Annotated in this window: 40 protein-coding genes and 1 pseudogene; 28 read left to right on the top strand and 13 right to left on the bottom strand. The window is 42.1% G+C overall.

Annotation, left to right across the window (positions count from 1 at the left end):
- Both EV207_RS12560 and EV207_RS12555 read left to right on the top strand, forming a co-directional pair.
- Positions 1-1,107, top strand: a 1,107-nt coding sequence (locus tag EV207_RS12560) for an RNase A-like domain-containing protein (RefSeq protein WP_243647052.1), incomplete at its 5' end; no start/stop codon positions are given.
- Positions 1,108-1,121: 14 nt separating this feature from the next.
- Positions 1,122-1,394, top strand: coding sequence for a hypothetical protein (locus tag EV207_RS12555; protein ID WP_132746500.1), 273 nt, complete (start codon positions 1,122-1,124; stop codon positions 1,392-1,394).
- A 737-nt stretch (positions 1,395-2,131) separates the two neighbouring features.
- Here the strand turns inward: EV207_RS12555 and EV207_RS12550 are convergent.
- From EV207_RS12550 to EV207_RS12535, 4 genes are read right to left on the bottom strand one after another with little or no spacing between them, the layout of a single operon-like run.
- Positions 2,132-3,481, bottom strand: coding sequence for a tripartite tricarboxylate transporter permease (locus tag EV207_RS12550; protein WP_132746499.1), 1,350 nt, complete (start codon positions 3,479-3,481; stop codon positions 2,132-2,134).
- Positions 3,478-3,930, bottom strand: a complete 453-nt coding sequence (locus tag EV207_RS12545) for a hypothetical protein (protein ID WP_132746498.1) — start codon at positions 3,928-3,930, stop codon at positions 3,478-3,480. Before EV207_RS12545 ends, EV207_RS12550 begins: the two co-directional genes overlap by 4 nt.
- A gap of 5 nt (positions 3,931-3,935) precedes the next feature.
- Positions 3,936-5,207: a hydroxymethylglutaryl-CoA reductase, degradative gene (locus EV207_RS12540; RefSeq protein WP_132746497.1), complete on the bottom strand. Its 1,272-nt coding sequence runs from the start codon at positions 5,205-5,207 to the stop codon at positions 3,936-3,938.
- Between the two features lie 18 nt (positions 5,208-5,225).
- The gene (locus tag EV207_RS12535) at positions 5,226-5,753 is read right to left on the bottom strand and encodes a helix-turn-helix domain-containing protein (protein WP_279389192.1); all 528 of its coding nucleotides are present in this window, start codon (positions 5,751-5,753) and stop codon (positions 5,226-5,228) included.
- Positions 5,754-6,067: 314 nt separating this feature from the next.
- Between EV207_RS12535 and EV207_RS12530 the strand changes: the two genes are divergently transcribed.
- From EV207_RS12530 to tkt, 4 genes are all read left to right on the top strand, one after another.
- The gene (locus EV207_RS12530) at positions 6,068-8,119 is read left to right on the top strand and encodes a BglG family transcription antiterminator (RefSeq protein WP_132746496.1); all 2,052 of its coding nucleotides are present in this window, start codon (positions 6,068-6,070) and stop codon (positions 8,117-8,119) included.
- Positions 8,120-8,133: 14 nt separating this feature from the next.
- Entirely contained in the window at positions 8,134-8,415 is a 282-nt protein-coding gene (locus tag EV207_RS12525) for a PTS sugar transporter subunit IIB (RefSeq protein ID WP_132746495.1), read from the top strand.
- Between the two features lie 20 nt (positions 8,416-8,435).
- Entirely contained in the window at positions 8,436-9,830 is a 1,395-nt protein-coding gene (locus EV207_RS12520; protein WP_132746494.1) for a PTS ascorbate transporter subunit IIC, read from the top strand.
- A 64-nt stretch (positions 9,831-9,894) separates the two neighbouring features.
- Positions 9,895-11,916 (top strand): transketolase, encoded by a 2,022-nt coding sequence (tkt, locus tag EV207_RS12515; protein ID WP_132746493.1) that lies wholly within the window; start codon positions 9,895-9,897, stop codon positions 11,914-11,916.
- Positions 11,917-12,121: 205 nt separating this feature from the next.
- Here tkt and EV207_RS12510 read toward each other — a convergent pair whose 3' ends face one another.
- The gene (locus tag EV207_RS12510; protein WP_132746492.1) at positions 12,122-13,141 is read right to left on the bottom strand and encodes a LacI family DNA-binding transcriptional regulator; all 1,020 of its coding nucleotides are present in this window, start codon (positions 13,139-13,141) and stop codon (positions 12,122-12,124) included.
- Positions 13,142-13,562: 421 nt separating this feature from the next.
- On the opposite strand from EV207_RS12510, the gene EV207_RS12505 reads away from it, so the two are divergent.
- The 7 genes from EV207_RS12505 (at position 13,563) to EV207_RS12475 (ending at position 23,985) form a co-directional block, all read left to right on the top strand.
- Positions 13,563-15,101, top strand: coding sequence for a GMC family oxidoreductase (locus tag EV207_RS12505; RefSeq protein WP_132746491.1), 1,539 nt, complete (start codon positions 13,563-13,565; stop codon positions 15,099-15,101).
- 74 nt (positions 15,102-15,175) lie between these two features.
- Positions 15,176-17,032, top strand: a complete 1,857-nt coding sequence (locus tag EV207_RS12500; protein WP_132746490.1) for a thiamine pyrophosphate-binding protein — start codon at positions 15,176-15,178, stop codon at positions 17,030-17,032.
- 37 nt (positions 17,033-17,069) lie between these two features.
- Complete coding sequence (gene hisD, locus EV207_RS12495) at positions 17,070-18,380, top strand: histidinol dehydrogenase (protein ID WP_132746489.1); 1,311 nt, start codon at positions 17,070-17,072, stop codon at positions 18,378-18,380.
- 50 nt (positions 18,381-18,430) lie between these two features.
- The gene (locus EV207_RS12490; protein WP_132746488.1) at positions 18,431-19,063 is read left to right on the top strand and encodes a ThuA domain-containing protein; all 633 of its coding nucleotides are present in this window, start codon (positions 18,431-18,433) and stop codon (positions 19,061-19,063) included.
- 175 nt (positions 19,064-19,238) lie between these two features.
- Positions 19,239-20,741: an APC family permease gene (locus tag EV207_RS12485; protein WP_132746487.1), complete on the top strand. Its 1,503-nt coding sequence runs from the start codon at positions 19,239-19,241 to the stop codon at positions 20,739-20,741.
- A 686-nt stretch (positions 20,742-21,427) separates the two neighbouring features.
- The gene (gene aguA, locus EV207_RS12480) at positions 21,428-22,528 is read left to right on the top strand and encodes an agmatine deiminase (protein WP_132746486.1); all 1,101 of its coding nucleotides are present in this window, start codon (positions 21,428-21,430) and stop codon (positions 22,526-22,528) included.
- Positions 22,529-22,638: 110 nt separating this feature from the next.
- Positions 22,639-23,985, top strand: a complete 1,347-nt coding sequence (locus EV207_RS12475) for an APC family permease (protein ID WP_243647050.1) — start codon at positions 22,639-22,641, stop codon at positions 23,983-23,985.
- Between the two features lie 201 nt (positions 23,986-24,186).
- Here EV207_RS12475 and EV207_RS23075 read toward each other — a convergent pair whose 3' ends face one another.
- Entirely contained in the window at positions 24,187-24,357 is a 171-nt protein-coding gene (locus tag EV207_RS23075; RefSeq protein ID WP_165886931.1) for a hypothetical protein, read from the bottom strand.
- Between the two features lie 607 nt (positions 24,358-24,964).
- On the opposite strand from EV207_RS23075, the gene EV207_RS12470 reads away from it, so the two are divergent.
- Positions 24,965-25,156 (top strand): GNAT family N-acetyltransferase, encoded by a 192-nt coding sequence (locus EV207_RS12470; protein WP_132746485.1) that lies wholly within the window; start codon positions 24,965-24,967, stop codon positions 25,154-25,156.
- A gap of 326 nt (positions 25,157-25,482) precedes the next feature.
- Here the strand turns inward: EV207_RS12470 and EV207_RS12465 are convergent, their stop codons facing one another.
- The gene (locus tag EV207_RS12465) at positions 25,483-26,670 is read right to left on the bottom strand and encodes an ROK family transcriptional regulator (protein WP_132746484.1); all 1,188 of its coding nucleotides are present in this window, start codon (positions 26,668-26,670) and stop codon (positions 25,483-25,485) included.
- Between the two features lie 246 nt (positions 26,671-26,916).
- Between EV207_RS12465 and xylA the strand changes: the two genes are divergently transcribed.
- The 11 genes and pseudogenes from xylA to EV207_RS12410 all read left to right on the top strand — a co-directional run bounded on the left by xylA (position 26,917) and on the right by EV207_RS12410 (position 40,371).
- Entirely contained in the window at positions 26,917-28,239 is a 1,323-nt protein-coding gene (xylA, locus tag EV207_RS12460) for a xylose isomerase (RefSeq protein WP_132746483.1), read from the top strand.
- A 34-nt stretch (positions 28,240-28,273) separates the two neighbouring features.
- A complete protein-coding gene (xylB, locus tag EV207_RS12455) occupies positions 28,274-29,773 on the top strand; it encodes a xylulokinase (RefSeq protein WP_132746482.1) in 1,500 nt (499 codons plus the stop codon).
- On the top strand, positions 29,770-30,948 hold the full coding sequence (locus EV207_RS12450; protein WP_132746481.1) for a MalY/PatB family protein: 1,179 nt from the start codon (positions 29,770-29,772) through the stop codon (positions 30,946-30,948). The genes xylB and EV207_RS12450 overlap by 4 nt, the downstream gene beginning before the upstream one ends.
- Positions 30,949-30,962: 14 nt before the next feature.
- Positions 30,963-32,447 (top strand): Na+/H+ antiporter NhaC, encoded by a 1,485-nt coding sequence (nhaC, locus tag EV207_RS12445; RefSeq protein ID WP_132746480.1) that lies wholly within the window; start codon positions 30,963-30,965, stop codon positions 32,445-32,447.
- 164 nt (positions 32,448-32,611) lie between these two features.
- Positions 32,612-32,749 (top strand): annotated as a pseudogene (locus EV207_RS23480) (AAA family ATPase); the annotation flags it as partial.
- A 325-nt stretch (positions 32,750-33,074) separates the two neighbouring features.
- The gene (locus EV207_RS12435) at positions 33,075-34,790 is read left to right on the top strand and encodes a hypothetical protein (RefSeq protein ID WP_132746479.1); all 1,716 of its coding nucleotides are present in this window, start codon (positions 33,075-33,077) and stop codon (positions 34,788-34,790) included.
- Positions 34,780-35,805 (top strand): membrane dipeptidase, encoded by a 1,026-nt coding sequence (locus EV207_RS12430; protein WP_132746478.1) that lies wholly within the window; start codon positions 34,780-34,782, stop codon positions 35,803-35,805. Before EV207_RS12435 ends, EV207_RS12430 begins: the two co-directional genes overlap by 11 nt.
- Complete coding sequence (locus EV207_RS12425; protein ID WP_132746477.1) at positions 35,777-36,523, top strand: hypothetical protein; 747 nt, start codon at positions 35,777-35,779, stop codon at positions 36,521-36,523. Before EV207_RS12430 ends, EV207_RS12425 begins: the two co-directional genes overlap by 29 nt.
- Positions 36,524-36,544: 21 nt before the next feature.
- Positions 36,545-38,008: an aldehyde dehydrogenase family protein gene (locus tag EV207_RS12420; RefSeq protein ID WP_132746476.1), complete on the top strand. Its 1,464-nt coding sequence runs from the start codon at positions 36,545-36,547 to the stop codon at positions 38,006-38,008.
- 22 nt (positions 38,009-38,030) lie between these two features.
- Complete coding sequence (locus EV207_RS12415; protein ID WP_132746475.1) at positions 38,031-38,774, top strand: IclR family transcriptional regulator; 744 nt, start codon at positions 38,031-38,033, stop codon at positions 38,772-38,774.
- Between the two features lie 19 nt (positions 38,775-38,793).
- Positions 38,794-40,371, top strand: a complete 1,578-nt coding sequence (locus EV207_RS12410) for a BCCT family transporter (protein ID WP_132746474.1) — start codon at positions 38,794-38,796, stop codon at positions 40,369-40,371.
- 481 nt (positions 40,372-40,852) lie between these two features.
- On the opposite strand, the gene EV207_RS12405 is transcribed toward EV207_RS12410, so the two are convergent.
- The 4 genes from EV207_RS12405 to EV207_RS12390 form a co-directional block, all read right to left on the bottom strand.
- The gene (locus EV207_RS12405; protein ID WP_132746473.1) at positions 40,853-42,319 is read right to left on the bottom strand and encodes a sodium:solute symporter family protein; all 1,467 of its coding nucleotides are present in this window, start codon (positions 42,317-42,319) and stop codon (positions 40,853-40,855) included.
- A complete protein-coding gene (locus EV207_RS12400; protein ID WP_132746472.1) occupies positions 42,316-42,516 on the bottom strand; it encodes a DUF3311 domain-containing protein in 201 nt (66 codons plus the stop codon). The genes EV207_RS12405 and EV207_RS12400 overlap by 4 nt, the downstream gene beginning before the upstream one ends.
- A gap of 1 nt (position 42,517) precedes the next feature.
- On the bottom strand, positions 42,518-43,705 hold the full coding sequence (locus EV207_RS12395) for a M20 family metallopeptidase (protein WP_132746471.1): 1,188 nt from the start codon (positions 43,703-43,705) through the stop codon (positions 42,518-42,520).
- Between the two features lie 219 nt (positions 43,706-43,924).
- Positions 43,925-45,223 carry a helix-turn-helix domain-containing protein gene (locus tag EV207_RS12390; protein WP_132746470.1) on the bottom strand — a complete coding sequence of 433 codons (1,299 nt, stop codon included), beginning with the start codon at positions 45,221-45,223 and terminating at the stop codon, positions 43,925-43,927.
- A 201-nt stretch (positions 45,224-45,424) separates the two neighbouring features.
- Here EV207_RS12390 and EV207_RS12385 point away from each other — a divergent pair, with 201 nt between their 5' ends.
- Entirely contained in the window at positions 45,425-45,667 is a 243-nt protein-coding gene (locus EV207_RS12385; RefSeq protein WP_132746469.1) for a hypothetical protein, read from the top strand.
- Positions 45,668-46,273: 606 nt separating this feature from the next.
- Here EV207_RS12385 and EV207_RS23910 read toward each other — a convergent pair.
- A complete protein-coding gene (locus EV207_RS23910; RefSeq protein WP_424511369.1) occupies positions 46,274-46,744 on the bottom strand; it encodes a CBO0543 family protein in 471 nt (156 codons plus the stop codon).
- Complete coding sequence (locus EV207_RS12380; RefSeq protein ID WP_132746468.1) at positions 46,650-47,789, bottom strand: DUF2515 domain-containing protein; 1,140 nt, start codon at positions 47,787-47,789, stop codon at positions 46,650-46,652. Before EV207_RS12380 ends, EV207_RS23910 begins: the two co-directional genes overlap by 95 nt.
- Before the next feature lie 110 nt (positions 47,790-47,899).
- Here EV207_RS12380 and shc point away from each other — a divergent pair, with 110 nt between their 5' ends.
- Complete coding sequence (gene shc / locus EV207_RS12375) at positions 47,900-49,786, top strand: squalene--hopene cyclase (RefSeq protein ID WP_132746467.1); 1,887 nt, start codon at positions 47,900-47,902, stop codon at positions 49,784-49,786.
- 156 nt (positions 49,787-49,942) lie between these two features.
- The gene (locus EV207_RS12370; RefSeq protein WP_132746466.1) at positions 49,943-50,425 is read left to right on the top strand and encodes a YkvA family protein; all 483 of its coding nucleotides are present in this window, start codon (positions 49,943-49,945) and stop codon (positions 50,423-50,425) included.
- The last annotated feature ends 379 nt before the right edge of the window (positions 50,426-50,804 follow it).

The following is a 50,804-nucleotide window of genomic DNA, read 5'->3' as shown; positions in this document are numbered from 1 at the left end:
ATCACCGGCTACTATGATTATAAGCGGGCAGAAGAAGGCATTGATCCTGTGACGGGAGAAAAGCTCTCTACCGCAGAGCGCATCACCGCCGGAGCCTGGGCAGCGGCAGGGTTCATCCCTATTGTCGGCTGGGTCGGCAGAATCGCCAAAGGCGGCAAAGCCGTATATAAAATAGGCAAAGGTATGAATGCCATACATCACACCTTAGATGCCTATAAGACAACTAAGTCCCTTGATTATTTGCGCAAATCCGAAAAGGGCATCTACGGCCTCCTAACCGCCACCGGCCTAAGCGAAGCCGTTACCGGCAGGGATATGTTCGGCAATGAACTGACTGACGAAGAGCGTAAACAAAGCCTGACATCCGGTCTGCTCGCCTTTATGACAGGCGGCGCAGCCCACGCCATAGACAAAGGCCATCTCAAGCTTCCTTATAGTCAAAAGTATGTTAAGGGGCAACTGGCCAAGGCCCAGGCAACCATGAAAGGCATGAGCCGGAAAATCGGCAAGGTTGAAATCCCTGTTCCTGTTCGCGGTCCAAGATTAGCTGCCGCGGGTCCAGACTTAGGCGGTTTCGGGTTAAATATGGAGAATCGCAGGCTGGGGGATGTTTGGCAGAATATTACGGCTAATCGTGAAGTTCATGGGAATCATGGTTACGGCAGGTTGGGAAATGGCCCTAGAATAGTGAGGGTTACAGCTGATTCAATTCGTCGAAACATTGACAATTCTTTTCTTGATAAAATGGAGACTGCAGGGGGACATACTCTAGAGAGGCATGTTGCAAAAACCAATGAGGAATTAATTAAACGTGCAATTAAGGAAAATGTTGAAGCAGCTACTACATTTACTGATAAAAGCACCGCTATAAAAGCCACACAGGAAAATTTACGAAAAAATGCAAGGAATATAAGTGAGTGGCTGAATAATTCCGAGACCGGTAGAAAAGTATTCGATATGACACATAGCAATTCAATTGGAAAAGGAGTTCTTTCGGATAAAAAACATGTCTTAAAAAATCTTACTAAATCAAGAATTGTACTTGTAAGGGATTCTACACAGGATTTAGGCTTTAGAATAGTGACAAGTTTTCCAATACCTAAATAAAGTGGTGAGTATTAATGAACGAGAACGACTATAAAACTTTCAAGTATTTTCTTGAATCTTACTTTAATGTAAGTGCAAATTACAATGAATTGGAGCAATTAATTCAAGAATTTAACACAATTGAAAATAGTAAGTACCGTGAAAGTTTTAAAAATGAACTGGAACAAATGTTAGAGGAAAAGGATTGGGACTCTATTAAAGAAATAGTTAAGGTCTATGGGATGCGAAATATGAGTCATGACAAACTGATTATGCTAGTAAAGAAAATTTTAAAAAATATAAATTAAATAGAACGGTTTTTACATTAAAGGTATCAATAAAATTTAAAAGAGGGATCTAGGTATTGTAAGGGCTGGAGATGCTGTTTAGTTGTTAATCATACTTAAAAATACCTAACAAAACAATTAATAATTTAGACAAGGTATAATCCATCAGCAGAATAATGGTATTTGTAAGTATGTGGATCACTACCTAAAGAACAACATTTAACCCTCAGAAGAGAATTTATATTTCTCTTCTGAGGTTTTTTTATGACAAAGTGCTGAATTAACTGTTTATAATTCTGGGAATAGGCGAAGTGTTTGTAGGACTTGAATTGGGTCAAATCAATAAATTGAAAAATTTAATTGCTGAATCACGATAAAACTGTTATTCAAGTTATAGTTTTATCCCTTTTCACCTGGAGAAAGGGAACCAAGCTATGCCTAACAATACAACAATTGTCGTATAAAAGGTAGAGTAACATGCTTATTTAAGTAATCGTTTTTTTAACCAATGATTTAACAAATGAAGAAAAGAAAAACTTTATAGAATCAAATGCAGAAATTCACTTCCCTTCTATGGCATTAACTCCTCTCAATGGATTGAAGCGTAGTGGAGCAATTAAAAAGAGGCGGTAAAAGTTGCAGTGGTGCCAGCTAAGACATATTCAAGAAAAAAGTACCCTAAAATAAAGCTTTTAAAAATCCCCAAAAAAGGGCTCTCCATAGGCGAGAGCCCTTTTGCCTTGTTTTTGCAACACGGATCAAAGACCAATAACTTGTGACATAATCCAAGCAGAACCATAGTAAATCATAAATTGCGCCCCCGAGCCGACCCCAAGAATTCGATTTAGCAATCCTCCGACTGAAGCAACTGTAAAGGTAACTAATATCCCTGTTATTTGTCCTTCATAATAGGCAATAACACAAACGATTGCGATGAACATACCAATAATAGCTTCTTGGCTAATATATTTCATTATAAAAACGGTAGCCTTACGTGAGTAATTCATTACAAACGGGTAGGCAATCACGGCGCCGACTATCAGGCCAATTGCACCAAAGATAAGAAAATCCCATGATGACATAAGGTGGTGAAGGTTTTCTTTAACTGAAAAAACTGGAGGAGCATTAAATAACGGAGCTGCCGGCCCTAATGCCATTGGGCTTAATGGAATTCCGAAAGCAACTAAAGGAATGATCGTTTCAGCTATATAGGTAGACTCTGTGACGCCATTCATAACTGAAAGAGTAGTCGTTGATCTTTTATAAAGGCCGCGAATTCGGGAACCTACGAGTTCGCCCATTAGTGCAGTCATTCCCGTCGGGCTAAAAGTAAAGGTAAAAGAGGTTATAAAAGCTGACCCGGAAGTAAACCATTTTTGTGACCGGGTTAGAATACGTAACGGATTAGGAAAATAACCGGACCAAGACTTAATTTCAGGTGCAAGATTATATTCTTGAGGTTCAGAGCGAATGACATCCTTCCGTGCACTGGAGGACAGAGCAATTAAAATATCTGAAAACATTGGTCCAATGGCGATTCCTAGAAAAAAGCTAATGGCTAAATGTTTTTCAAGAACCTCAAAGCTTACTAAATTTAATCCTTGGATAAAAAGGGCAAAAGGAATAACTAAAAGGATGCTTACCCATTTTCCTTTGGAGAAATAGGCAATGACCAAAGATGCAACGGCGAAGATGACACCTGTATATGCTTTAAAAAAGTCGGAGAATTCACCGAGAAATTGGGCAAATACCAGCGCGACAGGAAAGGCTATAAAGGCTCCAATAATACCTCCTGATATCATTTTTCGTAAGGCAATATGAGGGACACCCAACTTTCGTAATGTTTCTGTATGGTCAAGTAAAGGTACCATCATTGTATCTCCCGGGATACCCATAAGTGCGGTGGGAGCAGCATGTGTTAAATGCTTAGATATTATAGCAGCCATGAAAAACGAAAATACTGCAACAGGGGGCGCACCCAGAAGAATAACCAATAGAGTAAATGGCACCATGGTAGCGGTTTCATCGGATCCTGATACAAGCCCAATAAGAGAAAATAATACTCCGCCAACGATAGCTAACAAAATTGAAATTAAAAGTGTACTCATATTTTATTGTCTTCCTCTTTTGGAATGAAAATATCTTTAATTTTTAAGTCTTCCATTTCTTTTCTAATCATAGGGTCCCTTTTTATGACCTCATACTCTTCATTAAGGTCAACCTGTAAACTTTTTAAAAGCCCTTCACTGTCCATGTCATTAATCTGGGATTCTGTTAATATTCTTTTAGGACGAAAAAGGAGGGCACAAAGAATTAAGGCAACCACACATCCAACGATTCCGAGCAATAAGGAATAAGAATCGACCATTTTCTGTTCGGCAATAGCAGGGAAGATACGTTTCCCTGCCAGAAAGCCCCCCAGTCCAAGTGCAGTACTTATTAAAATGGAAAAAAGGGCGTGTGCTGGGGATACAGTGTCTCCCAATATTTCCACATAATAATTTGATTGATTAGTATTGCTAACCGGAGATGTTTCAGCTTTAGATACTTCACTCAATCTTTTCACTCTCCTTGCATAATAGTGTTTTTTATTTCAAGAATACGGTCGTATCGTACATCTTTTTCACGCACTGCTTGTTGCACAATATCATCTATTATGCTATCTTCTGCACCCGCCATTGTTGCCAAGTTACGTGCATGCAAAGCCATATGGCCTTTTTGAATCCCTTCTGTTGATAAAGCTTTTAGACCAGCAAAGTTTTGTGCTAATCCTGTAGCGGCAATTACCCCTGAAAGCTCTTCAGCTGTATGAACATTTAAAATCTTGAGTGCTAAAGAGGCAATAGGGTTTGATTTGGTTCCGCCTCCAATAGTTCCTACAGCCATGGGGATTTCCATTGACCCAACCAAATCACCTTCTTTATTCGCTTCCCAGTGTGACAATGAACGATAACGGCCTGTTCTAGCGGCATAGGCATGTGCTCCTGCCTCAATGGCTCTAGTATCATTACCCGTAGCGAGGACGACAGCCGAAATGCCATTCATAATTCCCTTGTTGTGTGTAGCTGCACGGTACGGGTCAACCTCAGCCAATTCATATGCACTGATTATGTTATTGACAACGTCTGGTCCTCCGACAGTTTCCTTTTTAAAAAGGGCTCTCACTCTAACTAATCGTTTATCAGCCAAGTTTGAAATAATGCGAAGATTAACCTTGCCTTTTGTAATTGATTCAATCATAGGAGCTAATGATTCTGCCATAGTATTGACAGCGTTAGCGCCCATTGCATCTTTTGTATCAACTAAAAGATGTAAAATAACCATGGGCTTTCCGGAGCTTTGAATGACATTAACCTCTATATCTTTAGCTCCTCCGCCAAGTGAAACTAATGTTGGATCCTTTTCATTACAAAACTCAAGAATTTTAGTTTTATTCTCATAGATGCAAGTCATTGCGTGAAAAGGATCCGGTACATTTAAAACCTGGATTTGTCCGCGCATGATGGAACTAGATTGAGAAGTGACAAATCCTCCTGTATTGTGTGCCAATTTAGCGGCATGACTTGCTGCGGCAACAACTGAAGGCTCCTCTGTAGCCATTGGAACGAAGGTATCTTTTCCATTGATTTTAAAATTTACAGCGATCCCTAAAGGAATAGGGATAAATCCAATGGCGTTTTCAATCATCCGATCCGCAATTTTAACGGATAAAGGTGATAAACCCGACAGTAATTTCTTTTCATCCTGATTTAAACTTGAAACATCAGCAATTAAATCAAGACGTTCATTGGGAGCTAAATTATAAAATCCAGGAATACGAGTGGTGCTTGTCATAGCATTCATCCTTTATTTTTAATTTTGTGTCTGAATTAAAATAGTAAGTATTTTTGCCTTTTCTTCATTTGCAGGGAGGAAGATATGTGGTTTTCCTCCCTTGAAGTAAGCGCTGTCATCCCTTTCTAATAAAAAAGAAGAACCATCATAATTTAAGTTGATTTTTCCTTCCAAAATATAAATGAATTCATTTTCTTTATGTGTAAAAGGTTCGGTTCTTTCTAGGTCCGGGTCAATCGTAACAATGGTAGGTTCTATAGGGCTGAATCGGGAGAAGTTTGCTAAAGTTTCGTAGGAGTATCCTATTTCATCGCTGCTGCCTCTGATGACTCGTTTGTTAGATGGAACAATAACTAAATTTTTTTCCTCCTTTTCCTCTAAGAACCAAGATAAAGGCAGGTCTAGATTTTCTGCAATTTTTGATAAGGTGGCAAGTGCTACAGAGATATGGCCGTTCTCAATTTTTGATAACAGACTCTTGGTAAACCCACATTTGTCTGATAACTCCTGTTGTGTTAATTCTTTATTCAATCTAGCTTGGCGCACCCGGCTTCCAATTAATGAAAAGTCGATAAAAGATTCCCCCTTTATTGTCTGTTTCCTATAATTCAACAACGTTGAATGAACATCTTGAGTTGATATTATAGGTTTAAAAGGTATTTGTCAATATATTTAGATTACTCTTTAGGCGAAATTGTAAACGGATCGCTTCGTTTACAATATTGTAACAGTTAATACCATTTCAAATGGACGTAATATTCCATCACAATTTTGTGAAAAGCGGTTTGCAAAATCTGGAGTCAATCATTGTCGTCATTAAACCGCTTTCATACTACAATTTAATCAAGGGGTGAAAGGGGATGCTTGATCAAAGACCATTATCATTATTAGGGATAATTGCAAGACATCGTCGTGTTACAATCAAACAATTAATTGACCGGACTAATCTTACAAGACGTCAAGTTGAATATGACTTGCAAAAGGTCAATGATTGGTTAACCAGTTACGGGTGTGAACCAATTGTTAACAAACGGGCAGTAGGTCTAGTTATCTCTAAAAAAGTGCAAGAACTTGCTCATAAGAAAGTCCATTTATCGAAAAAGGGATTTCCTGCGCTTACCGAGGAAGTAAGAACCTTATGTATCCCCTTATATATCTTTATACGAAAGGAGGAGTTATCGCTTTTTCATCTGACTTCCTTCATACAAATGAGTAAAAATACTGTGATTCAGGATATCAAAAATATCAATGAGTTTGCCAGTGTATTTAACATTTCAATTAAATACAACAGACATAATGGATATTTTATCGAAGGGATTGAGGCGAATAAAAGAGCATTCATCATGAAATGTATTTGTTTAATTCTAAAGCAGCAAAATGGAAAAGAATTAATTCAAAGACTTTTGGAGTGTAATGGTAAATATTTATACGACACATTTTATAAGTGTATCAAGCTAGCGGCTAGGAAGTTCCAGCTATCGTTTGTCGACCAAAAAATAGAAGAGCTATCTTGCTTTTTGAATGTCTTACATGAGCATATTCATATTTACCAATCCGGGGATTTGGTACCTAAAGGAAAGGATAAGTTTAAAAATAAAAAGGAATTTAAAGCGGCTGAATACCTCATACAGCAGCTCGATTTCCAACATAATGAGGATGAAATATGCTATTTAACAGCACATCTTTTAGGACTATCACTTGGAAATATTGATGAACAAACAGACGATAATAAAGTATTCAAATCAATGGTTGAGAAAATTGTTTTGGAATTTGAAAAAAGAGCATGCATTAGTTTTGATCACCCTGAAATGGTGATGGCGACGCTATATAAGCATTTAAGGCCCGCTTACTATCGCCTGCTATTCCGAATTCCAATTACGAACCCTTTATTAGAACAAGTAAAAACAGAATATTACGATCTATTTGTGATCGTAAGGGGGATATTAAAACCATTTGAATCAATGTTAGGCTCAGAAGTTCCCGAGGATGAAATAGGCTACATTACCATCCATTTTGGTGCATTGTTAAAAAACACCCATACGACAAGAATACAACGAAAGAAAGCTGTCATTGTCTGTCCTAATGGTGTCGGCAGCTCTATTATGTTAAAGGAAGAGCTAATTGAACTTTTCCCTGAACTATCTTTTATAAGTCTTTTGTCCATGGATGAATTTCAGAATAAAGAAGTTCCAAACCATGACTTAGTCTTTTCAACGATATTTTTTAAGACAAATAAACCATTATTTGTTGTTAATCCAATTATGAGTACTCTAGAGAAAGCCAATACGGTAAAAGAAGTTTATTCAGTCATCCATGGTATCTACACCTTGCGTCCGAACCAAGATCAGCTAATTAAAATCATTCGAGAGTTTGCGGAAATAAGGAATGAATCGGGGCTTAAAAAGGCATTAAATAAACTTTTAGAAGGGGAAACAATTGACACAGATGGGAGGTCAAAGCCTGTGCTAAGTGATTTAATAACAGAAGAAACAGTAACCTTAATTAACGCCGTTAACAATTGGGAGGAAGCCATTAAATTATCTGCAGAGCCTTTGTTAATTAATGACTTTATCTCACATGAATATATTCAGGCCATGATTGATAATGTGAAAAAATTTGGCCCATACATTATTGTAGCCCCAGAAATAGCGCTTCCCCATGCTCGCCCCGAATGTGGTGTAAAGCAAATTGGCATGAGTCTATTAAGAATAAATGAGAGCGTTGACATTTTAAATGATAAAAAGAATAAAGTAAGGCTGTTAATTTGTATAGCTGCAATAGATAATTCGACCCATTTAAAAGCACTAGCTCAATTGACGAAAGTTCTTTCAGACAAAAGTAACCGGGAAAGACTTTTAAGCCTTAATTCAAAAGACCAAATTATAGATTATATTTATACAGTTTCACAATAAGAGGAGGAAAAAATATGAAACTTTTAGTAGTTTGCGGTTCAGGTTTAGGAAGCAGCTTTATGGTTGAAATGAATATTAACGACATTTTAAAGGAATTTAATGTGGAAAATATTGAAGTTAATCATACTGACCTTGGCTCAGCAACAAGCGATATGGCGGATGTCTTTATAGCTGGGCGAGATATGGAAGAAGGCATTTCTAGTTTGGGGAAAACAGTCATTTTGGATAATATCCTTGATAAGGAAGAATTAAAAGCTAGACTTGAGAGTCTTCTAAAAGAAAAACAAATCATATAAATTGAGGAGTGGTTAGCAAAATGAATAGCTTTTTGCATATCTTAGTTGATATTTTAAGCCAGCCCGCTGTTCTTGTTGCTATTATCGCTTTGGTTGGACTAATTATTCAAAGAAAACATGCAAGTGATGTTATCAAAGGAACAACAAAAACTTTTCTTGGTTTTATTGTGTTAAGTGCGGGAGCTAAGGTAGTTACTGAATCTCTTACACCGTTTGGTGAGATGTTTAAACATGGATTTGGCGTCAGTGGTGTTGTCCCTAACAACGAAGCGATTATTTCAATTGCTATTGCCAAGTTTGGTGCCTCTGCCGCACTTATTATGTTTTTCGGCATGATTGCCAATATTCTTATTGCCCGGTTTACTAATCTGAAGCACATCTTTTTAACTGGCCACCACACATTTTATATGGCTTGTTTCCTTGCTATCATTCTAAGGGTTGCTGGAATGAACGGCATTCTTTTAATTGCCATTGGATCAGTTGCTTTGGGTTTCATTATGGTGATCTTGCCCGGATTGGCCCAACCGACAATGCGAAAGATCCTTAAAAATGATCAGATTGGTCTTGGCCATTTTGGTACGGTAAGTTATGTGATCTCAGCTGGGATCGGTAAAGCCGTAGGAAAAGGTTCGAAGTCTACTGAAGACATTAAATTTCCAAAAGGCCTTGGCTTCCTGCGCGATAGTTCTGTAAGTATCGCTTTAACCATGACTATCATCTACATTATTACTGCATTTTTTGCTGGTCAACAATATATTGAAAAAAGTTTAAGCCATGGCACTAATTTTATTGTGTTTGCTCTGACAATGGGTGTGACATTCGCGGCTGGTGTATTTATTATTCTATCAGGCGTCCGTCTTATTCTTGCTGAAATCATTCCAGCATTTAAAGGAATCTCTGAAAAGCTTGTTCCGAATTCAAAGCCTGCTTTGGACTGCCCAATTGTTTTTCCAAGCTCCCCAAACGCTGTCCTCATAGGATTCTTTTGCAGCTTCATAGGCGGTATCGTTGGTATGCTCATCCTCATTTTTACAGGCGGTGTCATCATATTACCTGGTGTTGTCCCTCACTTCTTCTTAGGAGCAACAGCAGGTGTGTTCGGAAATGCGACTGGAGGCGTTCGCGGTGCGACCATCGGCTCTTTCGTTAACGGCCTTATCATCACGTTCCTCCCTGTCCTTTTCATGCCCCTGCTAGGGAATTTAGGGAACGCAAGCACCACTTTCTCTGATACGGACTTTCTAGTAGTAGGCATCTTCTTAGGCAATATTGCTAAATATTTAGGTGCAGCAGGTGTTACCGTGACCATTGTTTTAGTTGCAGCTATTGCTATAATCATCAAATATTTAATGAACAACAAAAGGAAACCGATTAACCAAGATGCTACTGCGGATGCTACAACAAATGCTAAATAACTTTTCATAAAGGATTATTCGATATTGGTACTCAATACAAAAACTAATTAGGGGATGATCATTGATGTCAATGCCGATTGAAAAGCTTGCAATTAATACGATTCGAACATTAACCATAGACAGTGTCGAAAAAGCAAATCATGGCCACCCGGGGATGCCAATGGGAGCGGCGCCCATGGCTTATACTCTTTGGACTCGGATTATGAATCAAAATCCTAAAAACCCTAGGTGGTTTAATCGTGATCGTTTTGTCCTTTCTGCTGGCCATGGGTCAATGCTTCTATATAGTCTTCTTCACTTATCAGGATTTGATTTGTCAATTGAAGACTTAAAACAATTTCGCCAGTGGGGGAGTAAAACACCCGGACATCCAGAATACGGGCATACACCAGGCGTAGAAGCAACAACTGGCCCCCTTGGACAAGGGATTGCGATGAGCGTCGGGATGGCAATGGCAGAACGGCATATGGCGAAAACCTATAATCGTGAAGGATTTCCAATTGTTGACCATTATACTTACAGCATTTGTGGAGACGGCGATTTAATGGAAGGTATTTCAAGCGAGGCTGCTTCTTTAGCAGGGCATTTGAAATTAGGCAGGCTTATCCTATTATTTGATTCGAACGATACAACACTTGATGGCCCCCTAAACATCTCGTCGTCTGAAAACATGAGACAGCGGTTTGAATCCTATGGTTGGCAAGTACTATATGTCGGGGATGGCAATGATGTCAATGAGATAGAACGGATGTTACATGAAGCCAAAAGGGATACAGAACGACCAACCTTAATAGAAATTAAGACGACCATAGGTTACGGTGCGCCAAGTATATCCGGCACAAGTGATGCGCATAGTGATCCGATTGGGCCTGATGAAATAAAAAAGGCCAAATCCTTTTATCAATGGGATTTCGAGGATGACTTCTTTGTTCCTGATGAGGTATATAAACACTTTAATATGATAGCAGGAAACGGGATGAAAAAGGAAAATGAATGGGGAAATTTATTTTACCGTTATAAACAAACTTACCCGGAACTAGCCAAACAACTCCAACGCGTCATTGAAAACAAACTTCCTGAAGATTGGGAAGAGTCATTGCCCGCCTATAAAATTGACGATAATCTAGCAACAAGAGCCGCTTCTAGCAAGGCGCTTAATACATTGGCAGGAAAATTGCCTGAGTTGATAGGAGGATCAGCGGATTTAGATTCCTCTACCAAAACAAAATTACATGACTTCCAAAACTTTAATAAGCAAAACTACGCTGGAAGAAATGTATGGTTTGGTGTCCGTGAATTTGCTATGGCGGCGATTGCCAATGGTATGGCCCTGCACGGCGGATTAAGACCATTTGTTGGTACATTCTTCGTGTTCTCTGATTATCTAAGGCCAGCCCTACGACTCTCCGCACTCATGGGCTTACCAATCACTTATGTCTTCACCCATGACAGTATTGCCGTGGGACAAGACGGCCCAACCCATCAGCCGATTGAACAATTAACGTCATTCCGGGCGATGCCGGGTGTCACAGTCATACGCCCGGCTGATGGCAATGAAACCTCTGAATCATGGAAAGTCGCCATGAAAAATACAAAGCAGCCAACAATACTCGTATTAGGACGCCAAGGATTACCAACCCTTCAAGGAACAGATCAATTAGCCTCCCAAGGTGTCGAAAAAGGTGCTTATATTTTATCAAAGGCCCAGGGAGAACCTGATGGATTGCTTATTGCTTCTGGATCCGAGGTCAGCCTTGCTATGGAAGCAAAAGAAAAATTGGAAAAGGAAGGCTTTAAGGTTTCAGTTATTAGCATGCCTTCTTGGGAACTTTTTGAAAAACAGCCCATTGAATATAGAGAACAAATTTTACCGAAAAAAATAAAAACCCGCCTAGCCGTAGAAATGGCTTCAACGATTGGATGGAAAACATACGTCGGTGATGAAGGTGCTGTAATCGGCGTTGGCAATTTCGGTGCATCAGGACCTGGGGATAGAGTCATCAGGGAATACGGATTTACTGTTGAAAATGTTTTTTCAAAAATGAGGGGGATGCTTGAAGAAAAGGCTACGGTAAAATCAAATTAGTAAATAGGGACATTGAATGGTTCTTTTCTTGTAAAAGGAGCAGACCTAGAAGTGGGTTTGCTCCTCTTTTGGTCGCACTTTTTCTTAAGAAAATCTTCAATCAAATCCCAGAAACGCCAAATCCCCTAGCTAAGATTGAGCGGGATGTTTGGCCTTATGGACTGAGTCTATATAGAACTATATTCTAAGCAAAATGATCACCAATTTAGGTCGATTCCCTTACTACTAATTCAACGGGCAGGGTAATATTTGCTGGGGTTGATGATTCTTGATTAATTATATCCAGGATCGTTTGAGCAGAAATGACCCCTTTATTGAATACATTTTGCTTAATCGTCGTTAAACTTGGTACTGAATAACTGCTTATCGCGAGGTCATCAAATCCGACGATCGCGTAATCTTTAGGGACTTCTTTTTTATGTTCTTGTAATGCCTTATTAATCCCAATTGCCAAAATATCTGAGGACGCAAAAATGGCAGTGACTTTATCGCCCAATTCTAGCAATTTTGTGCCCATTTGATGTCCAACCTCATAAAAACTGCCTCTGCCATCAAATAATAGATCCTCATCCACAGGAAGATTAGCTTCTTGCAGGGCTTTTTTAAATCCATTTAAACGGTTTACATCAACAGAGATATTTGTTAGATCATGTCCAACGAAACTGATGCGGGTATGTCCTCTGTCAATTAAATGTTTTGTAGCAAGATAACCGCCTTGTTCATCATCAACTCTAATATTGTGATAAAGGTCTCCGTGTTTTCCATAGTAATCCATTAAAACAATCGGACAGTCTAACAATCTTATTTCTGCATATAGCCTTTCAGGAAATAAACCTAAAAAAATAAGACCGTCTAAATTCCGTCTTTGAATCCAGCTTTTGCAGTCTTCAGGTTCCCTCATCCCAGAGATAAGGAGGTCATAGTTATGTTTCCTAAAGACATATTCCATGCCGCCCAAAATTTCCGTATAGTAATGGTTTTCTTTGAAAATAGGTGCAAGAGAATCATCGAATGAAGGGATGATGACACCTATGATATTAGACTTTTTTTTTGATAAACTAATCGCTGTAAAATCAGGTTGATAATCTAGCTCTTTAATCGCCTTCATTACTTTTTCTTTTGTATTGTTGGACATTTTATTTACACCATTTAAAACATATGAAACGGTTGACCGTGATACTCCTGCATAGTCTGCAACATCCCGGATTGTAACTTTCTTCTTCATATTTTCCTCCGCTAGAATCGGTTAACTAAACTTGGTTTTAATTATATTAAATTACCAGTCCAAGTGCAAGAATTTTACAAATATAGTTTGTGAGCTATAGAAGAACGTCCCTTTTAAAATCATTAAAATTATCAAAAAATATTTACATAATAAAACGATTGTGTTAAAGTACAGGTGAACCGGTTCACTACATGGATTTAAAAACAACAAAATAAAGCCTTTCAAAGAAACAGCTATTTTTTTAACAAAAAGGTGAACCGGTTCACAAAAGTTAAAGGTGGATTGGTTCAGACCGCATAAGGGGTGATTAACAGTCGATTAAACAGCATTTGTTTTGATGGAACGATGATTAAAAAGAAGGCGAATAGCAACGTACCCGCCAATACGTTGCCGGCCACATAATAACAGGAGGATGAAAGATATGGATAACCGCTACGACATCATTATCATCGGTACTGGTGCTGGTGGTGGTACGTTGGCCTACGCGCTAAAAGACAGTGGGTTAAAAGTGCTGATTTTGGAACGGGGGGATAACCTTCCACAGGAACCGGAAAACTGGAGCGCTCGAGCAACATTCACGGAAAAGCGGTATAAAGCGAAGGAAAAATGGTATGACGAACAAGGTAAACCATTTGCGCCCGGCGTCAATTATTATGTAGGAGGAAATACAAAGGTTTACGGTGCCGTTATGTTCAGGTTACGAAAAGAAGACTTTAAGGAGATTGAGCATGAGGGAGGAAGAATTTCGCCGGCTTGGCCAATAAGTTATGACGATTTGGAACCTTATTATGCTCGTGCGGAAGAACTTTATCTTGTACACGGTAAAACGGGAGAAGATAGCACGGATCCACCCCGTTCATCTCCTTTTCCTTTTCCGGCAGTTTCGCATGAGCCAACCATAGAAACACTTTCGGTAAGCCTAAAAAAACAAGGACTGCATCCTTCACATCTTCCTATGGCGGTTGACTTGCGCGAGGGTGGAAGGTGTATACGCTGTAAAACATGTGATGGCTTCCCATGTAAAGTACATGCGAAGGGTGATGCAGATGTTTGCTGTGTACAGCCGGCGCTTAAGTCCTCAAATGTGACGATGATGACAAATGCTTATGCCCGCCGCATCCTGACTGATGAAAGCGGAAGCAAGGCCAAGGCAGTTGAGTATGAGCGTGATGGCAAGATCCACACGGTGGGAGCTGACACGATTGTTGTGTCATGCGGTGCCGTCAATTCAGCCGCTTTACTTTTACGATCTGCCAATGGTAAACATCCCGAAGGCCTAGCAAATCAATCAGGCTTAGTTGGACGCAATTACATGATGCATATCAATACAGGACTTGTTGCCTTACGTCATAAGGAAAACACAACTATCTTCCAAAAAACACTCACAATTAATGATTTTTACTTTGGCACACGTGATTTTCCTTATCCTATGGGGAATTTGCAAATGCTTGGGAAACTACAGGGTCCAATGATGAAAGATGCGAAGCCTTTTGTTCCGGACATCATATTGAACGGTGTGGCAAAACGAAGTGTAGATTGGTTTGTTATGACTGAAGATCTTCCTCATGCCGAAAATCGTGTGACCTTAACGAAAGATGGCCAAATTCAAGTAAGCTGGAAGCCGAATAACACCGTTGCCCATAAAAAGTTAATTGAGGAAGCTAAAAAAATGATGAGGCATGCGGGATATCCGATTGTAGTAGCTCAGCCCATGGGTGGAATTGAAACAAATTCCCACCAATGCGGTACGATATGTTTTGGCAACGATCCGGATACCTCTGTCCTTGACCAATTTTGCCGGTCACACACCGTTAAGAACTTATATGTTGTGGACGCATCGTTTTTTCCTTCCTCCGCAGCAGTCAACCCAGCCCTCACCATTGCTGCACAAGCGCTGCGGGTAGCTGATCATATGCTTCAGAAAAAATCTATGCCAGCTTCTGATGAGGTGTATGTGTAAGGTGGATCAAAGATGGCAATGTGCGTCATTATATAAATCAATAAAAACAGAAGGCGAAAAAGGAGGAATTAGAAATGGAAGTAACAGAAAATAGGCAAAATAATATAAAAGATGATGATATTAAAGAGAAACAGAAAATGACAGGCGGGACTGTTATAGCTAAAACGTTGAAAAACTATGGCATTCCTTATGTAGCAGGCATTCCTGGGCACGGGTGCTGGATGCTGACTGATGCATTGATGGAAGAAGGCAGCGAAATTCCTTTTATACAGGTGATGCACGAGCAAAGTGCTGTGCACATGGCTGACGGATACTATCGCGCTTCCGGCCGACCTATGGCGGCGATAACGTCGGTCGGCCCTGGTGCGACCAATACGATTATTGGTCTTGGCACAGCATATGCCGACTCAACCGCTACTTTATTACTTACAGGCGCACCAGCGACGCATATGGAAGGCCACGGTGTCATGCAGGAACTTGATCGCTATCATTCTAATAATTTCCCACGCGTGACAGAACCGGTAACAAAACGCCATTGGGAAGTGAACCGGGTGGAACAGCTCCCTTTTATTATGCACCGTGCTTTTAACGCGATGCTGAGCGGCCGTCCTGGTCCGGTACATGTCGAAGTTCCGATGGACATTCAAACAGAGGCAGCAGATGTGGCATTTCATGATCTCAAAAAGCGCATGCCTGTTGGGAAGATTCGTGCGGATTCTACGGCGATTGATTCAGCGGTCCACTTGTTGTTAACGGCAAAACGCCCAGTGATTGTCGCGGGTGGCGGAGTGATGACATCGGAAGGGACGCCTGAGCTTCGTCAACTGGCAGAAGCTATCGGTGCGGCGGTTGTTACAACTTGGAACGGGAAAAGTGCATTCCCCGAGGACCATCATTTGTTCGCCGGCTCAGTCGGGCAAACGGGAACGACAAGCGGTAATTATTTAGCAGCAAATGCCGATGTTGTCATCTCGGTCGGCTGCCGTTTCACGGACTGGTCTGCTTCAAGCTATCGAAAAGGCGCCAGTTTCTCATTCCCGCCGGCAAAGTTGATTCATATTGACATCGATCCACAGGAGATCGGCAAAAATTATCCCACAGAGGTGGGAATTGTAGCCGATGCCAAGCTTGCTCTCCAAGACATGCTGGCATTGATTTCACGGGAAGATATTGAGGAAATTGAAGCAAAACGCAAGGGATATTTCAGTGAAATTAATTGGCAAAAGGAGGAGTGGGAAAAGAAAATTGCCCCGCGCCGTGACAGTGATGATGCACCAATGACTTCACAACGCCCGCTTGCTGAATTACGGAAGATCTTGCCGCGTGATGGCATCGTTGTTGTCGGTTCGGGAAATACCCAAGGTGCTGTGAAGCAAACATTCCCGGTATATGAGCCGCGCACCTTCATTACATCAGGAAGCTTCTCTTCCATGGGCTGGGCTGTACCTGCAGCCATCGGAGCGAAACTTGCTAAGCCGGATCGTAAAGTTGTCTGTATCGTTGGGGATGGTGACTTCATGCAGACTCTTCCGGAAATCGCAGTAGCCGTCATGCACAATATCCCGGTTGTATTCTTAGTCCAAAATAACATGGGTTACATGTCAATTCGAGGGGGCCAGCGCAAAATTACCGGTCGCCATATTGGAACCGAATTCAATCTAAAAAATGGTGAGCCATATTCACCAAACTTTTCGGAAGTGGCTAACAACTTCGGCCTTAAGTCTTGGAGGGCAGAAACGCCTGAAGAAGTTGGAGAGGCTCTTAAGTTAGCTCTTGAGACAGACGGACCTTCGCTTGTTGAGGCGATGACTGCACGTGACGCCGGAGGGCCATTCGTTCCCGGATGGTGGGACTTCCCTGTACCAGCTTATATCGAAGATGAGCGTCAGGATGAATACGCTGAAGGGCGAGCCCTAGAGCAACATTTGTAAGCAGTATAACTATTTGTTATTTGATGGAGGTTTTAACGTGGAAAAAAGATTAGTACTTCAAGATGCTACCTATCTTAAGCGTGCGGAACAAGAACCGGAGTCAGCCAGCCCCGATCTTCGTAAGAATGTGTCACGGATCCTTGAGGACGTCCGTGAAAATGGCATTGATGCCGTTCGGACCTATTCGCAGCGGTTTGACGCTTGGAACCCGGAATCATTCCGTGTAGACGACGAAACAATTAATCGGGCAAAAGAGGAAACATCACCCGAATTACGAGCAAGCATTGATTTTTCACATGAGCAAGTGTATAGGTTTGCCGTTCATCAACGGGACACGCTAAGTGACCTTGAGGTAGAAACGCTGCCTGGTGTGACCATTGGACATAGGCTTATACCGGTGAATGATGTAGGTTGTTATGTCCCTGGGGGCCGCTATCCGCTGATTGCTTCTGCGGTTATGACCATTGCAACGGCCAAAGCGGCGGGTGTTCCGCGTGTTATTGCCTGCGCGCCACCAACAAAAGGAGGAGGTATTCATCCTGCGCAGCTTTATGCAATGGCAACAGCGGGTGCAGACGAAATTTATTGTGTTGGCGGTGTACAAGCTTTGGCTCTTATGGCTTATGGCATCGACAGTGTACATCCCGTAGACATGGTGGTTGGTGCAGGAAATGCCTTTGTGGCAGAAGCGAAACGCCAACTTTTTGGCCCGGTCGGCATTGATTTGCTTGCAGGTCCGTCAGAAGTTCTGGTCATTGCAGACGAAAGTGCCGATGCAAAGCTCATTGCAGCAGATCTGTTGGCACAGGCTGAACATGGACCAACGTCACAGGTTATTTTAATTTCGGACTCTGAGAATCTAGCAAAAAAGGTGATCAGTGAGGTGGAACACTGGCTTGACACAACCTGGCCAACAGTGGATGTCGCGCGTCAAGCATGGCTTAATCGCGCCGAAGTTATCGTCTGTAAGGATAGGGAAGCGGTTCTAAACGCGACTGATACGATCGCTTCTGAACATGTGGAAGTTCAAACGAGTGATGACGACTGGTTTTTTAACCGGTTAACGAACTATGGTTCACTCTTTATAGGAGCTCGTTCAACAGTCGCTTACGGGGATAAAGGCATTGGCACAAATCATGTATTGCCCACCGATCGTGCGACTCGTTACACAGGGGGTCTTGGTGTAAGTAAATTCCTGAAAACTCTTACTTATCAGAAGGTATCAGCGGAAGGAACCAAAGTGGTGGCCCCGCATATAGCGGCGATTTGCGATGCTGAAATGATGGCTGGTCATGCGATTACGGCACGCATGCGACTAGAAGGCGAAAAAAGCAAAGCGGTGAAGTAAGCGGTAAAACCAAGCCCTTTTATATAAACACAATCAATGGAGGTTAAGCAATGAAAAAAGCATTGGTTCTTCATGGTGGTTGGCCATGGCATTACCCGACAGAAGTGGCGGAATTTACCGTAGAAAATCTGCTTGAAGACTTCGACGTGGAATGTTTTGATGATCTTAGCATCCTTGAGTCGAATCGTTTGCACGAGTTTGATATTATCATTCCCATTTGGACTCAAGATGAATTAAGTGTTTTTCAAGAGCAGTCATTAGTCAAGGCTATTGAACGAGGGTTGGGCATGGCCTGTTGGCACGGGATTGCAGACGCCTTTCGAAATAGCAAACCATTCAAGATGGTCATGGGGGGACAGTTCATTGCTCACCCAGGTGACTTTATCGAGTACGAGGTAAGTTTTCCTAAGCAGGATCCTCTTACCGAAGGACTTTCTAGCTTTAAAGTGTTTTCAGAACAGTATTATCTGCATACAGACCCCAACAACGATGTCATTGCTACAACGATGGTCGATGGCGATGACCTGACATGGGTTAAAGGCGGAACGATGCCTGTGGCCTGGAAACGCCAATGGGGAAAAGGGCGTGTCTTTTTCCATTCGCTTGGCCACAGCACTGCGGAACTTGAAATCCCCGAGGTGCTCGAGCTGACTCGGCGCGGCATCAACTGGGCCAAGCGCTAAAATCATATTTAATCTGAATTTCGAAGGTCATTCATTAACTGTATTTTTGTAAATGGTATAGGCTTTCGAAATTCAGTCACTTTTATATGAGAGCGCTTACTGGATTGGGAAGAAGAATTTTTTTAATACAGGGCGATATAAAAGATAAAACCATTTATGTATAGGAGGTTTAAGAATGAAAACAGACCAAAACCAAACATTGGCGGATGGTGCTCTAGGGGTACCGGCACTGATTTTTCTGGTCATATCGGCTGTTGGCCCGATCACGACCTTATTCGGCAATATGATACTTGTCATGCAATTTGGCAATGGTATTGGTGCAACTGGCGTATACATTGTAGCAATGGTTGTCTGGTTACTATTTTCCGTTGGTTTTGCTGCTATGGTCCGCCACATACGTAACACCGGCGCTTTTTATGCTTTTATTGCTCGCGGTTTGGGGAGGCTGCCGGGTGTCAGCGCCTCATACCTGGCCATTTTAGCCTATGTCTCAACACAAATCAGTGCACTTGGTATGATCGGCTATGCAATTAATGCTTTCTTAGCTTTGCAATTTGATATCCATCTTTCCTGGTGGATATACTCGCTGATTGCCTGGGCATTAGTAACAATCCTAGGTTACCGGCATATTGAAATTGGTGCGAAGATATTAGGTGTCCTAATGCTTGGCGAGGTTGTTGTTATGGTCATCTTTAGCATTGCTTCTATTTTGCATCCATCATCTGAGGGCTACACAGCGGCTCCCTTTAATCCAGAGGTTATTTTTAACGGTCATATTGGACTTGCATTCTTGTTCTCTTTTGGTTCATTTATTGGTTTCGAGGCAGCCGCCGTCTTCAGCGAGGAGGCCAAGAATTCCCGTCGTTCAGTCCCAATTGCCACCTATAGTGCTGTCATCATCATGACTGTACTCTATGCCTTGGCGTCCTACGCTTTGATTGTTGGGTGGGATGGTGTGATGAATCGAATGAATCAAGCATTTAATGAAAATGGAAATGCTGACGTTATTATCTACGGTCTGGTTACTAGAGTTCTTGGAGGGCCGGCTGTTATCGTTATGCAAGTGCTCCTAATCACCAGTGTATTTGCCGTATTGCTTGCTCTTCATAACATGATTACCCGGTATTATTTTTCTGGCGGCCGTACAGGGGTGCTTCCCCCAGGGCTTGGAAAGATTCACCGCCGTTTCCGTTCCCCACATATCGCGAGCATTGTTCAATCGGTAATAGCGTTCATTGCCATTGTTTTAATAGCAGTGAGTGGTGCGAATCCATACATGGTCTATGGATGGTTTAGTGCGATCGGCATTCTTTCACTTCTCCTCCTGTACACATTTACCTCGATCGCTGTGATTGCCTATTTTGCACGGTCCAAGGTTGACACGCGATTATGGCATACGAAAATTGCACCGGCCCTTGCCACTATTGGCTTAGGATACGCAACCGTTTATGCTGTCCTTAACTTTGATGTTCTCATCGGTGAAGGGCATATGGCGATAACAATCGCCATCTTTCTGATCATACTCGCCGTTGCCATAACCGGGATAGCCGTAGGATTTAGACTTCGGAAACACCGCCCGGATTTATACGAAAAAATTGGAGTAACCGTTCCAGAGCCAGAAAACAACAACATTCCCTCTGGTCAAGAGCTTGGATTAACAGAGCAGGGGAAAGGATAAATAAATTTTAGGGGCAATTAACGGAAAATTCAGGTAGTAGATCAACCCCACCACATTATCCAATACATGGAGGCGATTTTATCCCGAAGGGCCGGAACAGGCTATTTGGGATAAAATTTTTATTTGGTAAAGAGTTGAAACTTAAATTGTGATCGCTTGGTAGTTATTTTATACTGTTAAAAGAGGAAAAATATGCAAAGGGCGCCGCAGCCCACGCCATAGACAAAGGCAATCTCACGCCCCCTTACCGCCAAAAGTATGTTAACCGCTGGGTCTCCTTTTGTAGTTTTTTACAAAACCGAGCGCAGTACCGCTCAAGGGAAGCCTTTTCGTAAGAGATTGTAGGGGCGTGTGGGTCAGGATATGAAGTGTATTCTAACGTTCTTTCAACCTATGCATTTATATTATTAATTCAAATTACTCCTAAGCCCCAGAGGTGATTCCCCTCCGCAAACCTTGCACTTTACCACTATATAAAGAACGCCCGATGTTTTTCTAAACAACCGGGCGTTCTTTATTTTCTAGGGATACATTTTTATGCATGGCAGCATCATTTATGCAACCTTTCATAAATGATTATCTTCGGTGAGGGGCTTCTTCGGTAAATTGTATATTCATAATGTTGGCACAAAAATTGCATTTTAGAAGGTTTGAGGGCCTATTTAAATGAAAAGGGGAGAATCAAAATGGCAAAAGTAATTAAAAACACCACACCAAAAAAGGATGGTTATAGAGTTCCGGGCGAATTTGAATGGCACAAGGGATCCATTATTATTTGGCCGGAAAAAGGCTTTGCTTTCAGAAATGGAGGCAAACCAGCACAAGAGGTTTGTGTTATTGTTGCAAATACCATCGCTGAGTACGAGGAAATGACAGTCATTTGTTCAGTTGAGCAGTATGAAAATGCAAGAGCAAGATTATCGGAAAAAGTTCGGGTTATTGAAATGTCAACAAACGAAGCGTGGGCTCAAGACAAAGGTGCTTTTTACGCTATTAACGATAAAGGTGAAATGAGAGGCGTTCAGTTAGGGTTTAATGCCTACGGAGGATTGGAAGAGGGACTCTATTTTCCTTGGGACCTAGATAGTCAATTTGCGCAAAAATTATTTGAATTTGAAAACATTGATTCTTATGACGCGAAGCATTTTATTCTTGAAGGCGGCTCAGCGCAAGTAGATGGGGAAGGCACTGTTATTTTGACAGAACAATGTAATCTCAATCCAAACCGGAATAGTGATATGCCAAAAGAAGAAGTGGAGAGGAATTGTAAAGAATATCTTGGTTTGGACAAGGTTATTTGGATTAAAAGAGGTATGCTGTACGATGAAACGGATGGTCATATTGACGATATTTGTTTTTTCGTTAGACCTGGAGTCATTGCTCTTTCATGGGTTGACGATGTCGATCATCCGCAGTATCCGGTATTCAAAGAAGCTTATGATATCTTAAGTCAAGAAAGGGATGCTAAAGGGAGAAAGTTCGAGATTCATAAAATACACATACCGGAAATTATTCATATAACAAAGGAAGAAAATAAAGGGTTTGATGTTATTGCGGATGCGGCACCTCGTGAATCAAACCAGCCTTTAGCGGTCACTTACATTAATGGCTATTTCGTTAATGGCGGCTTTTTAGTTCCATTATATAACGACCCTCGTGATCAGGAGGCTATCCAAAAGTTTCAAGAAATTATGCCGGACAGAAAGGTTATTGGCCTTCCAACAAAAGAGTGGTCCTTAAGCGGCGGCAATATTCACTGCATGACATTAGCTCAACCAAGACCGTAAATTTTGGAAAGAAGCCGCTTCCTCGAATGAGATTGATAGGATATAGCAGTATTTCCAGGAGATAAGTTAGGAGTAATGCTAATTTTAGAAAGAAAAGAGGAGAGATAAGCGTGAGCGTAAATGAAGGACAATTAAAACGTTCATTGAAGCTGAGGCATGTTGTTTTTATTGGGTTGGCGTATATGTCCCCACTGGCAGTCTTTGATACTTTTGGCATTGTTTCTGAAATAACAAACGGACATGTTCCTGCTGCATATATATTAGTTACAGTTGCGATTCTGTTTACTGCATACAGCTACGGCAGAATGGTTAAAGTTTATCCGTCGTCGGGTTCAGCGTATACCTACACTAGGAAGACGATAAATGCCCATTTAGGTTTTCTTGTAGGATGGGCGGCCTTACTCGATTACCTTTTTCTCCCTATGATTAACGCGTTGCTTTCAAGTATTTATCTTTCTGCCGTATTCCCTAATGTCCCCGCATGGATATGGATACTTGCGACAATTGTTATAACGACAGCACTCAACCTTGTAGGTGTTAAACTTGCCGTAATCGTAAACTATTTGATGGTGATCATTGAGTTTTTAGTTGCGGCTGTCTTTGTGATTTTGACCATCAGAGGTGTTCTGTATGGCGTACATAGCCAATCGTTTTCAATGATTCCATTTTACACGAAAGATTTATCCTTTTCTTCGGTATTAACTGGGGCATCAATTTTGGCAATATCGTTTCTTGGTTTTGATGCTGTAACAACATTATCGGAGGAAACCATTGAACCGAAAAAAAATATACCAAAAGGCATCTTTATCATTGCTTTTATTGCTGGAGTTTTCTTTGTAACGGTTACCTATTTTATGCAAGCCTTATTTCCAGATGTTTCAGTTATAAAAAATATTGCGGGAGCTTCCCCTGAAATGGCAAGGTATATTGGCGGAACACTTTTCCAATCCATTTTTATTGCAGGTTATGTTGTTGCTGTTCTTGCATGTGGATTAACTCAACAAATGAGTGCATCTCGGCTTTTATATGCAATGGGACGAGATGGTGTTTTACCGAAAAGGTTTTTCGGTTATGTTCATCCGCGTTCTGGTATTCCGGTTTTAAACATCCTGCTTGTTGCGGTTTTAGCAATGTCGGCAATGTTTCTGGATCTTACTAAGGCTACATCACTTATTAACTTCGGAGCCTTTGCCGCATTTACCTTTGTCAATTTATCCGTTATCGCCTATTATTTCAAGTATTTAAAAAACCGGTCAGTGAAATCAGTGATTACCTCTATTGTAATACCCTTGATAGGTTTAGGGTTCAACCTATACCTTTGGTACAACTTGGAGGAAAGTGCTAAGGTAGTCGGTCTAATTTGGGCATGCATTGGATTCTTATATGTGCTTTATTTAACTAAATTTTTTAGAATCAGTCCACCTGAATTTGATCATGATGAGTCGGCCAGCAGTTAATAGTGACTAGTCTAAAGTCGATATGTGAACACAAACAACTTGTGATTGACTGAAGCATTATAATAGACTAAATTTGGATTTCCATTTCCATCTGGCCTTAACATAAAAAGGGGCCCCGGGGGGAAGAGGACGAAATTAATAACAGGAGCCCATCCAACTAAAGTGTTGGATGCACTCCTTAGCTTATTGTGTTATTAGCAATTATTCCTCGTCCTCGTCGTCTTTTACCCTATTTTTATATGCTTCATACGTTGCAAAATCCGCGACATCTTTCATTGATCGGTCGGGTTCCTTTTCCTCAATCTTTGTATCGTTTGGGAAGGCTCCCGGGTGGCCCTTTTCTTTGTGATTATAACCTTTACCACGACTCATCCACATTCACTCCTTTTCATTTCTTTTGCTTAGTTTTGTCTAAAATAAAATAATTATGACCGTAGTTTTGGAATCGTGCCCGTGAACCTGGAAAAAGGCCGTGAGCGGTAACGAATAGGAGTTAATCGTGCCCGTGAACCTGGAAAAAAGCCATGAGCGGTAACGAATAGGAGTTAATCGTGCCCGTGAACCTGGAAAAGGGCCGTGAGCGGTAACGAATAGAGTTAATCGTGCCCGTGAACCTGGAAAAAGGCCATGAGCGGTAACGAATAGGAGTTAATCGTGCCCGTGAACCTGGAAAAAGGCCGTGAGCGGTAACGAATAGAGTTAATCGTGCCCGTGAACCTGGAAAAAGGCCATGAGCGGTAACGAATAGAGTTAATCGTGCCCGTGAACCTGGAAAAAGGGCATGAGTGGTAACGAATAGGAGCTAATCGTGCCCGTGGATCGGAAAAAAGGCCATCGGCGGTAACGAATAGGAGCTAATCGTGCCCGTGAACCTGGAAAAAGGCCATGAGCGGTAACGAATAGGGTTTAATCGTGCCCGTGAACCTGGAAAAAGGGCTTTGACGGTAACGAATAGGTTCAGAGTGTTTTAGGATTAGCTGTGTCCAAACAGGCTAGAAATCAAGGAATTGCAAAAGTTTTGATTGAGAAAATGGAAGGGCTGACAGAAGAAAACGGAAGAGAAGGCATCACGTTAACATGTAAACAGAAATTGGTGACTTTTTATGAAAAGGTTGGATTTGTTAACCATGGCATGTCTGAATCACAACATGGAGGAGTATTCAAGCTATAAGTAAACAACTATTTTTAGCAGCCGCATTTTTTATACGAAAGAATGCGGCTTTAGTCTGTAAAAAGTAAAGAACTTTTTTTGTATAAAACATCAGTTGCATATTAAGTCAGGCAGGGGGCTATTTCTTTTTTTAGCTTGGGGCAGCGGCCGGGGATATGTAATAATAGGAGCCATCCAACCATAAAAGTGTTGTATGAACTCCTTAGCTTATGATACCTTTTGCAGCCCCGACTTTGAACGCACTTCCTTTAATATATTTTTTAAACAAACGTTTAATTAAGTCCAACGTTTGTTAAGGCTTTCCTGCCAAACCGCGCCCTATAGCATCACTGAACCGAAACCCTCTTATCCTCTAAGAACTTAGAAATTGAAAATGAGGCGGCGCCGATGGCAATGGAATGTTTGCCGAGTTCGGAAAATCGGATTTCGGTATTACTTTTATGATAAGGGGAAAGGCGCTCTTCAAGAATATGAGTGATCGGATTGATGATCCAATGTTTAAATCGGGCGATACGGTTGCCGATGACGACAACTTCAGGATTGAATGTGTTTACGATATTGACTAACCCGATGCCAATATATTCACCCAACCTATTTAGTTGCTGCAAAACGCCCGGGTTTCCCATTTGAGCTTCCTTGATAAGGCAGTCCAAGCCTTCCGCATGATCCTTCTCCAATAAATGCTGTTCCTCGGCAGCTGTTAATAGCGCTTTTTCAGAAGCGTATAATTCCCAGCAGCCGCGGTTTCCGCATGGACATTTTCTCCCGCTTGCTTCAATGGTGACATGTCCCAATTCCCCTGATATACCAGATGAGCCAGTGTAGAGATTATTATTAATAATAATGCCTGTACCAATACCTATTCCGATACTGACATAAATTAAGTTTGCGATATTTTTCCCTGCCCCATATAAGCGCTCACCATGGGCGCCAGCATTAGCTTCATTATCAATCTTTGTTGGGATATGGAACCTATTTTCAATGATTTGCTTTAAATCGACTTGTTTCCAATTAAGGTTTGGAGCAAACAGAATTTTATCATCTTTATCGACGTTTCCGGGAACACCGATACCAATGCCAATCACACCGTACGGGCTTACGGGTGCTTTTTTTACCAGGCTTTCAATAACTGCAGTTAAATGTCCGATCACATTGTCTAATTTTGAATCATTCAATGAACGTGTTTCTTCTTCGATAATATTGCCTCTTAAATCTGACAAGACGCCTAAAATGTAATTGACTCCCAAGTCGATGCCTATGGAATAACCGGCATGGTTATTGAAATAGAGCATTACAGGCTTTCGTCCGCCGCTTGATTGACCTTCACCAATTTCATATATGAAGGAATCATTTATAAGCTCAGATGCCATTGTTGAGACCGTTGCCTTATTTAATCCCGTATCTTTGGAAATTTGGGCTCGGGATACAGGCCCTTTGTGTTCAATAAAATTAAAAACGATGGATTTGTTTAATTGTTTTACTAGATTTTGATCTCCAGTCCTTATTGTTTTCATAGACAATTTCCCCTTATGCCATGCGTTAAAGTGTCGGTTTAATAAATAAGATAATTTAATGAATAAATTATGTTGCGTATCAAATTGCGAGATTTATACATTTGATTATACATTTATTATCATAAAATAGCCATTTGTAGTTGACAACGTTTTCATAGAGGAGCTAAACTTAGTTTATAGGATAAACAAAGAATTCTTTAAATTTATTATTTGTAACATCATTTTATCGGTGGAGGATTTAATATTATGAACTATTTTCCGAATATCAAAAAAATTAAATACGAAGGTCCGGCATCGACAAATCCTTATGCCTTTAAATTCTACAACCCCGAAGAGAAGATCGGCGGAAAAACAATGGAAGAGACGCTGCGTTTTAGTGTCGCCTACTGGCATACATTTACGGAAGATTTATCAGATCCTTTCGGTGCGGGAACTGCCATTCGTCCTTGGAATGCCTACAAAGGCATGGATTTGGCGAAAGTCCGTGTGGAAGCAGCATTCGAGTTATTTGAAAAATTGGGTGTTCCATTTTTCTGCTTCCATGATATCGATATTGCTCCTGAGGGCAGCAATTTAAAGGAAACCTATCAAAACTTAGATACGATTGTAAGTATGATAAGAGATTATATGAAAGACAGCAAAACTAAATTGCTTTGGAATACGGTCAATAACTTTACACATCCTCGCTTTGTCCATGGGGCAGCCTCATCAAATAATGCAGATGTGTTCGCTTACGCAGCAGCTAAAGTGAAAAAAGGGCTGGAAATTGGTAAAGAGTTAGGTGCTGAAAATTATGTCTTTTGGGGTGGCCGTGAAGGTTACGACACACTATTAAACACGGATATGAAACTCGAAATGGACAACCTTGCCCGTTTCTTCCATATGGCGGTTGATTATGCGAAGGAAATCGGTTTTGATGCTCAGTTCCTTATTGAGCCAAAGCCAAAAGAGCCAACAACACATCAATATGATGCTGATGTTGCTACAGGATATGCTTTTCTGCAAAACTACGGTTTGCAAGACGATTTTAAATTCAATATAGAGGCAAACCACGCCACATTAGCAGGACACACATTTGAACATGAACTTCACTATGCCCGGATACACAATATGCTTGGTTCGGTCGATGCGAACCAAGGCAACCCTTTGTTAGGTTGGGATACCGATGAATTTCCCACAGATATATACGCGGCAACACTCGCGATGGTTGAAATTGTCAAAAACGGCGGTTTAGGCCGAGGCGGTTTGAACTTCGATGCGAAAGTAAGAAGGGGTTCGTTAGAGGCAGAAGATTTGGTTGATGCCCATATCGCCGGGATGGACAGCTTTGCGGTTGGGTTAAAAGCTGCCCATCAATTGGTAGAGGATAAAGTCCTGGATCATGTCGTGGAGGACCGTTATAAGAGCTATACAGAAGGCATTGGTTTAGACATTGTCGAAGGGAAAACAGACTTCCATAAGCTCGAGCAGTATGCACTAGGATTGACTGAAATTAAAAATCAATCCGGCAAATTGGAAAGAATCAGGGCAACGTTGAATCAATATTTGTTGAAAGCTTATGCAGAATAAATTTTAAGAATCGACACAGGCAGGTGGTGATAACGTGGGTTACATTGGCATTGATCTAGGGACATCAGGTGTGAAGCTTATTTTTATGAAAAAGGTTGGTGTGGCCGAACGCCAAGTGACAAAGGAATATCCCATCCATCACCCTCAAGCTGGATGGAGTGAGCAGGATCCGGAAGATTGGTGGCAGGCAACTGCGGAAGGTTTACGGGAGCTGACTGAAGGGATTGAACCGGCTGATATAAAAGCGATTGGTGTCAGCGGTCAGATGCATGGTTTGGTTGTAGTGGATAAAAAGGGTGATGTCTTAACACCAGCGATCCTTTGGAACGATCAGCGGACGGACGAGGAATGTGAGTATTTAAACGAGGTGATCGGGCGCGATCTTTTAACAAAGTATACTGGAAACATGGCTCTGACGGGCTTTACGGCGCCGAAAATCCTTTGGCTGAAGAAACACAAACCTGAAGTTGCCGAAAGAGCGCAGTTTTTTATGCTTCCTAAGGATTATATCGGTTATAAATTAACAGGAGCCTGTTTTACAGATGTTTCGGATGCATCTGGAACCCTCTACTTCAATGTGAAAGAACGTACCTGGTCAAAAGAAATGCTTGATGTTCTAGGGATTAGCGAGAGCATGCTTCCAACCGTGCATGAGTCATACGAGATTGCCGGTACGGTAAATGAACAGGCTGCTGTTGAAACAGGGTTGCCTACGGGTGTGAAAGTGGCGGCAGGAGCGGGAGACAATGCTGCAGGCGCTGTGGGGAGCGCGATTATCGATGAAGGCACAACCCTCGTATCGCTCGGGACATCAGGTGTCGTTTTCTCACCGCAAGAACACTATGCGGTGGATAAGGGCAATCGCCTCCACTCATTTTGTGATGCGAGCGGGAAGTGGCATATCATGGGCGTCATGTTATCGGCTGCCGCCTCATTGAAATGGTGGGTGGAAGACGTCCAGCATGGTAATTTTGATGCGCTGCTGGCCGAAGCGGAAGGTGCCCCAGCAGGAAGCAAAGGGCTGTATTTTCTGCCATATCTTTCTGGTGAGCGCACACCCCATAACGATCCTAATGCTAGGGGGACGTTTGCAGGACTAAGTCCATTACACACAAGGGCTGACATGACGAGAGCTGTATTAGAAGGGGTCATATTTGCATTATTTGAGTCGGTTGACATATTGAAACAATTACACATCCCTTTCAGCCAAGTGAAGGTGATCGGCGGCGGGACGAAAAGCCCATTATGGATGCAAATCCTGGCCGATCTATTTAATGTTCGGGTGATAACAGCGCACGATCCAGGCGGTCCGGCGATTGGTGCAGCGATTCTGGCTGCGGTTGGGGACGGGGCTTATCAATCTGTGCAAGAAGCATGCGGGACGATGGACTCAACCGACGTTATATATGAACCGAAGGAAAGCAACCATGCCATCTATTCACGCATGTATCCTTTATTTCAGAAACTGTATGTGTCTTTAAAAGATGTCTTTAATGAGATGCAAGCCATAGAAGGAAAGAGTGAAGAGCGATGAAAGCTTACTTTGACGAGGCCGTGAACCGGTTTCATACAAATTCAGCGAAGTGGGATGGCATGGCATTGGAATATGGACAAGATGTCATTCCTTTATCCGTCGCCGACATGGATTTACGTGCGCCGCAGAACTTGATTGATAAGTTGGCAAACATGGCGTGTCATGGTGTTTATGGTTATACAGAACTTTACCAACCTTATTATGATGCCGTTCAACATTGGTTTGGGCGAAAATACAATTGGCCTATTGAAACAGAATGGATTGTCTTTTGCCCGCGGATTGTACAAGCTGTTTCATTAATTATTCAAAATTTTACTGATAAGGGAGATAACGTGCTGACGTTTACGCCATCCTATATGCCGATTACCAATGCAGTGACAGTAAATCATCGAACACTTGTAGAAAGCCCTCTTATCTATAAAAATTATCACTATGAGATCGATTTTGAAGATATAGAAGAAAAAATGAAAGAGGGGGTAAAACTACTGTTGCTTTGCTCTCCTCATAATCCGACCGGAAGGGTTTGGACAAGGGAGGAGTTGATGCGGCTTGGTGAACTATGTGTCCGGTATAACGTTCTAATAGTTTCTGATGATATTCATGCTGACTTTATCCATGAGGGGCATCACCATACATTTATCGCTGAATTATCACATCAGATTGCCGATCAGACGATTATTTGCACATCACCGGCTAAAACATTTAATTTAGCCAGCTTAGAAATTGCTAATATCATTATTCCCAATCAGCGTTATCGTCAACATTTTAAAGAAACGCTAATTCAAGCGGGGATTCATAATCCTACATTCTTCGCGGTTCCGGCCTTGGAAGCAGCTTATACTGCGTGTGATGAGTGGCTTGAAAATGTAAGGGATTACATCGGGGGAAATATTGCATTTGCAATGTCATTTTTCAAAGAACAGTTGCCCGGCCTTAACATCATTGAGCCTGAAGGCACCTATTTATTGTGGATAGACTGCAGGAATTGGAGCTTTAATGAAAGCGATCTAAAACATTTTATTTTAGAAGAGGCCAAGGTCAATGTGAGCTTTGGCAGTTCATTTGGCAAAGCATATGAAGGATTTATCCGCGTGAATGTCGCGACATCGCGTGTTCTATTAAAAGAGGGATTGCGGCGCATCGCACACGTGTATCATGTCGATAAAATAAAATGAGGAGGGGCATCATCATGTCAACCCAGAAAACAGTCAAGCAGCCAACAATGTTTTTAGCAATATTACCGATCATCACGATGGTGATATTATTATGCTTAGGTTATGTGTTTTTTGAATTACCCCCTGAACCATTAATTATTTTTTCTGCCGTTGTTGCTGGAATTATAGCGATCTATCTAGGATACTCTTATCAAGATATTTTGGAATCCGTCTCGCAAAAAATAGCAAAAACGATGCCTGCAATCCTCATTCTTATCATGGTAGGGTTTATGATTGGTGCCTGGATGGTTGGCGGGACGATCCCAATGATGATTTATTATGGCTTGAAAATCATTAATCCGCAATTTTTATTAATAACAGCCTTTCTGGTAACATCTGTTGTTTCACTTTGCACAGGGACCTCGTGGGGGTCAGCAGGTACAATTGGTGTGGCATTTATGGGAGTAGCTGCTGGAATGGATGCTAACTTGGCGGCTGTTGCCGGGGCGGTTATTGCCGGAGCCTATTTCGGTGATAAATTGTCGCCGTTATCCGATACCACGAATATTGCAGCCTTATCCACTGGAGTCAACTTGTATGAACATATCGCCCATTTGCTTTATACGACATTTCCATCTTTTCTTGTAGCAGGAACCGTATTTTTTATCACCGGATTAAGTGGCACGAACAATGGGGCAGCCATACCGGAAAAGGTCGTAACCATTATGGGGACATTGGACGCCATTTTTAATTGGAACCTGCTCCTTGTTGTTCCTATTATTATTGTACTGTTGGGGTCAATTTTGAAGAAACCGACGATTCCCGTCATGATGGTTTCCTCCTTGTTCGCGATGGCTAACGGCTTAATATTCGAGGGCTTTACCTTACACGATGTCATTGCTTCAGTGGTAAATGGCTTTAATTTATCTATGGTTCATATCCCGGGATTTGACGCTTCCAAAGTGATTGAGGATATTCCAACATTATTAAACCGCGGCGGCATGAATTCCATGATGGGAACATTATTAATTTGTTTTTGCGCCATCACGTTTGCTGGAACGATTTCCGTGACAAAATCACTGGATTTGATCATTAATAAAATGCTGGAATTTGTCCATTCAACAGGGAGCCTTATCGTCACAACGATCATTACTGGACTAACAATGATCGGCGTAACAAGCAATGGTCAAATTTCTATCCTAATGCCAGGTGAAATGTTGCGGGCAGCTTATATCAAAAGGGGATTACACCCGAAAAATCTAGGGCGTACCATTGAAGATTCAGCATCCATTATAGAGCCGATCTTGCCTTGGACCGCAGCCGGCGCCTACATGGCTGGAACACTCGGCGTCGCGACGTTAGACTATCTGCCATGGGCCGTCTTATGCTGGACCGGGATTATCTTTGCCACCATCTGGGGCTTCACAGGGTTTGGGATTGCTAAACTAAATCATGACGAACAAGCCCAGATGATAATAGAGATAGAAAGTGAGAAGGCAAGGGCGGAGGAAAGTGCGTGAACATATTTAACTATGCAAAAAAGCCAATTATCTTAAGCTAGGATAATTGGCTTTTTAAAATTAAGTGCTTTGGTTGGAGAATTCTTAATTGGAGTTTTTGACTATTGTATTTTACTGACTAAATAATCTTCTTTAATTTATTTGACTTCGACTTATTCTTATATAACGGTATGGGGAAATCTACTTTGCTAGAAGGTATTGCCATTAAGTTTGGCTTCAACCCTAAGGGAGGTAGCCTGAACTTTAACTTTTCAAATTATGATTCCCATTCCATTTTAGAGAAATATTTACGTTTGTCTAAAAAAGGCTTATTCCAGCAACCTCTCTAAGCGAGGTATAAATGGATTGTTCCAAAAGGTATTTGGTTTGTCTTTTAAGGAGCGTTGTATCAAATGACAAAAAGCAGCCCTCAGGTTATTACCTGAGGGCTTGGTGTTATGAAGTCAAAAAATTATCGTGTTGTTTTAACATACTACCGCTCCGTTTTTTTCTGGTCATTTTTGATTCAAGACGATTCGGAATTATCAATTAACCCATTGACAGCGTTTTCACATCCTAATATAATAGCAATATAAAATGAAAAACGGAATTATAAATCCGATTATCGGAATGTGTGGTGAATTCGTGATGCTTAACCTAAGTGAAGAAGAAAAAACGCTGATGCGTTCTCCGGAGGTTGTCATGAACCCCAAGCAATTAGGCAGTTTCCGTCAAACAAGAATAAGCTTTTCCCGCAGCCTCCTGCGAAAAATGATGAGAGAACAATGGGTGATCAAAAATAGCGCCAAACAGCTGGATGATAACGGGTATGGCCATTTTATTTATGAGATTGATACAAAACAAGGCCTGCTGACTTTCATTGCCTTTTCGGATGAAATCGATGAGGCGGAGCGGAATGATCGGGTTATTTCAGAAAAATGGGATATAACATTTGCATTAATCGAAGGGAGGATGACCCATCAAAAGTATAACCATCTAAAATCGGAGCTGCCAAAGCAAGAATTTGGCCGCGGAACTGAACAAGATATCGTTTGGTCGCGGGCTAATAAGAGTACGAGAATGTTTAATTATATTGTGAACGCTTTATCTGCAGGTGAGCAGCCGGATCCAAAAGAATTGGCAAAGGTGGGTTATATCCTAAGAACAACAGCTTTTTACGGAAACGGGAAATTTGGTGTCGCATCTTATAAGAAATTAAACAAAACCCATCCATTATATGGTGCTTTTAGAGCGCAAATGTTGGCAGCGTATCTGTTGAGGCATTTTAGTTTTGAATTGGTCGAACACATTGCTGCAGCCGCGAGCGGTCATGCCGTCTCCTTGGAACCTGAAATAAAAAGGTATCTCGGGATCGGTAATGCAACCGGGCTCGGGATGGTGCCATTTTTAATCAAGCACCCAAAATTGGTTAACCGTTGGCTGCTCCTAAGGGAACTCGCATTGGCCCGAGCAAAAAATAATTGGATGACAGAAGGAGATGTCAACCAGCTTCAACATTTCTTGAACGCGGCCATTGATTATTTGAAGGAGTATCCGGCGATCGATACAGCTTTATTTGCTGAACCGCTTGGGGTTGCTGGTGAACTGGCATTTATAAAACAAGAATTATCAAGGATGTATGAACATCATAAAGGCGGAATCAAATGGCATATGTTTACGAGCTTAGTAGAGCCGAGGATAGACAGTGAAAGTCAAGAATTCCTGAACACACTATTAATCGAACTTTTCCCTGAACAAGTTGATTGCTTAGGAGAAGAGACAACAGTTGATGAATCATATGAGCTGGAACCCGGCATGACGGTTCAAAGATTAATGACAATCATTCAGAGTCAGTATTCTTGGGTATTTCAGTTTGATTTTACTAAAAAAGAAGAAAAATATTATTTCTGGTACCGTTCAGCAGAGAAAGAGGAGCCGAGAATCGGGATCAGAGGGAGTGATCCGGGCGAGGCATATGAAATGGAGATGAATATAGCCGAGGATATACAAAACCTTTACGATACCCTTATTCATTATCCGGATACACAGAATTATGTAAGTCTGTTCCTGCTAAAATATCCGAGATTCAGAAACACGGTCAGAAGAATACAATCGCTGGAAGGATTAGAATTCGCGGAAATAAGGGGCAATCTTCAGAATAAAGGAATGCTGCCGATTCAATTAATGAGATGCAAACTATCTTTATTTGGTGCTGACCGGTTTGATCCCAAATCCAATAAATGGGTGCGGATTACCCTTTATCAGGGGGCGCCGCTCATTTCAGATTTAACAGAAACATGTGATGATCATTGGGCCTTTCCACTGATACCTCAAATAAAAAAGGGTGAAGCAAATGGTGTATGACATGAGCGTTGTTGACGGGCTATTACTAAGCAATTGGGATGATACATTGATTGAGAAATTAAAAAAAGGCAACATATCTTGTGTGCATGCTTGCTGCGGCCTGTGGGAGAATGCCCGGGAGACGCTGAGCAATATCGGAAAATGGCAGCGGTTTTTTAATGAACACCATGAATCCCTGATGCAGGTTACCTCGGGCTATGACCTGTATAAGGCTAAGAAAGAAGGAAAGATCGGTGTTATTTTAGGCACTCAAAATACGTCTCCGTTGGAGGATGAACTGACATTAGTTGAAGTCTTTAATAACTTGGGGATTAAAATTATGCAGTTGACATACAACAACCAAAACCTTATAGGAAGCAGCTGTTATGAAGCTTTTGATAATGGATTATCGCGGTACGGCAAATTGGTTGTGGAAGAAATGAACCGGGTTGGGATGATCGTTGATTTGTCGCATGTCGGTGAAAAGACATCAATGGATGCCATCGAAACATCGAGCCGGCCGGTCGCCATCACTCACGCAAATCCAAATTGGTTCTATTCGACAAAACGAAATAAATCACGGGAGCTCTTACAGAAATTAAGGGATAATGGCGGTGTTTTGGGATTATGCATTTATCCTCATCTTATGAATGGTGCTGAAACAACACTGGACGAATTCTGTGATATGGCCGCGGCGACAATGGAGTTTATGGGCGGCAGCCAAGTGGCATTAGGAACGGATTTAACGTTTAACATGTCAAATGATTTTCTTCAGTGGATGCGAATGGGGCGCTGGACACATCAGGTCGATTATGGTGCGGGGTCGGCGGAAAACCCAGGGTGGCCAAAGTGGCCGGGGTGGTTTCAAGACCCTTCAGACTTTCCGGCAATCAGCGAAGCTTTGTTAAAGCGCGGCTTGTCGGAAGAGGATGTCAGCAACTTTCTTGGACGAAATTGGGAAAGGTTTTTTACGATAGGATTCCAGCAGAAAAAGGAGATGCACAAAAATGAGGGTGTCCTTTCCGGAAACGCTTGACCTTTGTGAAAAAATACTTGAGGGCAGAAAGCTAGGCGGGAATACGAAAGACAGGGCTGCTGCTTGTACTTGGGCCGAATTTTGCGGTCTAGATGGCTTATCGGTTCTTTCAAGTGACTTGCCAACTATAGAAGATGAGGACCTACCCAATATTAAAAGGTGTGAAGACAAAGAATGCATCGTTTTGAATGCGAACCATTGCAGTTCTGTGATTTATGTCACTGTTATGTCGGATTTCGCGCAAATCGCTTTAAAAGAGAAAAAGACGTTATTTGTGAAGGGGCGCGCATCACATCTGCTTTTACATTCCTTAAGGCTGTTGGGCCTAAAAGGAAAATCATGCTGTATGGGTTACCGGATGGACAAAACTTTAGTCATTGGCGTCATCCGCAGCGGGGAGGCAGTTCCCTCAATATATAAGCTGTCTTTAAATGAAGGCTTCTGTACGGCAGCACTTGATTATTTAGGCATAAAAAATTTGGAGAAGCCGATCTTTTTAAAGCAAATCAAAAAATGTGATGAATTTACCGATTTTATTGAACCATACAGCTATGAAGTTATAAAAGCTGAGTTTTTAAAGCAGCAAATGGAGAATTCTCTAAAAAACGGGAAAGCCATCAATGATGATCTTTGGCAGCGATTGAAAGCTTACGCATCCGTTGTTTTGATTGAAAGTTCTGACCAGTCAAGGCTGCAAGGAGCCGGTGAAGGCAACTAAACATTTAGAAGGAGGAGAATCATGATTACAAAGATAGAAACCCCCGAAATCAAAAATTTTATTAACGGTGAATGGAGAGACACAGAAGGGACAGAGATGATTAAAAATCTTAATCCGGCAAATCAGGATGTCATTTCTATTCACTATAACGGTACAAAAGAAGACGTCGAGGAAGCAATTCAAGCGGCAGACCATGCCTTTTCAAGCTGGCGGCAATTGACCGCTCCGCAAAGATCGGAGTATTTAATTCAAATCGCCGAGAAAATTAGGGAACGAAACGATGAATTGGCAAAGGTGATTGTCAATGAAATGGGAAAAACGTATCCGGAGGCATTAGGCGAAGTGAACTATGCAGCTGGTATTATCGACTTTTTTGCAGCGGAAGGCAGACGGCTGACTGATAAAATTATTCCTGCTGATCTTCCGAATGTTAAAATCGAAACAAGAAGAGAACCATTAGGCGCTTGTCTGATTATCACACCGTGGAATTTTCCGCTTTCAATCCCAGCATGGAAAATAGCCCCTGCCTTGGTAACAGGTAATACGGTGGTGTTAAAAACATCTTCTGAAACGCCGTTGACAGCTAACAAATTTATGGAGATTTTAAAAGATGTGAATTTGCCGGAAGGGGTTGTCAATCATGTCCTATGTTCAGGGAGAATAATCAATGATTTTACAAACCACGAAAAAATTAAGGCCGTCACATTCACAGGGTCAAATGCTATTGGTGAGCGGATCTATCAAAATGCCAGTCAAAAAATGAAACGCGTTCAACTAGAGATGGGCGGGAAAAACCCATTGATCGTTATGGATGATGCGGATGTTGATGAGGCTGCAACACTTGCGATCAAAGGCGCTTTTGGACAAACAGGCCAAGCATGCACGGCGACAGGCAAAGTTATTGTCCATAAGGGGATCTATGAATCTTTTAAAAACAAAATCCTTGATCAAGCAAAACAAATCAAATTAGGATATGGACTTGATGAAGGAATTACTATGGGACCGCAAGTCAGTAAGAATGAACAGTCATCCACCCTAGAACTTATTCAATCCGCTATCGACGAAGGCGCCGATTTGCTGTGGGGCGGGAAAGTGCCTGAAGATCGGGGTCTGCAAAAGGGATTTTTCGTTGAACCTGCAATCCTTACTAATGTGACAAACAGCATGAGGATTGGTCAAGAGGAGGTCTTCGGTCCTGTTATTAATATCATTCTAGTCGATTCTCTAGATGAAGCGATTGATGCCGCAAATGATACCGTATACGGTCTATCCGCGGCGATTTGTACAAAGAGCATAAGTGCTATGAATCGTGCTTTAGATGAAATCGAAGCAGGTCTTGTTAAAGTAAATATGCCGACACCAGGCACCTTCTACCAAGCGCCATTTGGCGGGTACAAAAGTTCGAGCACCGAAACTTATAAGGAACTTGGAACGGAAGGAACAGATTTCTTTACCAAAATGAAGACGAGGTATATCAAAATTTAAGTAAAAGAAATGTGGGGATAAAATGAACACAACAACGTCCGAAACTTCTGCAACCGTATTTAAGGCAATCAAAATCCTTAATTTCCTAAGTGAGGCGAGTGGGCCTCAGTCTGTCATCACTATTAGCAAACAATTAAATCTATCGAATGCCGTTGTCCACAGAAACCTGACAACATTAAAAATTGAGGGTCTTGTCTTCCAAGACCCCCAAAGTAAACTCTATTCACTTGGTATGAAAATACTAGAGTATGCCAACCGGATTTTAACGGACTTGCCATTTGCAGCTGTTATTGAACCCTGGCTTTTAAAGTTAAGAAATCTAACCGGAGAAACTGTTGGATTCTACGTTCAAGAGGGAAATACGAGGGTTTGCGCTTTAGAATACGTCAGCCGGCAAGAAATCAAACGGGCGGTTGGGGTCGGCAAACGGCTTCCGCTGCATATAGGAGCAAGCGGACGGGCAATTCTTGCTTTTCAGGACGAAGATATCCAACATAAAATTTTGATCGGACTAGACTCTGAACAAAAAAAAGAAGTAATAAAAAAATTGGCGATCACAAAGGACAATGGTTATGCGATGAATGAGGAAGAAATTACGCCGGAAGTGGGGGCGCTTTCCGCACCGGTCTACGGCTCAAACAATAACATTATTGGGGCGCTTTCGATTTCCGGTCCAATGTTCAGGTGGAATAAGAAAAGCATGCAAACTTTTATCCCGGCCTTGCTAAATGCCACTGATGAAATAAAAAAAACGCTAGAATCCTAATGTTTTAGGGGTGAATCTTATGAAGGGTAAAACAGGAATAAAAACTGTTGATTGGCCGACATTTTTGATTAGCGGTGGATTTTTGCTCCTTTTTTTAATCTTGGCGCTTACTAATATTCAATTTGTGTCTCGTTTGGTAAATAGCGCTTTTAGCTTCTCCGTAAACTACTTTGGCGCCTTTTGGCAAGTGTTAATGCTGCTTATTTTCTTTATTGCCCTTTTTATCGCATTTTCAAAATATGGAAATATTCGACTTGGCAACAAAAATAAACCGGAAATGAGCACATTTAAATGGCTGTCAATTATTTTGTGTACACTTCTTGCTGGGGGAGGCGTTTTTTGGGCGGCAGCTGAGCCAATGTATCATTTCGTGCATGTTCCGCCAATGTTCAGTTCCGTAAAGTCCGGGACGGTTCATGCCATTGCTCCAGCTTTGACTGAAAGCTTTCTCCATTGGGGGTTTTTGGCTTGGGCAGTCCTTGGCACGTTAAGCAGCATTGTTTTGATGTATAGTCATTATCATAAAAACCAGCCTTTAAAACCAAGAACCCTTCTATACCCTTTCTTTGGGGAAAGCATTCAAAAGAATTGGCTTGGTACCCTCGTTGATGCCGTATCCGTCATTGCTGTTGCAGCAGGAACGATCGGTCCGATTGGTTTTCTCGGACTTCAGGTCGCATACGGCATGAACGCCCTGTTTGGCATACCCGATAATTTTGCAACACAAGCTGTTATTATCATTGGCGTTGTCTTAGTCTCTTGTATATCAGCAGTAACTGGGATTAACAAAGGGATTCAATTATTAAGCAGGCTGAATGTAGTATTGACCGTTGTGCTTTTGGCAGCCGTGTTGCTGCTGGGACCAGGGAAATTTATTATTAATTCCTTTGTTGCTTCGTTTGGTACGTACCTTCAGGACTTCATGATGGTCAGCACATATCGCGGTGATAATCAATGGCTTGGGTTATGGACTGTCTTCTTTTGGGGCTGGTTTATGGGCTATGGCCCCATGATGGCGGTATTTATAAGCAGAATCAGCCGGGGGCGAACCATTCGGGAGATTGTCTTAGCGGTAGCTATAATTGCTCCGATATTAACAAACTTTTGGTTTACGGTTGTTGGCGGCTCAGGGATCTTTTACGAATTAAAAAATCCCGGCTCTATTTCTCAGCCTTTAACACATGGTGGCATGCCTGCCGCAATGATAGCCATTACAAATCAACTCCCATTGCCTTTGATCATGGGATTCGGCTTTTTATTAGTTACCATTCTTTTTGTGGCAACAACCACCGATTCAATGGCGTTTACCATTTCGATGGCAGTTACCGGCCTTTCCGAACCGCAAGCCATTTTAAAAGCTTTTTGGGCTCTGATTATGGGAGCCATTGCCCTCGTTCTCATTGTCATAGGTGATGGAGGTGTCAATGCACTGCAATCATTTATTGTTGTAACCGCTGTCCCGGTTTCCCTGCTATTATTGACAACATTGTGGTCAGCCCCAAAGGTTGTCAAAGAGATCGGCCAATTGCAGAAAAAACAGTCTGACTATTCTGATATAATCCCTTCATCGAAGACATTTGAAAGTTATACGGACTAAATTTTGTAAGGGCGGAAACAAGACCACCCTCAGAAAAGACCGGGGGTGGTTGCTTTGTGGCTTTAATAAGTCCCATTATACATACAGGGACAACCTGGTTACGATTAAAAGAAAGCAGAACTTTTAAATGAAAAGAGGCTGGGACAAAACTAAAAGAGTTTATTCATTTGCCGAACATTAAAATTTGAAAAGTATAATTGCAAATGCGAAGCGTAGTCAAAATACGAAAGACTCCTACGGGAACAGCACGTGTCCGAAGACCCCGCAAGAAAGCGGTTTTTGCTTTCTGAGGAGGCTGAGGCCGTGCCCGTGGAAAGCGAAGTATTTTGACGGAGCGCTTCATTGTTTTTGTATGTATAAATAAAAATCCGAACTATTCAGATAGGAGTCTGAATGAGTTCGGATTTTTCTATTAGTAAAAAACTTCTGTCCCAGCCACGAGATTAGTCGCGCTAGCGACACTTTGGATAATTGGGAAAACTCAAGCGTTGCTTTTTACCTTTGATGATGCTGTGCTTGTCACAAGGCTTACTACAATCATGACGACAAAATTGATGAATAACGCGATCATCCCGACGTTCAAATCTTTAATCACTTGCGGCAGGGATGGGAACAACGTGCCAATTGTAGACTGGGTAATTGTAATGTATGCCACTGTTCCGACACCTGCGATGATACCGGCAAAGGCACCTTGTTTTGTGACGACATTATTTTTGAATAAACTAAGCAAAAGTGCTGGAAACAGCTGCGTGACAAGACTATAACCCATTAATAGAAGTGTTACAATCGTGTCTCCGCCTTTAAAGGTAAAATAGACGGATACTAATGCAATAACCGGTACCAACAGTTTAGCCAATTTCGACACTTGCTGATCTGTTGCCCTCGGTACAAACACCTGATAAACGTTTCTTGCAAACAGTGTGGAAGCTGACATTAAGATCATGGACCCTGGAACAATTGCGGTCAGCAATCCGGCTGCACCTATTACGCCGACAACCCATGGATCAAACGTTTTAAGAGACAATCTTAGCAGCGCCAAGTCAGATTCCGGACCTTTCAATCCAGGGACTTTCAAAATAGCTGCAAATCCAACGAAGAAGACAAACAGCAGTACAAGCTGGTATAAAGGCATAACAATGGCATTCTTACGAAATACTTTTGCGTTTTGCGCCGAATACATCGAAGCGAACGTATGTGGCCACATGTAGAATCCGAGCGCTGTTAATAATACGGTTGAGCTGAACCATGAAACACTTTGGCCAGTTTTTGGAAGTGCGGCAAAACCAGGTTTTGCAGCTTCGATTTGTGTAAACATCTCATGGAAGCCGCCATAGTAGTGTATTGGCAAATAAATTCCTAAGAAGAGCACAACACCCAAAATGACCGTGTCTTTTAATACAGCAGTCCATGCTGAACCGTGAATACCTGAGATCATGACATACACAGTTATCGAAATAACCGCGATCCAAATGGCTGCTGATTGCGGGATTGTTCCATATGAAGCTTCGGATACAATCAGTCCCAAGCCTTTTAACTGTAGAACAAGATATGGAATAAGGGCAACAATACCGACTAATGATACAAGAACACCGAGAATGGGGCTATCGTATTTAGTAACAAAAAAGTCCGATTGAGACATAAGTTTGTGCTCTTTCGAATATTTCCAGATGGCAGGCAATAACCAATAAGACATAATATAAGCTAAACATCCGTAGCCAATAATATAAAACGTCGGGCCTCCTTTTCCGTAAGCCCAGCCGCTTCCCCCAAGGAACGTAAAGGTTGTATAAATTTCCCCAGCCATTAACAAAAAGACAAAGATCGTACCGAATCCTCGGCCTCCAACCGTCCATTGCTCAAGGTCCATATCTTTTCCTTTTTGAGCCAGAATACCAAGAACAATACAAATCAGCAAGACACCAAAAATAATTATGAGAGATGCGTTCATTCTGTGTCACCATCCTTGTTTGTCGGGTCCAAACGGTACACGATAGCCATTATTACGGAGGTCAAAAGAACCCACATGACAATATAAGCAAGGATAAACGGCATGCCAAAAATGATTGGCGTGACTTTATTAGCAAATTGGATCCCAAATAATATCCCGATAAAAGGCAAGGCTGCCAGTATATAAATTAGCTTCATTTTACCCACCTCGCATATTTAAAAATTTTAACGCAGCATGAACAAACATTTTTACGCCTTTTTCAAGTGCATCCTCATCAATATCAAACTTAGGATGATGATGTGGATATATCAATCCTTTTTCAGCATTCCCTGCTCCTACAAAGAAGAAGCAGCTTGGTGCCTTTTGCTGGAATGCAGAGAAGTCTTCACCGCCCATATTCGGCTTCATCAATTCGAGCGCACCCTCACCGAATAATTCAATAACTGTTTCCTCAATGATTTTAGTTGACGTTTCTTCGTTAATAACCGGTCGATAACCGAACTCATATTTCAGCTCATAATCAGCTCCGTGTGCCTCTGTAATGCCTTTAGCGATTCTTTCAATTAATTTTGGAGCATTTTCCCGAACGGAAGCATCGAAGCTGCGAACCGTACCGCCGATCTCGACAGTACCCGGAATAACATTATGGGTTGTGCCCCCAATAAATTGCGTGACGGACACGACAAGCTGTTCAAGCGGATCCGTATTTCGGGAAACGATGTGCTGCAAGTTCGTGATAATTTGGGCACCGATTGCGATGCTGTCAATGGTTTGGTGCGGCAGGGCGGCATGCCCTCCTTTTCCGTTAACCGTTAACCAGAACGTATCCGGAGAAGCCATCATGGGGCCGTACACAACACCGATTTTTCCAAATTCGAGTGGTGACCAAAGATGTGCGCCAATAACGATATCCACCTCATCCATCACACCTGCTTGGACCATTTCCTCGCCGCCGCCCGGAAACAGCTCTTCTGCATGCTGAAATAAAAAGCGAATTTCGCCTTGAATGTCGTCCTTTAAGCGAGATAAAATCTTTGCCGTTCCCAATAAAACCGCCGTATGACCATCATGGCCGCAAGCATGCATCACACCAGGCTTTTTTGATATATATTCCGCGCCGTTTTCTTCTTGAATCGGAAGGGCGTCTATATCTGCGCGAATCGCCAAGGTTTTTCCAGGCTTTGGACCAATTAAACGCGCCATGACGCTTGTCTTCGTCGGACGGGATAATTCCAGGCCGCCAAACGATTGTAGGGTTTCATAAACGAATTGAGCCGTTTGTTCTTCATGGAAGGAAAGTTCGGGATGTTGATGTAAATGCCTGCGCCACTTCAGTACGTCTGCTTTTACACTCTCAATCCACTCATCTAGTGAAATAGAAATCATCTTTATAACTCACTCCTAATAAAGGTCTATTTTAGGTTATGACCTAAATTATAAATTAATTTTGTTATTTTGCAAAGTACTAATTTTCTGGAAATTGGGCGGCTGCTGCTAATGGAAAAGGGAATCAAGAAATTGAAAAGGACCTTTCCGTTAAAATCCTGTTTGGGCAACATGTTAACGTAAAAGGTCTTTTGCTCTTTTTAAAAATTGATGGCGCTTTTAAAGTTGAATACGGTATATTTTTCTCGGTCTTCCTCTTGGTGATAAGGTCTCCTCTCCGCTTAGAACCGCAAGCCCCTTTTCCTCTAGTTTTGTTAGGATTCTTCTCGCACTGCGCGGCAATATTTGCATATATTGGGCTAATTCGTGCGCGTTGATTTCATTTCTCCCCAATTTTTTTACAATAGAATCAAGCTTGGTTAACGTTGGGATACTTAAAGACGTTTTTTCACTAATTTCTTGTAATCGTTGCGAATGAAGGCCAAATTCAATCTGTTCTTGTTTCCCAAGCGGGCCTCTTACGGTTTTATCATCAAACATAACCATCCAGATTCCTTTTTTCTGTTCACGTGCATGGAGCAGGGCGTTCCCGGCATGTATTTCCGCTTCGTAAGCCGTTTTGCCGATTCCTATTCCGCAAGTCACCTTTTTATTGATCGGGCCCTCCAGGTCTTCGAGGTTCGGGATCGTTGTGAAATGATTGGTCAAATCCTGCAAAACGCCCCTTGTTGTGTAAATAACATATCTCCCTGGTCCGGCATGTTTTAGGGATCCTTCAATTTCTTTGGTATATCGATATAATTTATCCCATATTTTCATTTCGGCGTTATGCAGATCATCTGTTGAGAAACTGCCTTTTGATAGATTGCTGTAAGGGTCTAGCTCGAGCATTTGGACAGCTATTTGGGATTTCCGGACGAGTTGCATTTCCTCGGTCTTTTCCATCATACTTACGACGGATTCAATCGTCGAAGAAGCGGGAAGGACCCGGTAAACGGGCACACCGATTTTTTCTAATTCAAGCTGGGCTGACCGCAAACATGTGACGGCAGCCTTCGTTTTCCCTTGCTTAAACAATTCTTCATGATAGGAAGCGAGTTCCGTTGCATCGATTGGCCCTTTATAAGATTTTAGGTAAAATGACTCAACGTTAAGCCCTGTTTCTGTAAACAAGCGCTTCAATTCGTCAGGATGAAACGTGTCGAAACTTAAATTTTCAATCGGTATCCGCTTTTTATAAGCAATTTGCAGCAAAGTTTTATATAAACTCGCCCCTATATGAGGAATATAAAATAACGGCTTATCAGTTTCCATGCTGTTTTTTGTAATGGCATACGGTACTTGACCGGAAAAAAGCCACATATCCACTTTATCATTATGTTGCCTGACTAAGTCCATCACATCATCTTCCATCCAATATACGATGGGAACGCATTCGAAATTTTGATACGATGCCATGACGGAAAGTATGATGTTCATAGAATCATCTGCAGCTAGAATACCTACTTTTACATTCATACGAGTCACCTTCAGAATTTATTCAATGGTGTCGAACGACCATAAAAACATTATATCAATAAAACCCAAAAGTTATATTAATATTCTAAAATTAACATACCAAAGATTTGTTTTAATTTTTTTCTAAGGACCAAATTAAAAGACAGGAGAATGGTATTATGCATATGCTATATAAAGGAATGATACATGCGGAGGGATTTTATGTTAAATGTTGCATTTGGTGCAGTTAATTCAAAAAATATGACAACGACTTGTTCTATAGTCTTTGGTGAAAACAATCAAGTGGGATGGTCCGCCCATGGGAAATTCAATTACGCAAACGGGTGGCTTTATGGCGTAAGTTTAAATACTGGGGTTTTTAACAACATGATAGATAACGATGTTATTGATACACCAATTCAGGATGATGATGGTGTACCTAGCAGTCAAACTCAGGGTTTGTAAAGGAGCCCGGCGAAACCGACGCGAAATCCCCGGGGACGCCGCAGTCATTGGTCTAAAGGACGCAGAACCCCGTCCGAAGACGCAGAACCCCGTCCAAAGACGCAATGTCTGGCGAGATCGACGCAGAAATCCTTGAGGAGGACGCAGTTATCGCTCATAAGGACGCAGAACCCCGTCCGAAGACGCAATGTCTGGCGAGATCGACGCAGAAATCCCCGAGGAGGACGCAGTTATCGCTCATAAGGACGCAGAACCCCGTCCGAAGACGCAATGTCTGGCGAAACCGACGCAGAAATACCCGAGGAGGACGCAGTTATCGCTCATAAGGACGCAGAACCCCGTCCGAAGACGCAATGTCTGGCGAAACCGACGCAGAAATCCCCGGGGAGGACGCAGTTATCGCTCATAAGGACGCAGAACCCCGTCTGAAGACGTAATGTCTGGCAAAACTGACGCGGAAATCCCCGGGGAGGACGCAGTTATTGGTCAAAAGGACGCAGAACCCCGTTCGAAGACGTAATGTCTGCCTGGAACTCCGCAAAACTATTTTTAAATAAACGCTTAATTAACGACCGGTTTTGCCCACCCCCCGCCCTCATCTCTAATCTATAAAAACCACCGATAAATCCTGTAGATCAACAACATAAATAAGATGTATCCAAAAAAAGAATAAGCATGATGCCAGGCGTGACTATGGGTAAAAAAACCCGATTGTTCCGAGGCGTGTTCGGTAACACTCACGAGTAACCCGAGAAAAAGGGTCAATACGATTGTTTGCAGTGTGCGAAGGTTTTTTGCGATTTCCAAGAAAATGACAATACAAATCGGCAATATAATTAAGGTAAAAGCAATATTGACTGTAAAAATATCGGGAAAGGGCCGCTTTGGAAAGGCATACATTTGTTTGCCGGCAAAGATGAGGTCGAGATACGTCCCGATTAATGCAGCAAAAAGAGCCGTTATAAGCACGGCGATTCGGTGGTTATTCCTCTTCCCGTAACGAGACGGCTTCTTTTGCCATAACCGTAAGTTCAATTTTTTCAAGTGTTCTGCAATATTCCCTGCAAACTTTTCCATCCACATCGACTTCCTTATGATTTAAATACTCAATAATATGATAATCCTCAAACCAGTCCCCGACTTCCGCTTCCTCATGAGGTATATTCTTCCACGCGTATCTCAGCTTCGGACTATACAGCCGGTTGGCACCTTTTCTCAATTTACAATTCTTAATTCGGCGTTTATAAAGGGCGCGGGGGGCGGATCCGTTGACATCGTTAAACAAATGGGGCCAATAATCTTTCCGGGACCCCGTATGCGGATGCTCACGAGTCCACTTTAAAACCCCCGGCAACATGTTTTGCCGTTGAAAGAGTAAAGCGTATAATCTTTTTCCTAATAAAATCCGTTCGTGAAGTGATGTAAAATGCCTGAGTGTATCGCCGACCAACTCCGTCTTTTGTCCTTTTTGATCTGTGCAGTATGGAAACAGAATATTGTTAAAGCGAAGGAAATCATAGAGTTTAAAGCCAACGGTTCCGGTCACAGTTTTTTTAAAATAAGCATTCTGGATCACTCTTTTTTCCAAATAACTTTGCTCATTGATTACAGTGGCAATCGCGAGGGTATAGCAGTCTCCTTTTTTCCAAAAATACCGCCACATCGTTTCCATAAAGGTAGAGATGTGGAAAGAAGGGAATAGATGGAACATGTCTGCTTTTGCTTTGACACTTAGGTCATAAATTAAAAACTGAGGAAACACATCCTGGAAAATTAACCAGTTTCCACGTTCCAAAAATGAAAAAAAAGCATTCTGGTCTTTTTCCGGAAGAAGCCTTGTCAACAGTTCACCTTTTAAATCTGTCATATTCCAGCCGCCGTTCCGCGATACCATATGTCCGAGAAGGGCCCAATGGATTTCAGGGTGCTGAAGGTAAAAATTATAATATGCCTGTGTCCGTGTGACATTATTTTTGTTATATTTTTCGGTTTGTTCCTTAATGACATGAATAAGCTGTTTTTCGTAACCCGATAACTGTGGTGAAGGGTTTTCCGGCGGTTTCTTTTTCATCTTTTTTTTTAATTCTTTTTTAACCCAAAGGTCCAGCAAAAATAACCTCATCCTTTCGATTTGCCCGGCCGGTCGCGTCTTTTTCTCCAAAGGAATGCATAGTCATATTGCCCAAAGAATATGAATACAAAGGTAAATTTCACTAGGGGAGGATTGGTAACATGAAGCATCGGGTAGATGCCGAAATCGACCGAATCGCCAATCAATTTATGAGTGACCAATTAGATGACGGATCATGGTCTTACCCCTTTGAGACCGGTATCTCAACAGATAGTTATATGATTATCTTATTGCGGACATTGGAAATAAATGATGAGGATTTCATAAAAGAGCTAGTAGCGGGTATTATTCATAACCAACAGCAAGATGGCTCATGGAAGTTGTATTATGATGAAAAGAAAGGCAATCTGACAGCAACGGCGGAAGCGTACTATGCTCTCCTCTATTCGGGTTATCAGGATCAGCATGCCGGAGCTATCGAGGCAGCCAAACGATTTATCTTGGCTAATGGAGGGATTAGGCAAGTTCATATGTTTACAAAAATCATGTTGGCTATGACTGGGCAATACGAGTGGCCGTATTTCCCCATCCCAATTGAGATGGTGCTTCTGCCGGATTCCTTTCCGATCAACCTTTTTGATCTTTCCGCGTACGGCAGAGCGAACATTGTTCCGGTTCTTATTCTCGCCGATTCCGGGTTCAGCAAAAAAACGGATCGATCGCCAGACCTGTCACACTTGTTTCAAAAACGGGAAGACCGTTTTTCGAGGGAACCCTTTTTTAGGGAAGATCAAGGAGATGTCCGCTCGCTTCTTAGCCTGATTCGTCGATCGATCCAGGCTCTTAAAGATCTTCCCGAAACCCTTCATCTGGCCGCATTGCATCGCGCCGAACAATATATGACCGACCGGGTCGAACCGGATGGCACCTTTAACAATTATTTTAGTTCGACTTTTCTCATGATTTTTGCCTTAATGGCAAGAGGTTATTTGAAAACAGATCCGTTGATCACCCATGCTGTGCAGGGATTAAAGGCGATGACATGCCGGATTGATGGAAACCTTCACTGTCAGTATACGACGGCCTCGGTTTGGAATACGACGTTAATCAGTTACGCTTTGCAAGAAGCCGGACTTCCCCATACATCGAACGCTGTCAAGAAGGCGAACCAATATATCCATTCCCGTCAACATGACAAATACGGCGATTGGGCCATTCATGCACCGAATCTGGCGCCTGGGTGCTGGGGCTTTGCGGATATGAATACGATTCATCCTGATATTGACGACACAACTGCCGCGCTAAGAGCGATTCGAACATTGGCCATTGAGCAGGACGAATATCGAAAGGCCTGGGACCGGGGAGTCGACTGGCTCGTTGCCATGCAAAACAGTGACGGAGGGTGGGCAGCATTCGAAAAAAACGTCAACAAGAAACTATTGAACTTGCTCCCGGTTGAAGGCGGAAAAGACCTGCTGATTGATCCGTCAACGGATGATTTAACGGGACGGACATTGGAGTTCTTCGGGAATGACACTAATTTGGACCACCAGGATCCCATGATCAAACGCGGGGTTCGATGGCTTTTGCGACACCAGCAAAAAAACGGTTCCTGGCTGGGCAGATGGGGCGTCTATATTTATGGAACATGGGCGGCCGTAACAGGATTGATTGCGGTTGGCATCCCTTCAGAACATCCTGCCATCAAAAAGGCTCTAACCTGGCTGTGCAGCATCCAGAATCCGGATGGGGGCTGGGGTGAATCCTGTACGAGTGATATCGAAAATCGTTATGTCCCACTGGGGGCAAGCACCCGCACACATACAGCATGGGCCCTTGATACACTCATCACCGCTGAAGCTGAAGCCACGCCCGAGATCGAACAAGGTGTCACATTTTTAGTGGATGGAAAGGAAGAAGAATGGACGACGTCTTATCCGAAAGGGAGGGGCATGGCAGGGGCCTTCTACCTCAATTATCACAGCTACGAGTACGTTTTTCCATTCCTCGCCTTAGCCCATTATAAAAATTTGGTCGGTGATGAATAGCATGAGTGACAAGTACTGTCTGAGCTGATACTTAGAAAGTAAGAACGGTTGGTGTTATAGCGGAAATTGGAACTTGAGTTTTGTATGGGTGATTGAAAATTGGCTTATCGTCTGGGCTATGCGATGATATAAAGAAATGAAAGGGGTGATAGGGGTATGTCACATAAGGGTGGGCCTGATAACGTTGATCTCCATGGGTTGGATCAAGAAAACGGCAAAAAGGACTTTTGGAGCAAAATAAAAAGTTACAAAAAACAAGCCAAACTTCAAGATGATGATTTGGGAAATCAGCAAAATGAGGAAATAGTAAAACAAGACTTTTGGAAAAAAATGAAAAGGTTTGCTGGCAAAGTGCCATTTACCAAAGATGCAGTGTCCATGTATTATTGTGCGGTTGATTCCAAAACGCCGCTTAAGGCAAAAGGCATTGCATTTGCGGCATTAGCCTATTTTATCCTTCCCACGGATGCCATACCCGACGCTATTTTGGGTGCGGGATTGACGGATGATGCCGCCATTATCATTGCTGCGCTTAAAGCGATCAGCAGCAACGTTACCGATCAGCATCAGGAAAAAGCCGAAGCCTTTTTTGACGCTGATGAATCAAAGGGCGAGGGTCATACAGATAAAGATGAATAAGAATGTGGACCGCCAGTCTATCATGCTGACGTGAGTGGAGGAAAGGTCGTTTGTAGGATGATGAAGACCCGAAATTGATAAATGAGCGGGAGAAACTGCCTTCATAAGAGGTATGAACGCCCGAAGTCGGTAAAAAATCGTATTTGAGGTCGTTCATAGCGGTGATGAAAGCCCGAAGTTGGTAAAAATCCGGTCTCGAGGTCGTTCATAAGGTCGATGAAAGCCCAAAGCCGGTAAAAAATCGTGTTTGAGGTCGTTCATAGGTGAGATGAAAGCCCGAAGTCGGTAAAAAATCGTGTTTGAGGTCGTTCATAGGTGAGATGAAAGCCCGAAGTCGGTAAAAAATCGTGTTTGAGGTCGTTCATAGGTGAGATGAAAG

This window comes from Scopulibacillus darangshiensis, assembly GCF_004341035.1.
Classification (GTDB): domain Bacteria; phylum Bacillota; class Bacilli; order Bacillales; family Sporolactobacillaceae; genus Scopulibacillus; species Scopulibacillus darangshiensis.
The sequence above is the reverse complement of the archived record's forward strand: the minus strand, read 5'-3'. Positions and strand labels throughout refer to the sequence as shown.

Excerpts from the sequence above, each read along its gene's own strand:
- EV207_RS12555 (WP_132746500.1), top strand. The coding sequence starts at position 1,122 with ATGAACGAGAACGACTATAAAACTTTCAAGTATTTTCTTGAATCTTAC.
- EV207_RS12550 (WP_132746499.1), bottom strand. The coding sequence starts at position 3,481 with ATGAGTACACTTTTAATTTCAATTTTGTTAGCTATCGTTGGCGGAGTA.
- EV207_RS12540 (WP_132746497.1), bottom strand. The coding sequence starts at position 5,207 with ATGACAAGCACCACTCGTATTCCTGGATTTTATAATTTAGCTCCCAAT.
- EV207_RS12530 (WP_132746496.1), top strand. The coding sequence starts at position 6,068 with ATGCTTGATCAAAGACCATTATCATTATTAGGGATAATTGCAAGACAT.
- EV207_RS12525 (WP_132746495.1), top strand. The coding sequence starts at position 8,134 with ATGAAACTTTTAGTAGTTTGCGGTTCAGGTTTAGGAAGCAGCTTTATG.
- EV207_RS12520 (WP_132746494.1), top strand. The coding sequence starts at position 8,436 with ATGAATAGCTTTTTGCATATCTTAGTTGATATTTTAAGCCAGCCCGCT.
- tkt (WP_132746493.1), top strand. The coding sequence starts at position 9,895 with ATGTCAATGCCGATTGAAAAGCTTGCAATTAATACGATTCGAACATTA.
- EV207_RS12510 (WP_132746492.1), bottom strand. The coding sequence starts at position 13,141 with ATGAAGAAGAAAGTTACAATCCGGGATGTTGCAGACTATGCAGGAGTA.
- EV207_RS12505 (WP_132746491.1), top strand. The coding sequence starts at position 13,563 with ATGGATAACCGCTACGACATCATTATCATCGGTACTGGTGCTGGTGGT.
- EV207_RS12500 (WP_132746490.1), top strand. The coding sequence starts at position 15,176 with ATGGAAGTAACAGAAAATAGGCAAAATAATATAAAAGATGATGATATT.
- EV207_RS12490 (WP_132746488.1), top strand. The coding sequence starts at position 18,431 with ATGAAAAAAGCATTGGTTCTTCATGGTGGTTGGCCATGGCATTACCCG.
- EV207_RS12485 (WP_132746487.1), top strand. The coding sequence starts at position 19,239 with ATGAAAACAGACCAAAACCAAACATTGGCGGATGGTGCTCTAGGGGTA.
- aguA (WP_132746486.1), top strand. The coding sequence starts at position 21,428 with ATGGCAAAAGTAATTAAAAACACCACACCAAAAAAGGATGGTTATAGA.
- EV207_RS23075 (WP_165886931.1), bottom strand. The coding sequence starts at position 24,357 with ATGAGTCGTGGTAAAGGTTATAATCACAAAGAAAAGGGCCACCCGGGA.
- EV207_RS12465 (WP_132746484.1), bottom strand. The coding sequence starts at position 26,670 with ATGAAAACAATAAGGACTGGAGATCAAAATCTAGTAAAACAATTAAAC.
- xylA (WP_132746483.1), top strand. The coding sequence starts at position 26,917 with ATGAACTATTTTCCGAATATCAAAAAAATTAAATACGAAGGTCCGGCA.
- EV207_RS12450 (WP_132746481.1), top strand. The coding sequence starts at position 29,770 with ATGAAAGCTTACTTTGACGAGGCCGTGAACCGGTTTCATACAAATTCA.
- nhaC (WP_132746480.1), top strand. The coding sequence starts at position 30,963 with ATGTCAACCCAGAAAACAGTCAAGCAGCCAACAATGTTTTTAGCAATA.
- EV207_RS12435 (WP_132746479.1), top strand. The coding sequence starts at position 33,075 with ATGCTTAACCTAAGTGAAGAAGAAAAAACGCTGATGCGTTCTCCGGAG.
- EV207_RS12430 (WP_132746478.1), top strand. The coding sequence starts at position 34,780 with ATGGTGTATGACATGAGCGTTGTTGACGGGCTATTACTAAGCAATTGG.
- EV207_RS12425 (WP_132746477.1), top strand. The coding sequence starts at position 35,777 with ATGAGGGTGTCCTTTCCGGAAACGCTTGACCTTTGTGAAAAAATACTT.
- EV207_RS12420 (WP_132746476.1), top strand. The coding sequence starts at position 36,545 with ATGATTACAAAGATAGAAACCCCCGAAATCAAAAATTTTATTAACGGT.
- EV207_RS12415 (WP_132746475.1), top strand. The coding sequence starts at position 38,031 with ATGAACACAACAACGTCCGAAACTTCTGCAACCGTATTTAAGGCAATC.
- EV207_RS12410 (WP_132746474.1), top strand. The coding sequence starts at position 38,794 with ATGAAGGGTAAAACAGGAATAAAAACTGTTGATTGGCCGACATTTTTG.
- EV207_RS12405 (WP_132746473.1), bottom strand. The coding sequence starts at position 42,319 with ATGAACGCATCTCTCATAATTATTTTTGGTGTCTTGCTGATTTGTATT.
- EV207_RS12400 (WP_132746472.1), bottom strand. The coding sequence starts at position 42,516 with ATGAAGCTAATTTATATACTGGCAGCCTTGCCTTTTATCGGGATATTA.
- EV207_RS12395 (WP_132746471.1), bottom strand. The coding sequence starts at position 43,705 with ATGATTTCTATTTCACTAGATGAGTGGATTGAGAGTGTAAAAGCAGAC.
- EV207_RS12390 (WP_132746470.1), bottom strand. The coding sequence starts at position 45,223 with ATGAATGTAAAAGTAGGTATTCTAGCTGCAGATGATTCTATGAACATC.
- EV207_RS12385 (WP_132746469.1), top strand. The coding sequence starts at position 45,425 with ATGTTAAATGTTGCATTTGGTGCAGTTAATTCAAAAAATATGACAACG.
- EV207_RS23910 (WP_424511369.1), bottom strand. The coding sequence starts at position 46,744 with ATGGAAAAGTTTGCAGGGAATATTGCAGAACACTTGAAAAAATTGAAC.
- EV207_RS12380 (WP_132746468.1), bottom strand. The coding sequence starts at position 47,789 with ATGAGGTTATTTTTGCTGGACCTTTGGGTTAAAAAAGAATTAAAAAAA.
- shc (WP_132746467.1), top strand. The coding sequence starts at position 47,900 with ATGAAGCATCGGGTAGATGCCGAAATCGACCGAATCGCCAATCAATTT.
- EV207_RS12370 (WP_132746466.1), top strand. The coding sequence starts at position 49,943 with ATGTCACATAAGGGTGGGCCTGATAACGTTGATCTCCATGGGTTGGAT.